We start from the raw sequence: 55,287 nt of genomic DNA, 5'->3' as shown, positions 1-55,287 counted from the left end.
GGCAGATCGGTCAGCCCGTCCCCGGGCGGCTCGACGACGAACTCGCGGGGCCCGGCCGGGCCGGTGAGCTCCAGTTCCGCGCTCTCCGCGTCCAGCAGGGCCGCCTCGATGTCGACGGCGCAGCGGAACAGGGCGTGGAGCTGGTCCTCCGAGCCGTGCAGCGGGCCTTCCGGGCCGAGCTGTTCGAGCATCCTGCGCAGCCGCGGCGCCAGCGCGGGGGGCCGCGGGCCGGAGAACTGCCGCAGCCGCTGCTCGGCCTCGGCGAGTCCGGCCAGCCGGGTGCCGAGCCGTTCGGTCCGGCGGGCGGCCCAGTCGGGGCCGAGGAGTTCGTCGCGCACCCGGGCGAGGAGCGGCGATCGGGGGTCGCTGAAGACGAGGAGGAGGCGGCTCTGGCCGCGGGCGAGGAGGGCGGCGAGGAGACGCAGGATCTCGTCGTCGCTGGATGCCGACCGGTCGACGGACAGAAAGGCGGCGCTCAGCGGCGGACTCTCCTCGGCTATCCGCCCGAGGAGGTCGCCGTTGGGGTCGTCGCCGTTGGGGTTGTCACCGTTGGGGTCGTCACCGGTGGGAACGTCGCCGCGGGGCCCGGTGGCACGGTTGCCGTGGCGTTCGGGCGGGTGCACGCCGTCCGGCCCGTGGGGGAGTTGGTCCAGTCCGATCCGGTCCGCCGCGTCCCGCGCCAGTTCGTAGGCGGTCCGGTTGGTGGCGTCGACGGCGATGTCGATGCTGCCGGCCTGCGGATCGTCCGCGCCGTCCGCCGTGCCCGTGCCGCTCGCCCGTGACCGCGACGCCTCCGGCGGGCTCTGCTCGCGGTCGGCGAGCGTGAGCACCGATCTGACCGTGTGGAGCAGGTCGTGCTCGCCCTCCCCGGCGAACACGGGTTCCACGGGGTCGGTGTCCGGTGCGCCGTCGAGCCACCGGGTCAGCCGGCGGTGCAGACCCGGTACCCGCCCGGAGGCGGTCCTGTCGTGCGCGACCACGACGTCGTGGGAGACGGCCGGTTTGCCCGTGACCGTCAGCCCCAGCCGTTCCAGCGGCAGGTGCTTGAGCACGGTCTCGGTGGGGATCATGTACGCGTGATCCCTTCGCACCCGCGCCTGCGGGGTGCCGAACTGGTGCGCCACGATGCCGATGACGCGCCGCGAACGGCTGTGCACGACCGCGCATCCGCTGTATCCGCGCCGCACCACGTACGGCGCGTTCAGCGCGTCGAGCTGTACCCACTCCGGTGTCGGTGCCGGCCCGCCGCGCCCCATCAGCCGGGCGTCCAGGTGCTCGCCGCCGGGCAGGTCCTCCGGGTATCCGGTGAAGTGCACCGTGTCGCCGCGCGCCGGGATCTGGCGGTGCAGCACGGCGTGCGGCACGGCGGGCTCGTGGTCCAGCTTGAGCAGGGCGAGGTCCCCGCCGAACTGGCCCGTCGGCATGACGAGGTACTCCCGCAGCAGCCGGGCCCGCAACGGGTGCGCCGTCTCCCCGGCGGAAGGCCGCGGCAGGTCGACGTACACCTCCTCCAGCGGCGTGCGGACACCGGAGGAGTCCGGGCGGGAGAGGAGTACATGCGCGCAGGTCAGCACCAGGCCGCCGGGGAGCAGTACCCCGGCGCCGAGCGGCCTGCCCGCGCGATCAGCCCCCCGGAGCAGACGTACGCGCCAACTTTCCTCCTGTGCGGAGGAGTTGGATGTGCGAAACGGCTCGCTCATACTGCACCACGATAACTACGGGAGACGGGGGGCGCGATGGCCGAGCGTGACGAAACCGGTGTGGTGGGGCTGGCCGAGGTGATCGGGCAGGTCCGTGACGAGCTGGAGCGGGCACAACGGGCCGGTGAGGGGCGGGATCTGCGGTTCAGCGTGGAGAGTGTGCACCTGGAGTTCGCGGTGCAGGTGCGGCGGGAGGGCAGCGGGCGGGCCGAGTTGCGGATCGGGGTTCTGACCGCGGGCGGCGGTGCCACGGCGGCGCGCGACACCACGCACACCATTCAGGTCGAACTGAAGCCCCACGGCCGCGACGGGAACCCGAACATCAGCGTCGGCGGCGAGTGACGGACCTGGACCCGTGACTCCGGACCGTGACCCGGACCCGGACCCGGACCCGGACCCGGACCCGTGACCCCGGACCCGGGTCAAGGGTCCGGGGTCACGGGCCGGTCGTGGGCCCGTCGCCGACCAGCGACTCGCCCACGCGGGTACGTGCGTAGAGCACCACGCGACCCGTGCGGTGCGCGCTGACCAGACCGGCCGCGCGCAGCGCCGTCAGGTGCTGCGAGACGCCGCCCGCGGACATGTTGATGCGGCGGGCCAGGTCCGTCGTCGAGGCGGGGGCGGACAGCTCCGCCAGCAGGAGGGCGCGGGTGCGGCCGAGGACGGCGGCGAGGGCGTCGGACAGCGGCGCCGCCCGCTCCTCCCAAAGGGTGGCGGTGCCGCGGGGCGGGTAGCGCAGAGTGGGCTGCCAGTCCGGGCTGTCCACGTCGGAGAAGATCCGCTGCCCGGCGAAGACGGACGGCACCAGCAGCAGGCCCCTGCCGTCCAGGTTCCGGGCCCCGCGCACACAGCGGTGCATCACCTGCAGCGTTCCCGCGTCCCACGTCACCCGCGGGTCCAGATCGTCGAAGAGACGGCGTGCGCCGCCTTCCGCGAGCCGCCGGGCCCGGTACAGGATGTCGCCCTCGACCAGGGTGAGGATGCGCGGCCAGTACGGGGCGAGCGCCACCTCCCAGTAGGCGGCGATCGTCTCCACGAGCCGGCCGAGACCGCGGTCCGGGTCCTCGCGCAGCGCGGCGACCCCTTCGCGGGCGGCGGGCGTCGTCGTACGGAGCAGGGCGTGCGGTGTGGACCGCAGGGCGGTGAGCTCCACCTCGAGCGAGGGCTGCGGGGTGGTCGGCGGCGCCACCAGGAAGCCGGGGATGCCGGCCGGAGGCGCGCCGACCAGCGCGGACAGTGGTGCGAGGTCGAGTTTCGCGGCCGTGAGACGGGGGCGTACACGCTCGAGCCAACGACGGTGCGTTCCTGAAATGTCCGCGCCCTTGAGCGCCCGCACGCTCGCGACGACCTCCCACAGCGGGGAGACGGCGAACCGGGTGCGGGCGACATCCTCCGCCGAGAAGGCGATCTCCAGCATCCCGCCCTCGGGGCGGCTCTCGAGCACCATTCGGTCGAGACTAAATCATTGGAGTACGCGGCGGAGCAGGGGCAGCGTACGGATCATGTCCACACCCACTCGTACGTCCGCGTCCGCGTCCACGGACGGGCCCGGGGCCGGGTCCGCCGGCAGTCCGTGGCGGTCCCGTGACTTCCGGAGCCTGTTCACGGCCACCCTCTTCAGCCATCTCGGCACGAACATCGGCTATGTGGCCGTCCCGCTGATCGCCGTGTCCGCGCTGGACGCGAGCGCCGGCGAGGTCGGCCTGCTGGCCACGCTGAGCACGGTGGCGTTCCTGCTGATCGGACTGCCCGCCGGGGCCTGGGTTGACCGGATGCGGCACCGGCCGGTTCTGATCGCCGCGGATCTGGCCAGGGCGGTCCTGTTCGCCTCTGTGCCGGTCGCCTGGGCACTGGACGCCCTCACCCTGGGCCAGCTCTACGCCGTCGTGCTGCTCAACGGGTGCGCGATGGTCTTCTTCGACGTCGGCTCGCAGAGTTTCCTGCCCCGGCTCGTGGACCGCGAGGCCCTGGTCCCGGCGAACGCGGCGGTGGTGAGCCTGCAGGCCGCGAGCAGTGTGGCGGGCCGGGGCGCGGGCGGCGGCATCGTGCAGCTGTTCACCGCGCCGGTCGCCGTCGTCGGGGTCGGCCTGCTGTATCTGGCCTCCGCCCTCAGACTGGCCCTGCCGTCCCGCCGGCCGGCCGCCGCGGCGCTCCCCGCCGCGCCGCGGGCGGCCACCGGCCGACTGGGCGCCCAGATCGCGGAGGGCGTGCGGCATGTACTGCGCAACGCGGAGCTGCGGGCCCTCGCGCTCACGGCGTCCCTCACCAACCTCGGCTCACAGATCGTCAACACCCTGCTGCCGGTGCTCTTCGTCCGCGAACTGGGCCTGTCGGCCGGTGTGCTGGGGCTCTACTGGGCGGCGGGCGGCCTCGGCGTCCTCATCGGCGCGCGCTGCGCACGCCCCATCGGCCGGCTCCTCGGACACGGCCGTACGCTCGGCCTCGCCGGCCTGTGGATGGCGCCCACGGCGCTGCTCCTGCCGCTCGTCGACCGGGGCGTGTGGCTGTGGGTCGCGGGGGCGGGATGGATGCTCATGATGTTCAAGGTCGGCGTCGACAATGTGCTCGGCGTGAGCCTGCGGCAGCGGCTGACTCCGGACCCGCTGCTCGGCCGGATGAACGCCACCTTCCGATTCATGCTCACCGGCGCGATCGCCGTCGGCTCCGCGACGGCGGGCCTGATCGGCGAGTTCGCGGGGCTGGACGCGGCGCTCTGGACAGGCGCGGGCTGCCTGTCGCTGGCCTTCCTGCCGGTCTTCCTCTCGCCGGTCCGCCGTCGCCGCGAACTGCCCCGGCAGAGCGCCGCGTAGTCCGGCCCGCGACCCGCCGCTACAGGCGGCTCAGCGCGGCGGCCGCGAACAGCACGTCCCGGATCGCCTCCCGGTCGCCGTCCTGACCGGCGGCGGCCTCCTCGGGTGAGACGTGACCGGCCACCAGCTTGCAGAACTCGACTCCGTCCAGCGCGACTTGCGCGACCGACTTGTCCGGTGAGCCGACGGAGGCCGGCGAGTCCAGGGCGATGTACCAGTTCCCGCCGCCGGAACCCTCGACCTCCAGATGGAGCGAACGCCCGGGTGCGCCGGCCGCGACCAGGTGCTGGGGCGGCCCCGCGAGCCCGGCACGCCTGCGTTCCGCGAGCGCCGCGGGCAGCAGCCGGGCCGCGAGGTCGATCATCCGGTTGAGATGCCTGCCGCTCGGCGGGGCGTACGGGTAGTCCACGGCGTCGGCGATGTCGTCCGCGTGGATCCAGCACTCGAAGGCCCGGTCGAGCAGCGCGTCCCGCAGGGGCAGGGAGAACGCCCCGTAGGACACCGACAGTTCGGCGACGCCCCGACCGGCGAAGGACACCGTACGGATGAGGGTGTGGCTCTGGTCGCGCCACGGCTCACGGATCTCGCCCGCCGGCGGCCGGTGGGCGTTGTTCCAGAACGTCTCCGTGCGCGCCGTCGGCAGGCGCGGCGCGTGCGACCCCAGCGGGTCGTCGAGGCCGAGGGCGCCGGTGACTATGCCGTCGACGGTCATCAGGTGCCCGATCACGCCGGCCACCGTCGTACTGCGGGTGACCCTGCGCTCGCCCTCGAACCACTTGAGCCGCACCGGCGCGTGCCACTCCGACTCCCCGATGTCCCGCAGCAGCGCGTCCAGCCTGGCGGTCTCCGCGTCGTAAGGGTCGGCCCAGTCGGGCACGGGGATACGGGCGGGCCTGCGGCCCAGGCAGTTCTCCAGCACCCGGAAGCGCAGCAGCGGGTCGAGGTCCAGATCACGGTCGGTGTGCAGCAGGCCGACCGCGTCCCGCAGCCGCAGGGCCTCCTCCGCGCAGGGAGCGCAGTCCCCGAGATGCTCCTCCACGGCGGCGGTCTCCTCGGCGGAGCAGGCGGACAGGGCCCACGCCCCGAGCAGCGACTTCAGCACCCGGTGCGACGGCACGAAGGGGACCGACGCGGCGGCCTGGCCGGGAAGCGTCCTCTCCGCTGCGGGCGGGCCCGCCTCGGCCACGACGGGCTCGTCCGGGGACGCGGGCTCCGGCGGCACGGACGGTTTTGGCGGCGGGCGGTACGCGCCGGGGTGGAGGTCGTCCGCGGCGGCGCGCGGTCCCGGTATGCGTGGCACGCCCCGTACCTCGTCGCCGTCCCGCCCGCGGGCCTCGCCGTCCCGCCCGCGGCCCTCGCCGTCGTGCTCGCGGCCGTCGTCGTGGGCGCCGCCGTCCATCGGCCCGTTCACAGCACCCGCCCGTACCCGGGCGGTGACGAGCCCTCGAGCGAGCGGGTGTGCGCGGTCGACAGCAACTGCAGTCCCAGCCGCAGCCGCCGCCTCGCCTCGTCCTCCGTGACGCCGAGATCGGCGGCGGTCTGGCGGTAGTCCCTGCGCTGGAAGTACGCCAGTTCGAGCGCGGCCCGCAGCGGTGCCGGCATGGACGTCACGATGTAGTCGGCACGGGCCGCGACAGCGGCCCTGCGCACCTTCTGCTCCAGCTCCTCCGTGGTGCCGCCCTCCGCGAGCGCCGCGGACTCGGTCTGACGCAGCCGGTGCACGGCCTGGCTGTTCGTGAGCCTCGCCACCCAGGACCGCATGGAGCCCTGCTTGGGGTCGTACGCGTCCGGGTTTTCCCATATGTACCCGAACACTTCACGGGTGACCTGGTCGGCGGCCTCCTCGTCCTCGAGCACCCGGTGGGCCTGGCTGTGCACGAGCGCGGCGAACCTGTCGTACAGCTCGCCCAGGGCCGCGGCCTCGCCCCGCGCCAGCCGCTGCTGCATCCTGCGGTCCCAGCGCGGTGGTGCGTCCTTCGCCATTGCGGCCCCCAAGCCTGCTCTCTCTGCCTGCTGCCTCTGCCCTCGTGTCCGTCGCTCATTCGAATGTAGTGCGCCCGGCGGATTACGCACGAGCCTTTGCGTCAAGTACGCCCCTTCCGCGGTCCGGGATGCTAAGGCCGCGAACGGGGAACAACCCACGGGGGGCAGGCGCTGAAGCCGTGGGGCGCTCCGTGACGAACGTCGCGTTTCAGCGGCGGGCAGTCGGGAAGCGGCTGTGGAAGGGCAGCTTCCGGTCTTCTGGGACCGGTATGAGGAGGGGTCCAGACGTGGTGACACTCAAAGTGGCCGAGAGCCGGCAGGGCTCGTGGACCGTGCTGCAGGTGTGCGGGGAACTCGATCTCGTGTCCTCGCCCGTGGTGCGCCAGCGGGTCCACGACGCGGTCGCCGCCGGGCAGCACCATGTCGTGCTCGACCTCTCGGAGGTGTTCTTCTGCGACTCCAGCGGTGTCGGCGTGCTGATCGCCTCGCGGCGGCTGATGCGCTCGTGCCGCGGCAGGCTGCGGCTGATACTGCCGGCCCGCGGCGCGGAGGACGGCTCGCACGTCAACCGGGTGCTGGGCGCGCTCGGAGTGCGCCGCCTCTTCGAGGTCTACGCGGACACGGGGTCCGCCACGGACGACGGGGCGCAGCCGCTCACTGCTTGACGTCCCGGGCGGCGCCTCTGCCTCTACCGGTGCCGGTCCGCGCGCCCCTCTGCCCCCGCTGCGCGCCCCCGTACGCCCCGGCGCACCCCCGTCACCTGCGCTTCGCCCGGATGTTGCCGCCATGCAATTCCCCGGGTGCGTACACACCTCGGCCTCCGGGGCTTTACGCTCCCCGCATGGACAGCGCAGAGTACGAGCGGAAGATCGCTTCCCGCTTCGCCGCTTTCGATCAGGACGGCAACGGCTACATCGACCGCGAGGACTTCAGTTCGGCCGCGGCCAAGCTGCTCGCCGAGTTCTCCGTCGCCGCCCGCTCCGACAAGGGGCAGGATCTGTACAGCGGCGCGGAGGCGTTCTGGCAGGGCATGGCGGGCATCGCCGACGTCGACGGGGACCAGCGGGTGACCCGCCAGGAGTTCGTGACGAGCGCGGTGAAGCGGTTGCGCGACAACCCGAAGCGGTTCGGCGAGATCGCCCGCCCGTTCCTGCATGCCGTGATCAGAGTCGCCGACGAGGACGGCCGGGGCGTGACCCCCTCGGCCGTGGAGCGTGTGCTCGGCGCGCTGGGCGTCGACCCGGGGGTCGCGGCGGCGGCGGGGACGGCGCTGGACACGGACGGTGACGGACGGATCGGCGAGGAGGAGGCGTTGGCGGCGTTCGCCGCGTATTACGTCACTCCCGAGCCCGACACGAAGTAGGCCGACGGTGCGCGCCCGTGGGGCGCGGCTGTCGGGTTGTGGGTGGGTGCGGGGGTCGGTGGCTGCGGTACGCGCCGGTGGGCGCGGCTGTCGGGTTGTGGGTGGTGCGGGGGTCGGTGGCTGCGGAGGGGGGATCGCGGACTGCTTTCCCGAGCCTGCGTTTCCCTGGGCTTACGACGCTTTACGTCCGCTCACCCCCCTCCTCCGCCCCCGCCCCCCTCCCGCCGGTGGGCCCCGTGCCAGTCCTGGTCGTTCCCACGGCCCGTGCGGGGTATTGGGACCGGGGCCCCTCTCCTGGCCATCGGCTCCCCTACCTCCCCAGTGGGAGCGAATCCCTCGCCGGGGGACAGGGCACGCGCCTTCACCGGCCCTCCGGCGGGGGCGAGGGCCGATGCCCCCGGAGCGGCACCCGGACACCACACGACACGGACCGGGTCATCTGTACGCGGCGCGGAGTTTGTACTTGAGGACCTTGCGCAAGGCGTCGTTGCGGGGCAGCGCGTCCACGATCTCCAGCTGTTCCGGGAGCTTGTGCACGGACAGGCCCTCCGCGCGCAGGTGTTCGGTCAGCGCGGCCAGGGTCGGGTCGGCCACGCCGGGCGCCCGCTCCACGACGGCGCACACGCGTTCGCCGCGTTCCTCGTCCGGCAGGCCGATGACCGCCACGTCGCCCACCGCGGGGTGGGTGTGCAGCAGGTCCTCGATCTCCTTGGCGGAGATGTTCTCCCCTTTGCGGATGATGACGTCCTTGGCCCGCCCCGTGAGCACGAGATGCCCGCTGTCGGTGAGCCGGCCGAGGTCGCCGGTGATGAGGAAGCCGTCGGTGTCGAACGCGGCGGCCGTCGCGGCCGGGTCGAGGTAGCCCTTGCAGACGGCCTCGCCGCGCAGCCGGATCTCGCCGTCGACGATCCGTATCTCCATGCCGTCCGGCGGCCGGCCCTCGGTGTGGGCGAGGTCGTCCTCGGTGTCGTCGGGCGAGCCCATGGTGATCATCGGGACCTCGGTCATGCCGTAGCCGTGGGTGAGCACGCAGCCCATCTCGCGGACGACGGCGTGGTGCAGTTCGGGCGGCTTGGGCGCGCCGCCGCCGGCGAGCAGCCGCAGGGTGGGGATGAGTCTGCGGCCCGGCTGTCTGCGCTGCTCGGCGAGGAACATCGAGTAGAAGGCGGTGGAGCCGCCGGCGGTGGTCACGCCGTGCCGGCGGTACTCGTCGAGCGCGCCGGGGAGGGCGAACTTCTCGAAGAGGACTGCGGGGAATCCGTAGAGGAGCAGCATCACCAGGTAGTCCGGCCCGCCGATGTGCGCGAACGGGAAGGCGATCGAGCCGATGTCGTCCTCGGACAGGTGCAGCGCGTGGGCCAGGCAGGAGCCGCCCGCGATCAGTGAACGGTCGGTGTGCAGCACGCCCTTGGGGTCGGACGTGGTGCCGGAGGTCCAGTAGATCCAGCGGACGGCGGTGCCGGAGGCGGGCGGCGCGGGCAGGGTGGAGGGCTCGCCGTCGGGCAGTGCGTCGTACGCCTCGAAAACGCCGCGGGCGCCGACCCGTTCGGCCAGGGCGGTGTGGTCGAAGCCCCGCCACTCGCCGGGCACGGCGAAGTACTCGGCCTTGGACTCGCGCAGCGCGAAGCCGACCTCGCGGTCCCGGTAGAAGGGGATGACCGGCGTCTGCACGGCTCCGAGCCGGGCGAGGGCCACGGTCAGCAGGACCGTCTCGATCCGGGTGGGGAGCTGCCAGGCGACGACCGTGCCGGGGCGGACGCCCATCGCGTACAGGCCGGCCGCCGTCCGTTCCGAGCGGTCGTGGAGTTCGCCGAAGGTGAGGGTGCGATCGTCCTGGAGCAGGACGGGGCGGTGGGGGGTGAGTCCGGCCCTGCGGCGGACCAGTTCCCAGAGGGTGGGCGCGGTGCTCAGTGCGTGTGCGGTCCCGTTCATGCCCGGACACCTCCGCAAGCGGTAACTGACGACGCGTCAGATCGTAAGGATCCGAGCCTTGTCGGTCCAGGGGTGCGGAGCTAGCCTGGCAACCTGATCTGACGCACCGTCAGGAGGATGGTCCCGATGGAAAAGGAACTGCCCCGGATCGTCAGCGTCGACGACCACGTCATCGAGCCGGCGCACCTCTTCGAGACCTGGCTCCCGGCCAGGTACCGCGACCGCGGGCCCAGGCCCCTGACCGCGGGCATCGGCGAGCTCGTCTACACCGGCGGCAAGTACCGGATCACGATGGACCCCGAAGGGCCGCCCACGGACTGGTGGATCTACGAGGACCTGAAGTTCCCGTACAAGCGCAACATCGCCGCCGTCGGCTTCGACCGCGACGACATGACCCTCGAGGGCATCACCCGTGCCGAGATGCGGCCCGGCTGCTGGGACCCCGTGGAGCGCCTCAAGGACATGGACCTCAACCACGTCGAGGCGTCCCTGTGCTTCCCGACCTTCCCGCGTTTCTGCGGCCAGACCTTCGCCGAGGCCCATGACAAGGACGTCGCGCTTGCCTGTGTCCGCGCCTACAACGACTGGATGGTCGAGGAGTGGTGCGGCGACAGCGGCGGCCGGCTGATCCCGCTGTGCATCATCCCGTTGTGGGACATCGACCTCGCCGTCGCGGAGATCCGCAGGAACGCCGCGCGGGGCGTGCGCGCGGTCACCTTCTCCGAGATCCCCACCCATCTGGGGCTGCCGTCGATCCACACCGGCCACTGGGACCCGTTCTTCGCCGCCTGCCAGGAGACCGGCACGGTCGTCAACATGCACATCGGATCGTCGTCGCAGATGCCCGCGGCGTCCCCGGACGCGCCGCCCGCGGTGCAGGCGTCCCTCTCGTTCAACAACGCCATGGCCTCGATGACGGACTTCCTCTTCAGCGGCGTCCTCGTCCGCTTCCCCCGTCTCAAGCTGGCCTACAGCGAGGGCCAGATGGGCTGGATCCCGTACGCCCTGGAGCGTGCCGACGACGTGTGGGAGGAGCACCGGGCGTGGGGCGGGGTGCGCGGCGTGATCCCCGAACCGCCCTCGACGTACTACTACCGGCAGATCTTCTGCTGCTTCTTCCGCGACAAGCACGGCGTCGCCTCCATCGACGTCGTCGGCCGCGACAACGCCACCTTCGAGACGGACTACCCGCACGTCGACTCGACCTTCCCGCACACCAAGGAGGTCGCCCTCGACCATGTGAAGGACCTGGACGACGAGACGGTGTACAAGCTGATGCGCGGCAACGCCATCCGCATGCTCGGCCTGGACCTGGACGCGTAGTGGACCTGGCGTACACCGACGCCGAGGAGGAGTACCGGGCCCGGCTGCGCGACTGGCTGGCCGTCGTCCTGCCCAAGCTGCCCCCGCGGCCGCCGGCCGACGACTGGCCCGCGCGGCGTGCCCACGACACCGCCTGGCAGCGGATGCTGTACGACGCCGGATACGCCGACGTGCACTGGGACGCCGCACCGACCCTGCGTCTGATCTTCCTCGAGGAGACGGAGAAGGCCGGAGCGCCCTACGTCGGCGCCAACTTCGTCGGACTGCTGCACGCCGGGCCGACCGTCGCCGCCGAGGGCACACCGGCGCAGCGGGAGCGCTGGCTGGGGCCCATCCTGCGCGGCGACGAGATCTGGTGCCAGGGCTTCAGTGAACCGGACGCGGGCTCCGACCTGGCCTCGCTGCGCACCAGGGCGGTCCGCGACGGCGACGCGTACGTCGTGACTGGCTCCAAGATCTGGACCTCGCACGCCGAGGTCGCCGACTGGTGCGAACTGCTCGTCCGGACCGACCCGCAGGCTCCCCGGCACCGGGGCATCACCTGGCTCGCGATGCCCATGGACGCGCCAGGCATCACCGTACGGCCGCTGCGCACCCTGGCCGGTACCGCCGAGTTCGCCGAGATGTTCCTCGACGAGGTGCGGGTGCCGGTGACGGACCGGGTCGGGGCGGAGAACGACGGTTGGCGGGTCACGATGGTCACGCTCTCCTTCGAGCGGGGCACCGCGTTCGTCGGCGAGGTCGTCGCCTGCCGCCGCACCCTCGCGGAGGTGGCCGCTCTGGCGCGCGCCAACGGGACCTGGGACGACACGGCCGTCCGCCGCAGACTCGGACGTCTGCACGCCGAGTTCGCGGCGCTCTGGCGGCTCATCCAGTGGAACGTCAGCGAGGCGGCCGCGACCGGAGGGGTGCCGGGCGTCGGCGGGTCGGTCTTCAAGCTCCGCTACTCCCACGCCCGTCAGGAGCTGTACGACACGGCGGCGGAGGTCCTCGGCACCGACGCGCTCGACCTGTCGCGGACTTGGACGGAGCAGCGGCTCTCCTCCCTCTCGTACACCATCGCCGCCGGCACCTCGCAGATCCAGCGGAACATCGTCGCCGAGCGGATCCTCGGCCTCCCGAAGGGGCGCTGATGGACTTCCGGCTCACCGACGACCAGCGGGCGCTGCGCAGCGGTGTGCGGGAGCTGCTGACCGGCCGTTTCGGGCGGACGGCGCTGCGGGCCGCCGTGGACCGCGAGGGCTCCCTCGACCGGGAGCTCTGGCGCGAGCTGGGCAGGGCGGGGTTCTTCGCGCTACGGCTGGCGGAACGGGACGGCGGGGTGGGCCTCGGCCTGCCCGAGGCGGTGCTGGTCTTCGAGGAGGCGGGCCGGGTGCTGCTGCCGGGGCCGCTGGTGGCGACGCATCTGGCGGCCGGGCTCGTGCCGGGAGCGGCGGACGGCGCCACGGTCGTCACCTGCGTGGGGCAACTCGGCTCCCTCGTCCAGCACTTCGACGAGGCCGACGTGACTGTCGCACTGGAGGAGGACGGACCGCGCGTCGTCGAGGTGCGGCAGGGCGTCCCCGTGCGGTCCCTGGACCCGCTCACGCCGCTGCACCGCCCGCCGGTCCGGGCGGAAGGCCCGGCGGCGGGGCCGCTGCTGGGTACCGCCGTGCTCCTGACAGCCGCGGAGCAGCTCGGCAGTGCCGCCCGCAGCACCGAGGAGGCCGTGCGGTACGCGCGGGAGCGGGTGCAGTTCGGGCAGCCCGTCGGGGGTTTCCAGGCCGTGAAGCACCTGTGTGCGGAGATGCTCGTACGCACGGAGGTGGCACGAGCGGCCGTCTACGCCGCCGCGGCGGGCGGCGAGCTCATCGAGGCGGCCGGTGCCAAACTGCTGGCCGACGAGGCGGCGGTACGCGGGGCGAGGGACTGTCTGCAGGTGTTCGGCGGAATGGGCTTCACCTGGGAGGCCGACGTCCACCTCCACCTCAAGCGGTCGCTCGTGCGGGCCCGGATGTGGCTCACGACGGCTCAGGCGGAGGAGATCCAGGCGCAAGCCCTGGCCTCAGCAGGCCGGACGGTCACCGTGCGTTGATACCGGGTTGTGTCCTGCGCGAGGCTCGTCACACGGTGGAGTCGGGTTGGTGCTCCGGTACGCTGCGTGGGATGCGAGTCGCTGCGATGACGGGGTCTCACGGTGTCGCCGGCACGGCGGTCCCGGACCCGTCGATGCGCGCTGGTCGGGCTGTGCGAAGGCGTTTCGCGGCCCCGTGTTCGACTCTTCCCGGCGTGCGTCGCACAGTATGCACCACGAGTACTCCTTCACGCTGGAATATGCCCGAAGCGCTTGTTGCGGTGACTGTAAGTCAATCATGCTCTGTCGTAAGGGAATCACATTCCGTTATGGCTGTGAGGCGCAAGGCTATGTGTCCGCCGGTTCGGGTGGTGTGAGCGGTGCAGGTGCTTCAGGTGCAGTTGGAGATCGGATCCGACCCTTCGGAGGTGGGGCGAGCCCGCAGATGGGCCAGATCACGGCTCGTGAAGTCCGGGATGGGCGACGACGAACCACTGGCGGAGACGCTGATCCTGTTGATCTCGGAGCTGGTGACCAACGCCGTCGTGCACACGGGGTGCCCGGCCGTCCTGCGGATGCTGTTCGGCGTCGGCGCGGGTGCCGCGAGGCCGGGGACGGTCAGGGTCGAGGTCGCCGACGTCAGCGCGTGCCCGCCGAGGCCGAGGAACGCGAAGGGCGAGGACACCGGGGGCCGCGGCCTGGAACTGGTCGACGGGCTCGCGGACCGCTGGGGCTGGCAGCGTGAGGGCGCCGGAAAGTCCATCTGGTGCGAGGTGGACCACGACCTGCCGACAGGAGCCTCGCGGCTGGCGGGCCCGCCCGTGGTGGCACGCGGAGCCTGAGGACGGCCTTCCGGTGGCCGCGGGCGTCAGCAGGCGCACGGCCTTCCCGTGGCCGCGGGCGTCAGCGGGCGCACGGCGTCCGGTTGCCGAACGCCTTCCTCCCACGGGCCGGCGACCGCGGGACGACTCAGAGTACGGCGACCGGGGCGACCGGTGTGCCGGTGCCGCCGACGAAGGGTTCCGGCATGGCGGAGAGCAGGAAGGCGTACCGCCCCTCCTCCGCACAGGCCGTGGAAAGCCCCTCCAGATTCCAGTTCTGACCCTGCAGCATGCCCATCTCCACCAGGTCCAGCGCGTGGACCGGCAGCCAGAGGTCCTCGATCTCCGGCGGGAAGATCTCGAACGTCAGGGTGTCGTTCGCGACGGCGGCCACGTCGTGCGCGTGGAACCACTCGGGTGTGCGAACGGACAGGCCCGGCGAGGGATACGCGTAGCCGTGCCGGTCGCCGCCGAGACAGAGCCGCACATGCCCGGTACGTACGAGCACGATGTCCCCGCCGCCGACCGTGACACCGCCGAACTCCGCCGCCTCCTCGAGGTCCTCCGGGGTGACCGCGTGGCCTTCGGGGAGCCGGTCCAGCCCCTTGGCGCGCGCGACGTCCAGCAGCACGCCGCGTGAGACGACGGGCGTCGCCTTGTCGATGCCGCTGAAGCGGGCACCGTCGTGCGGCGTGATGGTGCCTGCGGGACGGCCGTTGTAGATCCGGCCCGAGTGCGACGCGTGCGTCAGGGCGTCCCAGTGCGTGGCCGCCTGCAGTCCCATCGTCACGGTGTCGTCGCTGGTGGCGACGGTGCCGGGGCCGAACAGCTCCTGGTTGATCTGGGCCATCGTGTGCAGCGGGTCGATCCGGCCCGGGATGACGCCGGTCTGCACGCCGTCCTGCCGGAGCGGCAGCGCGAGGGGGACGCGCAGCCCGCTGCGGACCGTCGCGGCGGCGTTCCTGACCACCTCTGCGGTGATCAGGTTCAGGGTGCCGATCTCGTCGTCGTCCCCCCAACGCCCCCAGTTGTTGACGCGTTTCGCGATGTCGTGGAACGCGGCCGGCAGTGACATCGGGCCTCCCGGGGCTTGTGTTCATGCGTCGGACTGAACAGAATCTAACGGTCCGTCAGAAACCGCGGGAAGGGGCCGGTCGTGGGGAACTTCTTGGCAGGCAGGACCGTCGCCGTGACCGGAGCCGGCCGCGGCATCGGGCGTGCCGTGGCCCTGGCCTGCGCGGCCGAGGGCGCGAACGTCGTCGTGAACGACTACGGAGTGTCCGTCGACGGATCGTCGCCCACGTCCGCCGTCGCGGACGGCGTCGTCAAGGAGATCGAGGCCGCGGGCGGCACGGCCGTCGCCGTGGCCGACGACATCGCCACCATGGCGGGCGGGCAGCGCGTCGTGGACGTCGCGCTCGCCGAGTTCGGGCACCTGGACGGGGTCGTCTGCGTCGCCGGCATCCTGCGCGAACGGATGCTGTTCAACATGTCGGAGGACGAGTGGGACCCGGTCCTCGCCACCCATCTCAAGGGCACCTTCACCGTCTTCCGCGCCGCGTCGGCCGTGATGCGGGCCCAGGGCTCCGGCACCCTGATCGGCTTCACCAGCGGCAACCACCAGGGCAGCGTCTCCCAGGCCAACTACTCGGCGGCCAAGGGCGGCATCATCTCGCTGGTGCGCAGCGCGGCGCTCGGTCTGCACAAGTACGGCGTCACGGCGAACGCGGTGGCACCCGTCGCCCGTACCCGCATGTCGGGAGGCGTCCCCATGGAACTCAAGGAGATCGGCGAGCCGGAGGACGTCGCGGCGCTGGTCGTCTACCTCCTCTCCGACCGCGCCCGTGACGAGTGGATCACCGGCCAGGTCTATACGATCGCGGGTCCCAAGATCGCGGTCTGGGCGCAGCCGAGGGAGCTCCGCGCGGCCTACGCGGAAGGCCCCTGGACACCCGACCGCATAGCCGACCTGCTCCCGGGCACCGTCGGCGTCGATCCCATGCCGATGCTGGCCCAGTTGGAGGCCATGCGGTCGGCGGCGTCCCGCGGCGCCCGCCCGAACGCCTGAGTCGCCGCCATGGACTTCAGCTTCGGTGAGGACGACGAGGCCTTCCGCCGCACCGCCCGCGCGTGGCTCGAGGACCATCCGTACGACAAGACCGGCGCCCGTGAGTGGGAGCGCGAGCTCGGGCGGGGCGGCTGGATCGGGATCGGCTGGGGGACCGAGGCGTACGGCAGCAGGACCGCCACACTGACCCAACAGGTCGTCTGGGCCGAGGAGTACGCCGGCACCGGCGCCCCTGCCCGTACCGGCCACATCGGGGAGAACCTGCTCGCCCCGACCCTCCTCGCCCACGGCAGCCGGGCGCAGCAGGACCGCTATCTGCCCGCCGTCGCCCGAGGCGAGGCGATCTGGTGCCAGGGCTACAGCGAACCGGACGCGGGATCCGACCTGGCCGGGATCCGAACCGTCGCGCGGCGTCACGGCGACACGTACCGGATCACCGGGCAGAAGATCTGGACCTCCCTGGCCCGCGACGCCGACCACTGCTTCGTCCTCGCCCGCACCGACCCGGCCGCCCGCCGTCACCACGGCCTCTCGTTCCTGCTCGTGCCCATGGACCAGCCCGGCCGGATCGAGGTGCGCCCCATCCGGCAGATGTCCGGCACGGCGGAGTTCAACGAGGTCTTCTTCGACGGCGCCCTCGCCGCGGACGTCGTCGGCGGCGAGGGCGACGGCTGGACCGTCGCCATGAGCCTGCTCGCCCTCGAGCGCGGTGTCTCCACGCTCGCCCAGCAGATCGGTTTCGAGGCCGAACTGCGGCGGGTGGTCCGCCTCGCCGAGGAGACGGGCGCGGTGAGCGACCCCGTGATCAGAGCGGGCCTCGTCCGTCTGTGGGCCGAACTGCGCACCATGCGCTGGAACGCCCTGCGCACTCTCGGCGGCGCCCATGACGACGGTGCGCCGAGCGTCGCCAAGCTGCTCTGGGGCGGCTGGCACCGGCGCCTCGGCGAACTCGCGTCGAGCGTGCGCGGCGCACGGGCCACCGTCGGCCCCGGCCCCTGGCAGCCCGACGCGTACGAACTCGACGAACTGCAGCGCCTGTTCCTCTTCTCCCGAGCCGACACCATCTACGGCGGCTCGGACGAGATCCAGCGCAACATCATCGCCGAGCGGGTGCTCGGCCTGCCGAAGGAGCCGCGGTGAAGGGTGTCGTGTTCGACGGGGAGCAGGTCCGGGTCGTCGACGATCTGGAGACACGCGATCCGGGGCCCGGCGAGGTCCTGGTCGAGGTCGCCGCCGCCGGGCTGTGCCACAGCGACCTGTCCGTCGTCGACGGGACGATCCCCTTCCCGGTACCGGTCGTCCTCGGCCACGAGGGCGCCGGTGTCGTCGCGGCGGTCGGACCGGGCGTCGGCCATGTCGCGCCCGGCGACCATGTCGCCCTCTCCACCCTCGCCAACTGCGGTGCCTGCGCGGACTGCGACCGGGGCCGCCCCACCATGTGCCGCCGGGCCATCGGCCGCCCCGGCCGCCCCTTCTCCCGTGCCGGAGCGCCGCTGTTCCAGTTCGCCTCCAACTCCGCCTTCGCCCGGCGCACGGTCGTCAGGGCCGTGCAGGCCGTGAAGATCCCCTCCGACATCCCCCTCACCTCCGCCGCGCTCATCGGCTGCGGTGTCCTGACCGGCGTCGGGGCCGTACTGAACCGGGCGGCGGTGGACCGCGGCGACACCGTCGTCGTCATCGGCACGGGCGGCATCGGGCTCAACGTCCTCCAGGGCGCCCGGCTCGCGGGCGCGTCGGCGATCGTCGCCGTCGACTCGAACCCGGCGAAGGAGGGCCCGGCCCGCCGCTTCGGCGCGACGGACTTCCTGCCCTCCGCCGACGGCGTACGGGACATCCTCCCCACCGGCGCCGACCATGTCTTCGAGTGCGTCGGCAGCACGGCGCTGATCCGCGCCGCGATCGACCTGCTCGACCGCCGCGGCCAGGCGCTCCTGCTGGGCATGGCGTCCCCGACGGCGGAGGCGTCGTTCCTGCCCGCGTCCCTCTTCCTGGACAAGTCGGTCCTCGGCTGCCGCTACGGGTCCTCCCGCCCGCAGCACGACATCGCGCTCTACGCCGACCTGTACCGCCGGGGGCTGCTCCTGCTCGACGAACTGGTCACCGCCACGTATCCCGTCGAGGACTTCGCCAAGGCGGCGGCCGACCTGAGGCACGGGCGGGTGGCGCGCGGAGTGCTCACGTTCTGACCGGTGGACGGGTCACACGGCCCGGGTCGCGAAGAGCTCCAGGTGCCCGCACCGCAGACACCGGTGGGCGTCGACCTGGAGGCGCTGCCGCCCGAGGCGTTTCGCCCCGCCGAAGGGGCCGCGCTCCAGCGGGCCGCGTATCCAGCGGGCGTACCCGTGCGAGCCCTCACCGGAGTCCTCCACGAAACCGGGCTCGAGCTCACCGGCTCCGCACTGTGTGCAGCGTATGGCGGTCACCGGGCAGAGTGTAGGCGCGCCGGGGAGCCGGCCGGTGTCAGGCCGGCCGCGTACCGCGGGCGTCGTCGCCGGGCACCGGACCGTCGGCGCGGCCCGATCCCGCACGGCCCGATCCCGCGCGGCCCGATCCCGCGCGGCCCGATCCCGCACGGCCCGATCCCGCGCGGAACGTACGCCGGTAGACGGTCGGAGGTACGCCGAGCACCGCCTGCAGGTGCTGGCGCATCGACTGGGCCGTGCCGAAGCCGGCGTCCTGTGCCACCTGGTCCACGGAAAGATCCGTGGACTCGAGCAGATGCCGGGCCCGTTCGACGCGCTGCTGGGTGAGCCACTGGCCGGGGCTGATGCCGACCTCCTCGCGGAAACGACGGGTGAAGGTGCGGACGGACATCGACTCGCGCTCGGCCAGGTCCCGCAGCTGCAGCGGCTCGTGGAGCCGGCCGAGGGCCCAGGCGCGGGCGGTCGTGGTGGTCGCCGCCCGCGGTTCTGGAACGGGCCGGTGGATGTACTGGGACTGCCCCCCGTCGCGATGCGGCGGCACGACGGTCCGGCGTGCGACATCGTTGGCGACGGCCGCGCCGTGGTCGCGCCGCACGATGTGCAGGCACAGGTCGAGGCCGGCCGCCACGCCGGCGGAGGTGAGCACGTCGCCGTCGTCGATGAACAGGACGTCCGCGTCGACCCGTACGGAGGGGAACAGCCGCTGGAAGTGCTCGGCGGACGACCAGTGGGTGGTGGCCGGGCGGCCGTCGAGGTAGCCGGCGGCGGCCAGCACGTACCCACCGGTGCAGATGGACACCATCCGTGTCCCGGGCCGGACGTGCGCGAGAGCGGCCTCCAGCTCCTCGGTGAGACGGCCCTCCTCGTAGACCGGTCCGAGCTCGTACGAGGCGGGGACGATGACGGTGTCCGCCGTGGCCAGTGCCTCCGGGCCGTGCGCGACGGTCACGTCGAAGTCGGCGTCGGTGCGGACCGGGCCGGGCCTGACCCCGCAGGTGAGGATCTCGTACAGCGCGTTGCCCGCGGTGTCCTTGGCACGACCGAAGATCCGGTGCGGAATGCCGAGCTCGAAGGGGAGCAGCCCGGTCAGCGCCAGGACCACCACGCGATGCCTCCGCGCACCACTGCTCTCGCTCATGGCCCGATCCTAGCGAATGCTGGCACTCGGGCCACTCGTGCCGGACCGGACGGCCCCAGGAAGCTTGTGACGTGCCCCAGACAACCGCGCCGCGCACCGGCTCCTCGCAGCCCCTCGTCCGACCTCCGCGTGTCCACCGCGCCTGGTTCGTCGCCGCCGTCACCTTCGTGACGATCATCGGCGCCGCGGCCTTCGCCTCGCTGCCGGGTCTGCTGATCGAGCCGCTGCACTCGGAGTTCAAGTGGTCGCGCGGCATGATCGGCTTCGCCGTCTCGGTCAACCTCGCGCTGTACGGACTCACCGCCCCCTTCGCCGCCGCCCTGATGGACCGCTACGGAATCCGCCGGGTCGTCGCCGTCGCGCTGAGCGTGATCTCGGTCGGCTCCGTGCTGACCGTGTGGATGACCGCGCCGTGGCAGCTGGTCCTCTACTGGGGCGTCCTCGTCGGCCTGGGTTCCGGCTCGATGGCGCTCGCGTTCGCGGCCACCGTCACCAACAGGTGGTTCGTGCAGCGCCGCGGCCTCGTCACGGGCATCCTCACCGCGGCCGGCGCGTCCGGTCAGCTCGTCTTCCTGCCGCTGCTGTCGTGGCTGGTCGAGAACCACGGCTGGCGGCCCGCCGCGATCACCGTCGCGCTCTCGGCGCTCGCCGTCGTCCCCTTCGTGTGGCTGCTGCTGCGCGACCACCCGGCGGACGTGGGCATCGCGGCGTACGGCGCGGAGGGCTTCACTCCCAAGCCCGACCCGGTGCCGGGCGCCGCCCGAAGGGCGCTCGCGGTCCTCTTCCGGGCCGCCCGTACCGGCCCGTTCTGGCTCCTCGCCGGCACCTTCGCGATCTGCGGCGCCTCGACGAACGGGTTGGTCAAGACCCACTTCGTACCCGCCGCCCACGACCACGGCATGCCCATCACCGCGGCCGCGTCACTGCTCGCCGTGATCGGCGTCTTCGACGTCGTCGGCACGATCGCGTCGGGGTGGTTCACCGACCGCTTCGAGGCGCGACGGCTCCTCGCGGTGTACTACGCGCTGCGCGGGGTGTCGCTCCTCTTCCTGCCGATGCTGCTCGCGCCGTCCGTCCAGCCACCGATGGTCTTCTTCATCGTCTTCTACGGCCTCGACTGGGTCGCCACCGTCCCGCCGACGATCGCGCTGTGCCGCGAGCACTACGGCGAGGACAGCGCGATCGTCTTCGGCTGGGTCCTCGCCTCCCACCAGGTCGGCGCGGCGGTGGTGGCCTTCGCGGGCGGTGTCGCCCGCGACGTCTTCGGCTCGTACGACATCGTCTGGTACGCCTCCGGAGCGCTGTGCGCGGCGGCGGCCCTGATGGCCCTGGTGATCCGCCGCAAGCCGCTGCCGAAGACGGCTCTGGCCCTCTAGTGACGGGAGAACCCGGCCAGGCGGGGCTTCCGTGTTCGCGCCGGGGCCGGGCGTCCGGCAGGTCCGACCGGCGGGTCGGCCGCCTGCCCGGATGGATCGTGATCAGGCCTCTGTAGTCTCGGGCGAGGCGTGCGGAAAATCCCGCGCCTCCCAGTGGCCGCGGCAGATCGCATTTCGAACGTCTGTACGTAACAATGGCGTTGGCGTCCCGCTCCCTGTTCGCCGGCTTCGATGTCCGTCGACGGCCGTGACGCGGGCCAGGCTGCCGCCCAGCTTCCTCACTGCATCAGGAGCCTCGTTGACCTCACACCCGGCCACCTCGCCCGCGGACGGCACGACCGTGCGTCGTCCGCGGGGTCCGGCCAACCCGCTGCCCGACTTCCGGCGCATCTTCCTCGAGCCCGTCTTCAGCGGGCCGGCCGCGGGAGAGGCCGGCGAGGAGGACTGGCAGGACGACGAACCGCAGGCCGCCGACGGTCGTCGCTGAGGCGGCACGCCACGGAGGGCGCAGCCCGCTGCACCGTCCGCCCGTGTGCGGAGGCCGGTCCGCGCCTATCGGGCGGCCCCGCCGCGGCGGACCTCGACCATGAAGCAGCCGAACTCCACGGCCCGGACGTGCACGAGCGCCACCGCCGGGTCCTCGAACACGTCCCGCAGGGCGTCGTCCACCTCGGCGGCACGCTCCTCGGGGATCTCGATCAGCGTCCCGCCGAGGATGTGTCCGTCGGTGTCGTAGGCGCGCAACACCCGGCGGGCACCGTGCAGTTCGCCCGGATACTCGGTCCCGGATGTGGGTCCGTCGCACTCCTCGGCGTGCACGAACACCGGTCCGCACTCCTCGTACGCCCCCGGCCGGGCACCCACCTCCGCCGCCCAGCGGCGCAGTGGCGCGTACGACACGAGGACGATGCGCTCCCCGACCTCGCTGCGGCGCAGACAGCAGCGCAGCGCCTCGCCGCCTTCCGGATCGGTGAACGGCTCCCGGGTGAAACCGGCGTCGTCGCGCTCACGCAGCTGCTTCAGTACGACCGGGGCGATGGCCCGGGTCTCGTGTGTTGTCGGCATGCCTCCACAGTGCGCGGGGCCGCCGCCCGATGCCGGCGGGATCCGGACGCCGACTACGCCCGAGGGGCCGCGGCGAAGCGGTCAAAGCCGGCGGCACGGGGAGTGAAACCGAGTGCGCCGTGCTCGCCGAGCGCCGAACGCAGTCCGGCCGCCACGTCGGCGTCCGGCTCGCCGAACACCTCGAAGTGCTCCACCCGGCAATGCTCCATGACCTCCTGGATGTAGGGGTCCGCGAGCTTCCAGTGCAGACGGACCGCGTCGGAGTCCCGGTAGAGCTGGAAGCTGTGCGCGAGCATCCGCTCCTCGTCCACGAATGTCTGCACCATCAGCTGTGGCCCGTGCTGCTCCGCGAAGTCCACCGCCCTTGCGATGGCTTCGCGGAAGCCCTCCAGATGGCCGTCGGTGATGCGCATGGTGTTGCGGAACAGCAGGGTTTCGTCGTTTCCGGTCATGGCTCCATCGTGGAACCTCAGCCACGCTTGAGGTCAAGCGCGGACCCCAAAGGGCACTCAGCGCCGGTTCTCCTCCCGGTGTTCACCGAGTTCCTCGAACCGCCGGATCCCTCCGAACCGCCCTCGGTGGAACAGCAGCGGCGCGCCGTCCCCTTCGCAGCCCAGTGCCTCGACGCGCCCCACCACGATGAGGTGGTCGCCGCCGGTGTGCACGGCCTGGATCGTGCAGTCGATCCACGCGGGCACCCCGTCGAGCAGCGGCGCCCCCGTCGCGGGAGCCGGCCGGTGTGCGACGCCCGCGAACTTGTCCGCCCCGCTCACCGCGAAGCCCCGGCACAACTCGCCCTGCTCCTCGCCGAGCACATTGACGCAGAAGCCCCCGGCCCTGGCGATCCGGGGCCATGTCGTGGACGTGCGCCCCACCATGAAGACGACGAGCGGCGGGTCGAGCGACAGCGACGCGAACGACTGGCACGCGAATCCGGCCGGCCCCTCCTCGTCGACGGCGGTCACGACGGTCACCCCGCTCGCGAACCGCCCGAGCACCCGCCGGAACTCGTCCCTGCCCACAGGCACCCGCTCGTCCTCCCCGACCGCCCGCAGCCCGGGCGCGGGCAACGCCTCGTACGGCCCGACGGTGGGCGCGCCGACGGCGCGGAGATAGCGAACGGCGGTGGCGGCCATGGCCGCGTGTCCCATCACATCAACCATTGAACCTGACGCTCCATCAGATCGGAAGCCCGCGGCCCGCGCCGGCCCCTCAGCGGCCCCGGAACTCCGGGGCGCGGCGCTCCACGAAACTCGCCACGCCCTCCTGGGCGTCCGTCGTCGCCATGTTCAGCTCCTGGGCCATGGCCTCCGCCGCGAAGGACGTCGTACGGTCGGTGTCGAGGGACGTGTTCACCAGGTGCTTGGTCAGGGCGAGCGCACGGGTCGGGCCCGCAGCGAGGCGGGCGGACCACTCCAGGGCCGTCTTCTCCAGCTCGGCAGCGGGGACGACCCGGTTGACGAGACCCAGGCGGGCCGCCTCCTCCGCCGGCAGGGCGTCGCCGAAGAACAACAGCTCCTTGGCGCGCTGCGGGCCGATCAGGCGGGGCAGGAGGTACGCACCGCCGCCGTCGGGCACCAGTCCCCGCCGTACGAACACCTCGATGAAGCGCGCGTCCTCCGCCGCCAGGACCAGGTCGCAGGCGAAGGCCAGGTGCGCCCCGATGCCCGCCGCCGTGCCGTTGACCGCCGCGATCACCGGCTTCTCGCAGTCGAGTACGGCCCCGATCAGGCGCTGCGCGCCGAGCCGGATCGTGCGCGAGACGTCCCCCGGCGCAGGGGCGGTGCCGGACGCGGTGCCCGAGGCGGTGCCGGCGGCCGGGGCGCCGCGCAGGTCGGCGCCCGCGCAGAAGCCCCGGCCGGTCGCGGTGAGAACGACGGCGCGGACCGCCGGGTCGGACGAGGCGGTGGCGAGCAGGTCGATGATTCGCTCCCGCTGGTCCCATGTCACCGCGTTCATTGCCTCGGGGCGGTTGAGCGTGATCCAGGAGACGGACCGCGCGACCCGGTGCAGGACGGTCGCGGTCACCGGCACACCGCCAGGGCGTCCAGCGCCACCGCGCCCTGTCCGCGTGGCAGCACCATCAGCGGATTGATGTCCAGTTCCGAGAGCTGGTCGCCGAGTTCGAGTGCCATCCGCTGCACCCGCAGCACGACTTCGACGAGTGCGTCTACGTCCACCGGTGGTCCGCCGCGTACGCCGTCCAGCAGCGCGCGGCCGCGCAGTTCGCCGAGCATGTCCCGCGCCTGGGCCTCGCCGAACGGCGGGACGCGTACGGCGGTGTCGCGCAGCACCTCCACCAGTACGCCGCCGAGTCCCACGGTCACCGTCGGGCCGAACAGTTCGTCCTGTGCGACCCCGACGACCATCTCGACACCGCGCTCGACCATCTGGCACACCAGCACACCGTCGAGGTCGACCTCCTCGTAGCGGGCGATGTCGGTGAGTTCGCGGTAGGTGTCGCGCACCTGGCTCGCGGAGGTGAGGCCCACCTTGACCAGGCCCAGCTCGGTCTTGTGCGCGAGCTGCGGCGCCGACGCCTTCATCACGACCGGGTACCCGACCTGGGCCGCCGCCCGTACCGCCGCGGCCGCGCTGGTCACCAACTGCTCGCGCGGCACCCGGATCCCGTACGCGCGCAGCAGGCTCTTCGCCGCGTGTTCGCTCAGCTGCCTGCCGGGCTGCATCAGTGCCTGCGCCTTGCGGAAGGACGGGGACGGGGTGCGCGGGGCGTCGTCGAAGGGGGAGCGGTAGTGGGCCGTGAACCGGTGGTGGGACAGGTGGGCCCGCACGGCCGCGATGCAGTTGGCGAAGGTGCGGAAGGTGGCGACCCGCGAGGAACCGAGAAGCGTGTCCCGGTAGGCGGACTCGGTGCCGACCGGTGAGCCCCACACGACGCACACCAGCTTGTCCGTGCTCTCGGCCGCGTCGACCAGGTCCTGCGCGAGCCTGTCGCTCATCGGCGGGAAGGGCCCGGTGATCGGGCAGATCAGCACGCCCACGTCCGGGTCGGCCAGGATCGAGTCGATGATCTTCCGGCCCCGCCAGTCGCCCACCGGGTGGCCGCCGTTGTCGACCGGGTTCGCGACGTTCAGGTACGGCGGTATCCACTGGTGCAGTTCCGTCTGCCGGGCGTCGCTCAGCCGCGGCAGTCGCAGGCCCGCCGCGGTCGCCAGGTCCGCGAAGTGCGCGCCCGTACCGCCGGAGATCGAGTAGACGGCCACTCCCTCCGCGACCGGCGGGCGCGCCCGGGCCAGCAGGGCCGCGGTGTCCTGGAGTTCGTCGAGCCCGTCGACACGGATCACCCCGAACTGCCGCATCGCCGCGTCCACGACCCGGTCGCTGCCGGTCAGCTTGCCGGTGTGCGAGGCGGCCGTGCGGGCCCCGGTGTCGGTGCGGCCGACCTTGACGGCGACGACGGGCACGCCGCGCCGGGCGGCCCGGTCGGCGGCGAGCAGGAAGGAACGCCCGTCCTTCAGGCCCTCCACGTAGCAGGCGATGGCCCCCACCTCGGGGCGCTCGGCGAAGTACGAGATGAAGTCGGCGGTCTCGAGATCGGCCTCGTTGCCGGTGGGCGCCCAGTGGGAGAGCCGTACCCCCAGCTCCTGCATGGTGAAGACGGGCCGCCCCTGGTGCCCGGACTGGGTGATGAGCGCGATCGCCGGTCCTTCGAGGTCCTCGCGGAACTCCTCGAAGGCGTTCAGGTTCGTGTTGGGGCCGAGCAGCCGGACACCGGAGCGTTCCACGGCCGCGGCGAGCCGGTCCTGGGCGGCGGCCCCCTCCTCGCCGGTCTCCGCGTAGCCGGAGGCGAAGGCCACGGCGAACCGCACCTTCGCCTCGCCGAGTTGTGCGATCAGCGGCAGCGGGTCGCCGACCAGCAGTACGGCGAGATCCACCGGCTCCGGCAGATCGGCGACGGAGGGCACACAGTCGAGGCCGAAGACGGACGTACGGGTGGGATGCACGGGGTGCAGTCGGGCGCCGACGCGGGCCGCCCAGTCCACGAGCTGCCGCGTGATGCCGGTGTTGGGGCGGCCCTCTGTGTCGGAAGCGCCGACGACGGCGACCGAGTTGGGGCGGAAGAACCGGTCCAGGTCGGGTACCGGCGCGTACAGGGGGCGGCCGCCGACGTCGAGGTCACCGGCGGACACGGCGGTGCCGGCCGCTTCGTGGACGGCGCTTCTGGGCTGGTCGCCGCAGGCGACGACGCGCGCGCGGAGGTCGGAGGTGAGGGTGCCGTGAGTTGATCCGAGCATCGCTGGTCCCCGCTCCCGGTCGATGGCCGAGCTGCCGGCCAGTTAACTGACGCCTAGTCAGATTAGCGAACTGACCGGTAGTCAGGAACCGTCGGGCGCAAAGCGGGCTCGTTCCGGTGGGGCCCGTTCCGGCGGGGGTGCGCTCGGGCCGGGCCCGTTCCGGCGGGGCGCGTTCTCAGGCGAGTCTCCTCGCGATCTTCCTGGCGTCGATCGCCATTTCGCGGAGCATCCCGCTGATCGGGTTGGTGAAGCCGGTGAAGTACAGACCGGGCGCCTGTTCGGGCGACCGGCCGCCGTGGACGATTGGCCGGCCGCGCTCGTCGAGCACTCCGAGGTGCCCGACCAGATCCTCCAGCGCCCGCCGGTAGCCGGTCGCCGCGATCACGGTGTCCGGCGAGATCCGGGTGCCGTCCGCCAGCACCGCCAAGTCGTCGTCGAAGGACTCCAGGGCCGCGACGGGCTCGACCCGGCCCGAGCGCACGGCCTCGATCAGACCCACGTCCTGCACCGGGACCGCGCCCTCCTTGACGCGGGAGTACAGGCCCGTGTCGGGGCGGGGCAGGCCGTGCTCGGTCAGATCCGGGACGGCGATCCGGCACATGAGGTCGCCGGCCCTGTCCACCAGCCGTACCGGCAGCCGGCGGACCAGGATGCCGGTGCGCTGTGCCGGCCAGCCCGCAGTGGAGCGGCGCACGATGTGGGGGACGGTGCGTATCGCCAGCCGTACCCGTGCCGCGCCGCCCTCCACCAGGTCGACGGCGATCTCCGCGCCGGTGTTGCCCACGCCGACGACGAGTACGTCCTTGCCCGCGTAGGGGGCCGGACTGCGGTACTCGGAGGCGTGCAGCAACTCCCCCCGGTACGTGTCGTGGCCGGGCCAGTCCGGCAGTCGCGGGGTGTGGTTGTGGCCGGTGGCCACCACGACCGCGCGTCCGGTCAGCCGGCGGCCGCCCGTGGCGTGCAGCAGCCAGTCGCCGTCGGCCGGCTCGATGCGGTACACCTCGACGCCGGTGACGATCTCCAGCTCGTGGTGCTCGGCGTACTTCTCCAGGTAGCGGACGACGTCGTCGCGCGAGACCCAGCGCCCGAACGAGCGCGGCATCGGCAGACCCGGGAGCGCGGAGAGCCTGCGGGTGGTGTGCAGATGGAGCCGGTCGTAGTGCCGCCGCCAGGACGCGCCGACCGACTCGGACCTCTCGAGCACGACAGCCCGTACGCCCCGCTCCCGCAGTGCGGCAGCGGCGGCGAGACCGCCGGGCCCGCCGCCGACGACGTACACGGGCCGGTCGTTCGTCCGGTCCGTGCCGGGGTATCTGTGACTGTCCTTTTCGTCGGCCATGGGCGTGATCGTAATGACCCGCCGACTTGATGGGTCTCAGTCAAGACGGGGTTCGGTTGCGAATCGGTCACGAACGCCGCCCCCTTGTGCCCGGCGCGCACATCCGCTGAACTGGCGTAAAGAACTGACGCGCCGTCAGAAATGCGTGGGAGGGGAGGTCCGGCACATGCGGACGATGTTGCTCACCGGCGCCGAATGGGCCGCCGTTCTGCGGATCGGCCTCGGCCTGTGGTGGCTGGAGAGCTGGCGCCACAAGGACAGGAAGGGCTGGTTCGAGCGGGGTACGGGCATCACCTGGGCGGCCGGCGTGGCCGCGGAGCACCGGTGGCGGGTGGTCCGCACCGGCTTCGAGACGATCGTGGCGCCACGGCCGAAGGTGATGGCGTACGTCGTCGTGTACGCCGAGCTCGCCCTCGGGCTGGGGCTGGTCGGCGGCCTGCTCACGCCGGTCGCACTGGTCGGCGGCCTGCTGCTCAACCTGCTCTACCTGGTCCTCATGATCCACGACTGGGCCGAGCAGGGGCAGAACGCCATGATGGCCCTGATCTCGTTCGTCGCCCTGTTCGCCATGTCCTGGCAGGCGTGGTCGCTCGACAACGCGATCGGGCTCTTCCTGTGACCGGCGACCCGGCGCCCCCGAGCGCGTCATCCCCGAGCGGGCCACTCCCGAGCCCGGGCCCCCCGAGCGCGTCGTCCCCGAGCCCGGGTCCCCCGAGTCCGAGCCCGGGCCCCCCGAGTTCGTCGCGCCCGACCGCGGCGACGCCCGGCATCGACGACTTCACCCGCCCCTACTGGGACGCCGCCGCCGAGGGGGAGCTCCTGATCCGCCGCTGCGGCGCGTGCGGCAGGCCGCACCACTACCCGCGCGAGTTCTGCCCGCACTGCTGGAGCGAGGACGTCGTCTGGGAGCGGGCGTGCGGCCGCGCCACGCTCTACACCTGGTCCGTCGTCCACCGCAACGACCTGCCGCCGTGCCGCGACCGCGTCCCGTACACGGCGGCGCTCGTGGAGCTGGCGGAAGGCCCGCGGATGATGACGGAGGTGGTGGACTGCCCACCGGGCCGGCTGGCCGTCGGGATGGATCTGGAGGCCGCCTTCCGTACGGGGGAGGACGGCGTGACCGTCCCGGTCTTCCGCCCCCTCGCCCGGGTTCACGGCCAGAGCAGCTCCCGCTCCCAGCCGCCACCGGCCGAGCGCCGGTAGCGAAGTCTCAGGTGCCGGCGCCGCTCGTCGCCCTGGAAGAACTCGACCTCGCCGGGCTCGAGCACGTACAGCGTCCACGTCGGCACCGGGGCGTCCGGCTCCGTCCGTGCCCGCTCCCACGCGGCCTGCGAGGCACGCTCCAACTCGTCCGCCGAGGAGAGCACTTCGCTCTGCCGCCCGGTGAGTGCGGCCGCCAGCGCTCCTGTGGAGCGGGCGCCGAGATCGGCCCGGCTCTCCTTCGGCGTGGCGGACTCCACCTTCCCCCGCACCCTGACCTGTCGTCCCTGCGCCGCCCAGTAGAAGACCAGTGACGCCTCCGGCCGGGCGGCGAGCTGCCGGCCCTTCGCGCTCGTGGCGTGCGACGCGAAGTGCCAGCCGCGTTCGTCGGCGTCGTGGAGCATCACGATCCGCGCGTCCGGACGCCCCGCCGCGTCCACCGTCGAAAGCGTCATGGTGTGCGGCTCCGTCTGCCCGGCCGCCACCGCCTCGCCGAACCAGCGGTGGAACAGCGGCAGCGGCTCCCCGGGTGCGGCGGCGGGATCGAACGGGGGCAGACGGACGTCCCAGACCCGCTGTGAGTGCAGCAGTGCGCGGAAGGCGGCCTGGGGGTCGCGCTCTTCGTGGTCCATGGGCGTATTCAACCGTCCCGGTCCCCGGAGGGGGAGCGTCAGCCGCGCCCCAGGACCACCGTCCCCGACGAGCAGAACCAGCCGCCCGTCCCCGACGCGACCGCGAGCTCGGGCAGCCGCCCGTCCGCCCGGCGCACCTGGTGGCCGCCTGCCTCGCCCCGGAGCTGGCGTACGGCCTCGACCAGGAGGAACAGGCCGCGCATGCCGGGGTGAGCGGCGGACAGACCACCGCCGTCGGTGTTCACCGGCAGCTCGCCGTCGCGCAGCAGCCGTCCCTTCTCCACGAACGCGCCGCCTTCCCCCTTGCCGCAGAACCCGAGGTCCTCCAGCGTCACCAGGGTCATGTAGGTGAAGGCGTCGTAGATCTCGGCGATGTCGATCTCGTCGGGCCGCACACCGGCCCGCTCGAACGCGAGGCGGCCGCTCACCGCCGCCGGGGAGACGGTGAAGTCGGACCACTGCGACATGGTGGTGTGGGAGACGTGCTCGCCGGTGCCGAGGATCCACACCGGGGCCTTCGCGGTGTCCGGTACGTACTCCTCGGCCGCGAGCAGCACCGCACAGCCGCCGTCGCTGCGGATGCAGCAGTGCAGCTTGGTGAACGGGTCCGCGATCAGCGGCCCGTCCAGTACGTCGTCGACGGTGATCGGGTCGCGGAACATGGCGTCCGGGTTCGCCGCGGCGTTCGCCCGCGCCTGCACCGCGACCTGGGCGAGCTGCTCCAGTGTCGTCCCGTATTCGTACATGTGGCGGCGTGCGGCCATCGCGTACTTGGCGACGAGCGTGTGACCGTACGGGACCTCGAACTGGAGCGGGCCACGGGTGCCGAACGAGAGGTCGGAGGTGCGCCGTCCCGCTCTGATGTCCGCGCGGGCGGTCGACCCGTAGACGAGCAGCACCGCGCCCGCGTGCCCCGCGGCGATGGCGTCGGCCGCGTGCGCCGCCATGACCTCCCAGGTGGCGCCGCCGACGGCCGTGGAATCCACCCAGATCGGCCGGATGCCCAGGTAATCGGCGACCTCGACCGGTGCGAGGGTGCCGAGGCCGGCCGAGCAGAGGCCGTCGACGACGCCTCTGTCGAGGCCGGAGTCGGCGAGCGCCCGGCGGGCCGCCTGGGCGTGGAGCGCGTAGGAGGTGGGGCCGTCGACGCGGCCGCAGTCTGAGAGGGCTGTGCCGACGACGGCGACCTTGCGCGGTGTGGAGGGCATGAATCTGACGGTACATCAGAAACGGATCCGGGCGGGAGTCGCCGGCCGGCGTGGGCGCCGGGCGGTGGACGACCCGAAGTCGTCGCGTGTCTGTGCATCCGGCCTGCCCGCGTCTAATATGACGGCCCGTCAGATCGCCTTGGGGCGAACGTGACGACCGAGGAGGAGCCGCGCATGGACGCCGCCTTCACCGCCGAGCAGGACGGGATCCGCCGCACCCTGCGCGACGTGCTGACCAGACACGCGGGCCCCGCCGAGTCCGCGGCCGCCGCCCGCACCCCGGAGGGGTACGACACCGAGCTGTGGGCCCGCCTCGCCGGCCGGCTCGGCCTGGCCGGCCTCGCGCTTCCGGCGGACTTCGGGGGCGCGGGCTGCACCCTCACCGAACTCGCCCTCGCCTGCGAGGAGACCGGCCGGGTCCTGCTGCCGTCGCCCCTGCTCGCCACGGCCGGCCTCGCCGCACCCCTGATCACCGCGCTCGGCAGCCCCGAGCAGCGCGCCGCACTCCTGCCCCGCATCGCCGACTCCTCGCTGACCTGCGCACTCGCCGTACCCGGCAGCCTCGCCGACGCTCTCGGGCTGACCGGGGACAACGCGGCGGGCGAATGGGCCGGCGGCGGCCGGGCGGGCGGCATCCAGGCACGCCGGGCCGGTGACGGCTGGACCCTGTACGGAGAGGCCCCCCAGGTGCTCGACGGCCACAGCGCCCGGCTGCTGCTCGTCGCCGCGCACACCGGCGGCTTCCCGCGCAGCCGGGCCCTGCTCTTCCGGGTCGAGGCCGACGCCCCCGGCCTCACCCGCACCCGGCTGACGGCACTCGACGAGACCCGCCCGCAGGCGCGGCTGCAGCTCCGTGACTGCCCCGCCCTGCTGCTGGGTGCCGACGCCGCGGCCGACGACCCCGCGGCCGTCCCCGCCGCCCTCGCCGCGACCGGATCCGGTGCCGCCGTACTCCTCGCGGCGGAAGCGACGGGAGCAGCCGCGGGCGCGCTGTCGAGGACCCTGGAACATGTCAGGGCCCGTGAGCAGTTCGGCCGTCCGATCGGTTCCTTCCAAGCCGTCAAACACCGCCTCGCCGACCTGTACGTCCGTGTCCAGGCGGCCCGCTCCGCCGCCTACTACGCGGCCTGGGACCGGGCCGCGGGCCCGCTGGCGCTCGCACAGGCACTGGAGGCGCTGCGCACCGTCGCGGGCGAGGCGATCCAACTGCACGGCGGCATCGGCTTCACCTGGGAACACGAGGCGCACCTCTACTTCAAACGGGCCGCCGCCGACGAACTCCTCCTCGGACCCGTCCACCGGCTCCGCGACGCGGCGGCGGAACGGGCCGGGCTCTTCACTCCGAACGGGGCCGACAGGACCGGCAGGACCGGCAGGGCCGGCAGAACCGGCAGGACCGGCGGTGCCGATCGGACCGGCGGTGCCGATCGGGCCGGCGGCGCCGGCGGGGCGGCGGCCTGATGTCCACGGCCCTCCGCCTGATCCAGCGGATCTCGTCCACCCGGGCCTTCGCGAAGGCCGCACCGCACGTCATCCCGGCGATGGACCGCGCGGTCCACCGGCTGACCGGCGGAAAGGTGCTGCCGAGCGCGCGGATGCTGCCCGGCCTCGTCCTCACCGTCCGCGGCGCGAGGACCGGCATGCCGAGGTCGACACCACTCGCCTGCCTGCCGGAGGAATCCGGCGGCTGGCTCCTGATCGGCTCCAACTTCGGCCGCCCCGCGCACCCGTCCTGGACGGCGAACCTGATCGCGCGACCCGATGCGGAGGTGAGCTGGAAGGGCGTGACGATCCCGGTCCGCGCCACGCTCCTCACGGGCGCGGCGCGTACGGAGGCCTGGCGGTCGGCCCTGCGCTTCTGGCCCCCGTACGAGACCTACCAGGCACGCGTCGACCGGGAGATCCGCGTGTTCCGCCTGGTCCGCCGCGACGTCAGTGGCGCCTGAACCTGCCGTGCCGCGTCGGCGCCTCCGGCTCCGGCCCCTCGTCGTACTGCTGCGGATACGGCGCCGTGTCCCTGTCCCTGTCCCGGTGCCGGCCCCGGTAGGGGACCGGTCCGCTCGGATCCCGCCCGTACGGGCCCCAGTCGTCCTCCGGCACATGACCCGGAGGCTCCTCGTCGTACGGTTCCTCACGCCTGCGGCGCAGCGCGCGCCGGCCGCTCATCAGCGCGGCGGCCAGCAGCAGGAGCACGCCGCCGCCGAGGGCGAGGGCCACGCCCAGACCGAGGCCGTTGCCGTCACCGCCCGCCGTCAGACTCCCGGCGTCCTGGCCCTGGCGGACCATCCACAAGATCGTGAACCCCAGAACGAGCACGCCGGCGAGCGCCACGAGCAGCCGGGACCGCAGCAGGAGACCGACCAGCGTCACCAGTGCGGCGAAGACCATGGGGAGGAGCAGGGAGGTGACCAGTCCCCCGTCGTCCGCCGTGATGCCTCCGAAGAGGTCCTGGACGCGGTAGTCGCGCCCGTGACGGCCGTCGTACCAGTCACGGAAGGGGCTCCATACGGCGGCCGTCGCTCCGATGAGAGCGAGGATCGAGCCGATGACATTACGGATCATCGCCGGGCCTCCTTGTGTCAGCCACGAGGTCGTGACACGCACTCTCGTGTTCACGACGCTACGCCGGGGGCGGGTACCCCGCCATCGCCGCACGGAACACACCTCCGCGGTCCCCCTGGCCCGGTGCGGGCCCCGACCTGCGCCGCCGGGCGGCCCACCCGCCCCGCCGTGCCGGGGCCCGCCCGGACCGCCCCCGGCTGCCGACGTGCCGACGACGTGTGCGGGTGTTCACCAGCTGATGGCGGCCGCCACCGGCAGGTGGTCGCTGCCGGTCTCCGGCAGCAGCCACGAGCTCCGCGGTTCCACGCCGCGGACCAGGATCTGGTCGATCCGCGCGACCGGGAACTTCGCCGGCCAGCTGAAGCCGAAGCCCTTCCCGGCCGTGTCCTGGGCCGAGCGCAGCTGTGCGGTGATGCCGTCGAACGCGCCGTCGTCCATGGTGCCGTTCAGGTCTCCGAGCAGCACCACCCGCTCGTTCCGCTCCGCGGCGAGGGCCTCGCCGAGCGCTTGGGCGTTCCTGTCCCGCGAGTCCGTCCAGAAGCCCCCCCCGGGGTTCAGCCGTACGGATCCCAGGTGGGCCACGTACACCGCCAGCGGTCCGTGGTCCGTGGCGACCGTGGTGCGCAGCGCCCGGTTGTCGGCCAGCTTGACCTCGGCCGGCTTGCTGTCCCCCAGCGGTCCGACGTCCTGCCTGATGTCGACCGGCCGGGTGTCCGACAGGGGCAGCCTGCTCCACAGTCCGACCGTGCCCTGCACCGAGTGGTAGGGGTACGCCTTCGCCAGCTCCTTCTCGTACGTGCCGCGGGCCCGGTGGGTGATCTCCTCCAGTGCCAGCACGTCCGCACCCGACGCGGCCAGGGCGCGGGCGGTGCCGGCCGGATCGGGGTTCTCTGCCCCGACGTTGTGGCTGACCACCGTCAGGTCACCGCCCGACCGGGACCTGTCGCCGAGCAGCCCGCCGAAGAGGTTCAGCCACACCGTGGCCGGCAGCAGCAGCGCGACCAGCGCGGGCGCCGACCGGTGCCACAGCGCGGCGGCGAGCAGCACCGGGACGAACAGGCCGAACCACGGCAGGAAGGTCTCCACCAGGCTGCCGAGGCCACCGCGGTCGGTGATCCGCGCGTGCAGCAGCATGAGCAGCCCCAGCACGAGCGCGGCCGCCGCGAGCACCGGGCCACGCCTCCACAGCCCCGGCCCGGAGCGGGCGCGGATCGCCCGGTGCATGACCGCATGCCAGGTCGCGCCGGTACCGGCCGCCGCCGGGGCGCCGGCTCCGGTGCCCGGCGCATCGGTGCCCGGCGCATCGGTGTCCGCCCGGCCGTGCCGTCCGGTCTCCGCCGTGTCCACCCGCGTCATCGTCCGTCCTCGCTCACTGCTGTTCACTGCCGCATCCTCGGGTCGTGTGTGGGGTCGGCGTACATCCGGGGGCAGCCACGGTCGATCGCGTCGGCGCGGAGTTCGTAGTGCCAGGGTTCGTTCCGGTAGATCTGGCACAGCCCGTACCCGGCGCCGTGCTCGGCCAGCCACCGCGTCGCGTCGGAGCCCCCGATGTCGACCGCGTCCCCCGACACATGGGGAGACGTCGCCGCGGTGGCCACCCACCGGCCGGCCTCCTCCTCGGACCCGTACCTCGAGACCGCCTCGCGAAGAAGCCGGTTCTGGTAGTCCGGGGAACGCCAGCCGCTGTTGACGTCGAACTCGACTCCGTCGACGGCGGCGTCCCCTGCCGCCCGGCGGAGGGCCCGGATCAGACCGGGATCGAGGTTGGCCACGGCGGGAATCGCTTCGTCGAAGACCGTCGCTCCGTCGGGGACGACACCGTCCGCCTCGCCCACGGCCTCAGGAGGCTCCCTCCCGGGCGCGAACGAGGGCGCCGCGTCGGAGGGGCGCGAGGGCGATGCAGAGGGGGCGGGAGGCGCGGAGGAGGGGCGGGGTGAAGAAGGCAGTGACGACGACCGGGACGAGGACTCCGGCGCCTGGTGGAAGAGGACCGTCGCGGTGATCACCGCCGTGGCGACCGTCAGGCCGACGGCAAGCAGCCGCCGCACCCGGCGGGGCGTGGTCCGTGCCGATGCTGGGGCTCGAGTCATGCCGCCAGTGAAGGCAGCGCGATGTTGCCGGCACGTATGCGGTTTTCGATACGCCGACGATATGCGCCCACTCGTAGCCTTGAGGACATGCGTGTCTTGATCGTCGAGGACGAGCCCTACATGGCGGAAGCCATCCGCGACGGCCTGCGTCTGGAAGCGATCGCGGCCGACATCGCCGGTGACGGCGACACCGCACTGGAACTGCTCGGCTTCAACACCTACGACATCGCCGTCCTCGACCGCGACATCCCCGGACCGTCAGGTGACGAGATCGCCGGACGCATCGTCGCCTCCGGCAGCGGCATGCCGATCCTCATGCTCACCGCGGCCGACCGTCTCGACGACAAGGCCTCCGGGTTCGAACTCGGCGCCGACGACTACCTCACCAAACCGTTCGAGCTCCGGGAACTCGTCATGCGGCTGCGGGCGCTCGACCGCAGGCGCGCACACAACAGGCCGCCCGTGCGGGAGATCGCCGGGCTGCGTCTCGATCCGTTCCGCCGCGAGGTCTACCGCGACGACCGCTACGTCGCGCTCACCCGTAAGCAGTTCGCCGTGCTCGAAGTCCTCGCCGCCGCGGAAGGAGGTGTCGTCAGTGCCGAAGAACTCCTGGAACGCGCGTGGGACGAGAACGCCGACCCGTTCACCAACGCCGTACGCATCACGGTCTCGGCCCTGCGCAAGCGCCTCGGTGAACCCTGGCTGATCGCCACCGTGCCGGGTGTCGGCTACCGCATCGACACGGCTCCCGGCACCGGACGTGAGCGAGGGGACCGTGGATAGGCCGCCGGGTCCGAGCGTTCGCCTCAGACTCACCCTCAGCTACACCGGATTCCTCATGCTGGCCGGCGTCCTGATGCTCGTCGCCGGGTGGTTGTTCCTGACCCGTGTGACGCACGTCGGGCTCGTCTTCCCGCCCGACTACCGTCTCTCCGTGGCACGCGACTTCGCGCCGATGGCGGGCGTCACGATGTTGTTCCTGCTGGTGTTCGGCCTCGTGGGAGGGTGGTTCCTCGCCGGCCGCATGCTCGCCCCGCTGAACCGCATCACGCACGCCACCCGCATGGCCGCGAACGGATCACTCTCGCACCGCATCCGGCTGCCGGGCCGCGAGGACGAGTTCCGCGAACTCGCCGACGCCTTCGACACGATGCTCGTACGGCTCGAAACACACGTCGCCGAGCAGCGGAGATTCGCGACCAACGCCTCTCACGAGCTGCGCACGCCACTGGCGATCTCGAAGTCGCTCCTCGACGTGGCCCGCAGCGATCCGGACCACGACACCGGCGAACTCCTCGACCGCCTCCACGCCGTGAACACCCGAGCCATCGACCTCACCGAGGCACTGCTCCTGCTCAGCCGCGCCGAGCAGAGGTCCTTCACCCGGGAACACGTCGACCTGTCCCTGATGGCGGAGGAAGCCGCGGAAACACTCCTCCCCCTCGCGGAGAAGAACGGCGTGACCCTCGAAACCGGCGGCGACATCGCTCCCACGACCGGATCGCCGGCGCTCCTGCTCCAGCTGACCACGAACCTCGTGCAGAACGCGATCGTCCACAACCTGCGGGAAAACGGCAGCGTACGCGTCCACACCGGCGTCCGTCGCGACACCGTGGTCCTCACCGTCGAGAACACCGGCGAGCGGCTCTCCCCGCAGCTGGTACCGACCCTCACCGAACCCTTCCAGCGGGGCACCGAGCGCGTGCACACCGACCACGCGGGTGTCGGCCTGGGGCTGGCCATCGTCAGGACCATCACCCGGGCGCACGACGGGACACTCACGCTCGCCCCGCGCCCCGCCGGCGGGATGCGCGTCACGGTGGAACTGCCCGCGACGCCCCCGTACGCCGGAAGGTGAGGACTCGAGGATTCGACGCGCCGCCGACGCAGTGGGGCCGCGACCGTCCCCGGCGTCCCGCTCCGGGCGCGGGTACGTCCGGTCCGGCTTCGGGTCCGACGCCACTGAGGGTGCTGCCCGGTCAGCGGGGCCGGACCGTCGGCACCGTGCGGAGCCCCGGTTCCTGGGCGGTGGGGCCGCCCCCCCTGCGCCCGGTGGCTCGGGAGACACCACCCGCCCGCGGCCGCCGCGGGCGGGCCGGGCGGCGTCAGCGCGTGGTGCGGCCCGTCGCCGTCCCCTTGACCGCGTCCAGCGCGTACACGCAGCGGTCCTTGCTGCACGCGTACACCACACCGTTCTGCGCCACCGGCGAGCCCGTGATCTCGCCGCCCGTCGCCAGCTTCCAGCGCAGCTGGCCACCGCTCGCGTCGAGCGTGTACAGCACATGGTCGGCGGAGCCGAAGTGGACACGGCCGTCCGCGACCACCGGTGTGCCGACGACCTCGCCGCCGGCGGCGAAGCGCCACATCGGCGTGCCGGTCACCGCGTCCAGCGTGTAGAGCGCGCTGCCGCTGCCGACGTGCACGTTGCCCGCCGCGATCAGCACGGGCTCGCTGGACTGGCGGGACTCCGTCGCGATGCGCCAGCGGTCCTTGCCGGTCGTGGCGTCGAGGGCGTACACGGTGCCGAGGTAGTCCGCGAGGTACACGCCGCCGCCGGTGACGGCGGGGCCGGGGGCGAAGGCGGGCGGCGAGAGGAAGACCGCGGGCGCCTCGAAGTGCCAGCGCACCAGGCCGGACGCGATGTCGACGGCGAGCACACGGGTGCCGGCGGAGACGTACACATAGCCGTCGGGCGCGGGCTGCACCCGCACCGGCACGTTCCCGCAGGACGCGGCGTCGCCGATCGGGTACGACCAGCGCTCGTCGCCCGTGCGGGCCTCCAGGGCGCGCAGGCGGGCGTCCTTCCACACGTACACGGTGTCGCCGAAGACCGCGGGCCCGGCCTCCGGCGTCTCGAAGTCGGTCTGGGCGCCCGTGATCTCCCACAGCTTCTCGCCGTTGGACGCCTCCCAGGCCTGTACGCCGCCGCCGCGCGTGCCGGTGACGACCGTGCCGCGGTCGACCTTGAGTGAGTAGACCCAGGCGTCGGTCTGGAGCCGCCAGCGCTCGTTGCCGGTCGCGGCGTCCAGCGCGTACAGCGTCGGCCCGTCGGAGGCGTGGATCCGGCCCGCGGCGACGGCCATGGCCCATGCCACGTCCCGGGTCTTGAACTGCCGGCGGCCGGTTCCCACGTCCAGGGCGTGGACCTCGAACGAGGTGACGTACAGCAGCTCGCCGTCGACGACCGGGGTGCCCCAGACGTCGTTCGACATGCGGAAGCGCCAGGGCCGCCAGTGGCCGGGCCCGGCGTCGGGGGCGTGCGCGGGGGGCGGGACGGGCGAGGGCGTCAGTACGGCGCTGCTCGCGGGCTCCGCGCCGTTGAGACCGCCGGGCGGGCGCACCCAGCCGGTGGCGGGCCCGGCCTCCGCGAGCGCGGCGCGGGTCGTGTCGGCGACCCGCGGGCCGGGCCCGATGGGCACCTTGGAGCCGGCCAGCTGTACCGCCGCCCCCAGGGAGGGCACGGGCACGGGCGGCTGGACGGGCGGCTGCGGCGGGGCGTGCGGGACCGGCGGCGGGGTGCTGGGGCGGGAGGGTGCGGGGCGCTGCGGCACGGGCTGCGCGCGGCCGCCGCCGCGACGTGTCTCGATCATCGCGGTGGCGCTGGAGGGCAGCCACGCGGAGGCGGTGCCGCTGTCGTCGCCGCCGGACGAGAAGAGGTGCGGCGCGAGCTGCGCCTGCAGGTCCTCCGGTGTGGGCCGCAGACCGAGGTCCATCTGCATGCACGCGTCGATCAGAGGCCGCAGCTCGTCGGGGAGGCCCTCGAGGTCGGGGCCCTCACGCAGCAGCATGAACACCGTCTCGACCGGGTTGGCGCCGTGGAACGGCGCGTGTCCGGTGGCCGCGAAGACCAGGGTGGAGCCGAGCGAGAAGACGTCGCTCGCGCCGGTCACGCTGCGGGAGTCGCGCGCCTGCTCCGGCGACATGTACGCGGGCGTGCCGACGGCGACGTTGGTCATGGTCAGCCGGGTGTTGGAGACGCCGGACGCGATGCCGAAGTCGATGACCCGGGGTCCGTCCTCCACGACCAGCACATTGGACGGCTTGAGGTCCCGGTGGACGAGCCCCGCGCCGTGGATGGACTGCAGGGCCTCCGCGATACCTGCCGCGAGCCACCGCACGGCCTGGGCGGGCAGCGGCCCGCACTCGTTGATGATCTCCTCGAGGGAGGGGGCGGGGACGTACGCGGTGGCCAGCCACGGCACGGCGGCGCGCGGGTCGGCGTCGACCACGGCGGCGGTGTAGAAGCCGCTGACCGCGCGGGCCGCCTCCACCTCGCGCGTGAACCGGACGCGGAACAGCTGGTCCTCGGCGAGCTCGGTGCGCACCGTCTTGATCGCGACCCGGCGGCCGGACGCCGACCTGGCGAGATAGACCAGTCCCATGCCACCGGCACCGAGCCGGCCCAGCACCTCGAACGGACCGATCCGTCTCGGGTCGTGCTGCGTCAGCTGCTCCATACCTGCGTGCCACCTCCCCGTACGGGCTCCCACGAAACGGGCCCGTTCACTTACAGCCCCGTGCAGGGTCTCACCATCGAGCCCCTCTGCGGTGAGCACCCTGATTCTTCCTGTCCGGGGCCACGGTTGCGAACCCGGGGGCGGATAGGGGTGTCTCACCGCGTTTCGGGCACCGCGGTCGGCGCGGGCCCGGCCGCGGGACCCGGCGGGCCGCCGATCCGGTGCCGGGCAGCCGCAGGCTCAGCCTGCCTTCTCGCCCGCGCCGCCGGGTCCGGATTCGTCGAAGGCGGCGGGCCCGGCCGTCTCGGACTCCTCGGCGGCCTCCGGTGCCCGCGGGTCGAACCTGCTGGAGCCGCCGCCGCCGCGTGCCTCCTCGCCGTCCTTCGCGCCGTCCCTCTCACGGCCGGGGGCCGCCGTGCGGTCCGGCTCCGCCAGTACCGCGAAGGTGGCGCCCTGGTTGTCGCCGAAGGTGGCGGTCCGGCCGTACGGGGTGTCGGCGGGAGCGGAGCGGATCCGTCCGCCGAGCCGGACGACCGTCTCGGCCGCCGCGTCGCAGTCGTGGACGCGGAAGTGGACGAGGAAGTGCCCGGGCATCTCGGGAGGGAACTCGTCGGTGATCACGCTGCGCCCGGCGACGGCCGTGTCCTCGCCCGGTTCCGTGCCCGCGGGGGACCACATCCGGAAACCGGCCATGGGGCCTGTCAGGTCGGTGCCCCGGTAGCCGAAGACCGACTCGTAGAAGGCGTCCGCGCGCCGCTCGTCCCGCGTGTGGACCTCGGTCCAGCAGAACGAGTTCGGTTCGCCCCGCTTCTCGAAACCGGTCCGCTCGCCGGCCTGCCACAGGCCGAACACCGCGCCTCCGGGATCGGCGACGACGGCCGAGATCCCCTCGTCGCCCGTGGGGAGCGGGTCGATGATCACCTGTCCGCCCTTCTCGGCGATGCGCCGCCCGAGGGCCTTGGCGTCGGGGGTGGCGAAGTAGACGCCCCAGACGGTGGGCATGCGCCCGTCCTGTTTGGGCGTGAGCGCGGCGACGAGCAGGCCGTCGCTGTAGGCGTCGGCGCGACGGCCCCGGACACGGCCCCCGGGGGCCTGGCCGCCGCCTCGTTCGGTGAAGGTCCACCCGAAGAGCTCGCCGTAGAAGCGCTTGCCCGCCTCCACGTCGGGGAGGGATGCGTCCACCCAGCACGGCGTGCCCTCTGTGAATGCGGCCATGGACCTGTTTCCTTCCCTGGGTGTGGTACCCGTCACAATCAAGCTAACGGGGCATCACGCGGTCCGCGCGAAAACAAATCGAACGTTTGCTCTTGAATAGGCGGATTCCGGGGCGGAGTAGCGCGGAGTGGCCGGAAAGGTGTGGGAGTGCCTTCGGTGGGCCGAATTCCGTTCGGTTGTCCACCGAAGTTGTCCACAGGCTGTTGATAACACTATCGCCCTCTGTAGTGGGCACCCCATTTGCACTCGGCCGAATCGCGCGCGGATCACCCCTCGGTAAGCTGACGGCATGACAGGACAAGTGCGCACCGTCGACGGCCGGGTCGCCGGACGACGCGGCCAGGCGACGCGGCAGAAGCTGCTCGACTGCCTCAGTGAAATGCTCAGCTCGTCGCCGTATCGGGATGTCAAAGTCATCGATGTGGCCCGGAAAGCGGGTACTTCGCCCGCGACGTTCTACCAGTACTTCCCCGATGTCGAGGGCGCCGTTCTCGAGATCGCCGAGGAAATGGCCAAGGAAGGCGCGGAGTTGACCGAACTGGTCTCCGGCCGCAGCTGGGTCGGCAAGGCCGGCCGGCAGACCTCCGAGGAACTGGTCGAGGGATTCCTCGACTTCTGGCGCCGCAACGACGCCATCCTGCGCGTCGTCGACCTCGGCGCCGCGGAAGGCGACAAACGGTTCTACAAGATCCGCATGAAGATCCTGAACTCGGTCACCAACTCCCTCACGGACGCGGTGAAGGACCTGCAGAGCAAGGGCAAGGTCGACAAGGACGTCAGCCCGGCCGCCATGGCGGGATCGCTGGTCGCGATGCTGGCCGCGGTCGCCTCGCACCAGAAGGGCTTCACGACCTGGGGGGTCAAGCAGGCCGAACTGAAGCCGAACCTCGCCCTGTTGGTGCACCTGGGCATCACGGGCAAGAAGCCGACGCGGTAACCGCGGGGCGGAGGCCCGCCCGTACCGCACGAGAGTCCTGTCACGCCGGCGGCGGTCGTCCCCTCGAGGGGCGGCCGCCGCCGGTGTTTGCGCGGGCCAGGTCCGGCGCAACGGCGTCATTCGGCCGTCCCCGGCGCTGCTAGGGTGACGTGCGCTCGTCAATCGAGCCCATTCGCCGACACTTTCAACGGGGGTTGAAACGTGAAAATTCGCCATGTCCGCGCCATTGCTGTCTTCGGTATCGCGCTCGTCGCACTGACCGGGGCCCGTGGATCCGGAGGCGGCTGTGACAACTCCAGCAGCTCGAGCAGCTCGTCCTCCAGCGGCGGCAGCAACCGCGACGACGACAGCTCCGGCAGCAGCAGCGGCGGTTCGGTGCCCGGAGGCTCCGGCGCCGACAAGGCCGCACGCGATGTGACCATCGACGAGTGCAAGTACGACGCGGCGACGAAGAACCTGACCGCGAAGATCACCATCGACAACAGCGGTGTGCTGGACTACGACTACAACGTCACCATGAAGTTCACCGGCGGCGCCGGCAGCACCGTGACCCCGGCCACCGCGACGAAGTCCGCGATCGCGGTCACCGCGGGCTCCACCCAGTCCGCGGAGCTGACCACCCCGTACACCGGCTCCGGTGACGGCTCCGAGTACACCAAGTGCGAGGTCTCCCGGGCCAGCCGTAGCTGACCCGGGCACCCCCGGCCGGCCTCGGCCGGCCGGTCAGCGCAGACGGAAGTCGCTCCTGCCCCGACCGCTCGTGAACAGCTCGGCCTGCCGCCGCGGCGGCAGGTTGCCGAGCGCTACCAGGTGCGGGGCATGGGCGAGCGCCTGGAGACGCGACGCCTCGGTGGCCGACCACACGGCGCGGACCGTCCCCTGGACGGCCTCCGTCGGGTGTGACGCCACCACCGCGGCGGCGGCCAGCGCCGCCGCTGCCGCGCCACCGGGCTCCGTCAGTTCGCTGACCATCCCGATCTCGTACGCCCGCCGGGCCGTCAGCCGCTCCGCCGTGCCCATCAGGGCCGTCCGGGCCACCTCGCCCGGCGGCATCCGCTGCGCCATGAGGACCGACTCGTAGGCGCTGACCATGCCGTACGTGGTGTGCGGATCGAAGAACGTCGCCGCGCGCGAGGCGATCACGAACTCGCTCTCGCCGAGGAGATAGAACGCTCCGCCGCAGGCCATGCCCTCCACGGCGGCGATCACCGGCTTCCACAGGTCGTTGGCCTTGGGGCCGATGGTGAGGAGCGGGTCGTCGAGGGAGTAGGGGGAGGGCGGCTGCGGGACCTCGGCCGAGCGGTCGATGCCCGTGCAGAACGCCTTGCCGCCGGCGCCCGTGACCACTGCCGCCCGCACCGACTCGTCCAGGCGGAACTCCCGCCAGACCGCGCCGAGTTCACGGGTCATGTCCAGGTCGATCGCGTTGTGCCTGGCCGGCCGGTCGAGGGTGACCAGGGCGACACCCGTGTCCTTGTCCCTGTCCACCCTGACGCTCACGGGCGCTCCAGGAGCCAGCGCGGTATCCCGTCACCGTCGAACGCGACGCGCACACCTGCGCCGACGCGCAGCCGGGACGGATCGACGGAGTTCAGCGGCGCGTCCGGGGCGGCCACCACATTGCCGACGAGCCGGATGCGCGGAGCGTCGGCGAGCTCGACGACGACGGCGTTGTAGGGGGCCAGTTCGGCATAGCCGGGGAGCAGCGGCGGGTGGGGGAGCACGTACGACCAGACGCGGCCTCGGCCGCTCATACGGCGCCACTCGCTGTCGAACGAACCGCACCGCGGGCAGCAGGGCCGGGGCGGGAAGCGCAGTTCGCCGCAGGCCGGTGCGGCGCAGGCCTGGACACGCAGTTCGCCGCGGGCCGCGTACTCCCAGAACGGTGCTCCGTCGTCGTCGACGACCGGTCGCAGCATCTCAACTCCTCAGCAGAAGTGCCGATGTGGGTACGCCCTCGCCGGCGGTCACCAGGCAGGTCCTGGCGCCATGCACCTGGGCGGTGGAGGTGCCCCGCAGCTGCTTGACGCCCTCGTTGATCAGGTTGAAGCCGTGGACGTACGCCTCGCTGAGCCCGCCGCCGCCGGTGTTCAGCGGGAGCCGGCCGCCGATCTCCAGCGCGCCGCCCTCGGTGAACGCCGCGCCTTCGCCCCGTCCGCAGAAGCCGTAACCCTCCAGCGACAGCGGGATCAGCGGGGTGAAGGCGTCGTAGATCTGGGCCACGTCGACGTCCTGGGGTCCGAGGTCGGACCGCTTCCACAGGTGCCGGGCGGCTGTCCAGGCGGGGCCGGTGAGCGGGTCGTCGTTCCAGTAGTTGACCATCCCGTGGTGCTGGGAGGGCAGGGCCTGGGCGGCGGAGTGGACGTACACGGGCCGCCGGCGGCAGTCGCGGGCGCGTTCGGCGCTCACGATCACGCAGGCGAGCGCGCCGTCGGTCTCGAGGCAGTTGTCGAAGAGGCAGAGGGGCTCGCTGATCCAGCGGGCGGTCATGTACATCTCGCGGGTGAGCGGGCGTTCGTGCATCATCGCGGCCGGGTTCTGGTTGGCCCGGTTGCGGCAGGCGAGGGCCACGTTGAAGAGGTGGTCGCGGGTCGCGCCGTACTCGTGCATGTAGCGGCGGGCGAGCATGCCGATCTCGTCGGCGGGCCGAAGCAGTCCGAAGGGGCGGGTCCACTGGGCGGGGGTGGGCAGCTGCACCGCCGTACTGGTCCAGGGGCGCGGTCCGGAGCCGCGTTTGCGGGACCGCCAGGCGACGCCCACGTTCGCCTGGCCGGTGGCCACGGCGGCCGCCAGGTGCGCGACGGTGGCGCACGAGCCGCCACCGCCGTAGCCGACCTTGGAGAAATAGGTGACGTCACCGGCGCCGACGGACTTGGCGATCTCGACCTCGTCGGTCTCCTCCATCGTGTACGAGGCGAAGCCGTCCACCTCCGAGGGCGCGATGCCCGCGTCGTCGAGTGCGCCGAGTATCGCTCGGCAGGCCAGGGTCTTCTCCGACGCCGGCAGCTGCTTGGCGAAGGCCGTCTGACCGATTCCGACTATCGCTGCCTTGTCCTTGAGGGTCGCCATGGCCGGAGCGTACAGCTAATCTGACGTACCGTCAGCTACTGCGGACGGGCGTACGGGAGGCATCCGATGCGACGCGGCGACCTTGAGTGGGGCTCCATCCCGAGGCTGGTGAGAAGTGCCGCACGGCGCTACGGGCAGCGCGAGGCCGTCGTCTGCGGCCGCACCCGCGTCTCGTACGAGGAACTCGGCCAACGTGTCGAGCGGGCCGCCGCCGCCTGCATCGCCTTCGGCCTCCGCAAGGGCGACCGGGTCGCGATCTGGGCGCCCAACACCCTCGACTGGATCGTCGCCGCGCTCGGCGCGGTCGGCGCGGGCGGCGTGCTCGTCCCCCTCAACACCCGCTTCAAGGGCACGGAGGCCGCCTATGTCCTGCGCGGCTCGCGCGCCAGGCTCCTCTTCGTCACCGGCACCTTCCTCGGCACCTCCTACGTCGCCTCCCTGCGCCGGGCGGACGTCGAACTCCCCGACCTCGAACAGGTCGTGGTCCTCGCCGACAGCGCCCCGGACGACTACCGCACCTGGAAGGACTTCCTCGCGGGCGGTGACGCGGTCGGGGCCGCCCGGGTCCGCGACCGCGCCGACACCGTCACCGCGGAGGATCCTTCCGACATCGTCTACACCTCGGGCACCACCGGCCGCCCCAAGGGCGCCGTCATCACCCACGCCCAGACGCTGCGCTGCTACGACCTGTGGAGCGAGCTCGCCGGCCTGCGCGAGGGCGACCGCTATCTGATCGTGAACCCGTTCTTCCACACCTTCGGCTACAAGGCCGGCATCATCGCCTGCCTCACCCGCGGCGCCACGATGGTCCCGCAGCCCGTCTTCAACGTGGACACCGTCCTCGCCAACATCGCCGCCGAGCGGATCTCCGTGCTCCCCGGGCCACCCACCCTGCACCAGTCGCTGCTCGACCACCCGTCCCGGGACCGGCACGACCTGAGCGCACTGCGCCTGGTCGTCACCGGCGCGGCCGTCGTCCCGCTGCGACTGGTCGAACGGCTCCGCGGCGAACTGGGCGTCGCCACCGTCCTGACCGCGTACGGCCTCTCGGAGGCGAGCGGCATCGTCACGATGTGCCGCCGCGGCGACGACCCCGGCACCGTCGCCGCCACCTCGGGGCGTGCCATACCCGGCACGGAGGTCCGTGTCCTCGCGGCGGCCGGGGAACCGGGCGAGATCATGGTGCGCGGCCACAACGTCATGCGGGGCTACTTCGAGGACCCCGAGGGCACGGCCCGCGCCGTCACCGCGGACGGTTGGCTGCGCACCGGCGACGTGGGCGTCCTCGACGGGGCGGGGAACCTGCGGATCACCGACCGGATCAAGGACATGTTCATCGTCGGCGGCTTCAACGCCTATCCCGCGGAGATCGAGCAACTGCTCGGCCTGCACCCGGACATCGCGGACGTCGCGGTCATCGGCGTACCGGACGCCCGGCTCGGCGAGGTGGGCATGGCGTACGCGGTCCGCCGGCCCGGATCGACGCTCACCGGCGACGACCTGATCGCCTGGTCCCGCCGGGAGATGGCGAACTACAAGGTGCCCCGGCAGATCGAGTTCGTCACCGAACTGCCGCGCAACGCGAGCGGAAAGATCCTCAAGACCGAGCTCCGCTCGCGCCGCGCGTGAGGACGGTCAGCCGTGGAGACGGACCGGGATCTCCTGCCAGCCGTACGCGATGAACGACGGGACCTGCGTCAGCTCGCCCGGCTTGAACGCGGGCGCGAGGTCCGGATAGCGCTCGAACAGTGCGGGCAGCGCGGTGATCGCCTCCATACGGGCCAGCGGGGCCCCGATGCAGCGGTGCACGCCGATCCCGAAGGACAGATGGTCGTCCGCCTCGCGCGTCGCGTCGAACGCGGCGGCCTCCTCGCCGTAGCGGGCCGGGTCGTTGCCGGCCGCGGCGTACGTCGTCAGGATCGCGTCACCGGCCGGGACGGTGACGCCGTCGATCGTGATGTCGGAGACCGCGAACCGCAGCGGCAGGCTCGCGATGGACGGGCGCACCCGCAGGACCTCCTCGATCACCTGCTCCCAGCTGATCTCGCCGGCCCGTACGGCGGCCAGCTGGTCGGGGTGCTCGAGGAGTGCGACGACGGCGTTGCCGATCAGGTTGACCGTCGTCTCGAAGCCGGCGCCGATGACGAGCAGCAGGGTGTGCAGGAGCTCCTCGTCGCCGAGCCGGTCACCGTCGTCCTGACGGACCCTGATCAGTTCGGTGGTCATGTCGTCGCCCGGGTTCTCGACCTTGTGGGCGATGAGCGAGCCGAGGACGCTGACGACCTGCTCCTGGATCCAGGCGGCCTGCTCCGGGCTCGGGTCGGAGGTGTCCATCAGCGCGGCGATGAGTCTGCCGGTGTTCGCGCGCATCTGCTCGGGAACGCCGAACAGCTCGCAGATCATCTGCATGGGCAGCGGATGCGCGAAGGCGGCCTTGATGTCCACGGCCTCGCCGTTCGCGCCGGCCGCGTCGACCTTGGCCAGCAGCTCCCCGGTGATGGCCTCGACACGGTCGCGCATCGCCTCGGTGCGGCGTGCGGTGAAACTGGGGGCGACGAGCTTGCGGAGCCGAGCGTGGTCGCTCCCGTAGGTGGACAGCATGTTGGTCACGCCGACCCAGCCGAGGATCCAGGCCCATTCCGGCTTCTCGCCGGCCTGGGCGAACGACGACCAGTGCCGGCGCGGATCCTTGCTCACCCGGGGGTCCAGGAGCAGGGACTTGAGGGTGTCGTAACCGGTGGGCGCCCAGGCGGGTATGCCGCCGGGCAGCTCGACGGGCACCACGGGCCCGAGGGAGCGCAGTCGGGCAGTCTCGGCGATGATGTCGGCGCCGAACGGATCGACGGCCACACGGGTGGACACGGTCATGGACGGTCTCCTGCCTGGTCGGGGCTGTGAGGTGTGAATCTGACGGGCAGCGCCGTCAGAGATCGGTGGAACGGCCCCGGCCGCCAGCTGAGCCGTTCGCGCGGTACGAGCGGCCGCAGGTCCGGCAGCCACTGGGTGAGACGCTCGATGGCCTCCGTGGCGATCAGCAGCGCGGGCTGCTTCACGGGGCAGGAGTGCGGGCCGGCACCCCACGACATGTGCGACGCGTCGTGCGGATGGTGGGCGCCCGCGAAGTCCCTCTCCGCGAAGTGCCCCATCGCACCGAAGGAGATGACGATCGGGACGGCGGCCTGCAGCCACATCCCGTGGAAGCTCATCGGCTCGCGCGCGAAGTGCACGCCGTAGTTCGCGAGCGGGGTCTCGTAGCGCAACACCTCCATGACGGCGTCCATCACGGGACGTGACCCGGAGGTGAGGGTCGAGTAGTAGGCCGGGTTGCCGAGGATGCGCGAAAGGGCGTTGGAGATCAGGTTTGCGGAGGGCTCGTGGCCCGCGCCGAGAGTGAGGAACACCTGCCAGGTGACCTCCTCCGGGGTGAGCCGGAGAGGATGGTCCAGCAGCCGGCTCGTGAGGTCGTCGCCGCGCCGCGCCATCTTGGCGCCGATCAGCTCCATCACGTACTTGCCGTACTCGGCCTCGCCCTCTGCGGCACGGTCGCCGCCCTCCATCATGCGGCCGAGCGCGGCGTCGAGACGGCCCGATTCGCTGTCGGGCAGCCCGAAGAGGTTGTTGAAGATCAGTGCCATCATCGGGCGGGCGAACTGGGTGACCAGGTCGGCCCGCCCGTCGGGTCCGAACCGGTCCACCAGGATGTCGACGGACCGGTGCACCCGCTCTCGCAGGTCGTGCGGCTCGACGAGGTCGAACGCGTCGAGGAGGGTACGGCGGTAGCGGATGTGCTCGTCGCCGTCGGCGAAGAGGGAGTTGGGGCGCCAGCGCATCATGCCGAGGACCGGCGAGTCCTCCGAGACCGTCTTCTCCCAGGGCCGGGGGTCGACGGAGAACGACTCGGTGTCGTGCAGCAGGTCGAGCGCGGCGCGCCGGTCGGTGACGACGTACGCGAAGACCCCGGGGGCCAGTTCCGCCCAGCCGACCGGGCCCTGGGCGCGCAGGGTCGTGTAGTAGCCGTACGGGTCGGCGGCGAAGCCGTCCTCCCACAGGCGCACCGGGGCGGAGAGGTTGAAGGCGTCGGCGCGGGCGGGGTAGGCGGCGTTCACCGTGCCTCCGGTGTCATGCGGTCGATGAGGTGCTGGACCAGGGCGAGCAGCGCGTCGACGGACGAGTTGGTGTCACGGGCGTCGCAGGTGACGAGCGGGGTGTCCGGCTCCAGGTCGAGGGAGCGGCGCAACTGCTCCTCGGTGTAGCGCCGTGAGTCCGGGAAGGTGTTGAGCGCGACGGCGTACGGCACACCGGACTCCTCGACGAGCCCGAGGACGTCGAAGGACTCGTCGATGCGGCGGGTGTCGACGAGGACGAGGGCGCCGAGCGCCCCGTAGGCGATGTCGTCCCACAGCGCGCGGAAGCGTTCCTGCCCGGGTGTGCCGAACAGGTAGAGGACGACGGAGTCGCCGAGCGACACCCGGCCGAAGTCGATGGCGACGGTGGTCGTGGTCTTGTCACGCACCCCGGCGAGATCGTCGACCGCGGCGGACGCCTCCGTCAGGTGCTCCTCGGTGTGCAGCGGGCGGATCTCCGACACCGCGTCGATCAGGGTCGTCTTGCCGACCCCGAACGGGCCGGTCACCAGGATCTTCACCAACTCGCGCGCGGTGTCCGGCAGATGCAGGCCGTCCGCCGGGGAGGGCGGGGAGTACACGCCGGACATCCGGTCAGAGCTTGAGGGCGCGGAGGCCATCGGCCACTCTCTTCAACAGGTCACGGTCGGGCAGGGCGGCGGAGGGTACGGGCGGGCGGGCGCTCACCAGTCCCTGGTCGATCAGCGCGGCGGCGAGCACCCGCAGGGCGGAGACCGGCAGCCGGAGCACGGCCGCGCTCTCCACGACCGTCAGCGATCCGCCGTCCAGCGCGCCCAGCAGGGCGTGCTGGGCCGCGGGCAGCCCGGTGGGCGCGGGCCCGCCGGTGCCGGTCAGCACGGACAGGCGCTCCAGGCTGTTGCGGCTGGGCCTGGCCACGCCCCCGGTGGAGAGGTAGGCGGGTACCAGCGGCCGGCCGCTCCGGCGGCCGGTCATACGGGGGAGCCGCCGTCGGCCGCGCGGGGCGCGGCGGCCATCGCCTTCTCGCCGAGCCGGGCGACCTGCGAGTGGACGCGGTGGCCGAGGAGGTCAAGACGCACCTCGGGACCGCCGTAGGCGGCGACACAGGTGCCGTGGTCGGTGGGCGCGACCAGGATGTAGCCGTGGTCGGACTCGATGACCACCTGGCGCAGCTGGGCGCCGGAGGCGTCGGCGAACGCCGCGGCCGCGGTGCGGCAGGCGCCCTGCACGGTGGACGTGATCGCGGCGACCCGTTCCGCGGAGTCCTGGGCGAGCGCGGCGGAGAACCCGGAGACGAGCCCGTCCCTGGTGAGCAGCACCGCCGCCCGTACGTGGGGGATCTCCAGGATCGGGTCGAGCACCCAGGCCGTGTCGCCCGTCTCGCGGCTGTTCATCGGGGGTCGATCCCTTCGTTGGCGGCGGCTTCGCGGGCCGCGTTGGTGGCGGACTGCAGGGCCCCGAGTGCCGCGGCGGACTCCTCGGGGGTACGGGCGGGCCTCTTGGGCGGCGGTGGTTCGCTCTGCGCCCGGGTGCGGTCGCGCCGGCGACGCTGGGGGAGGGCGTCGCCGTCGGGGAGACCGGAAGCGGGGACCGGCGCCTGCTCCTCGAAACCCCCGTGTCCGTGCCCGAGCGCGTGTGTCCGCTCGTGATCGGGTCCGCTCTCGGGCCCGGGCCTGCTCTCGGGTCCGGGTCTGCTCTCGGGTCCGGGGCCGCTCTCAGGCTCGGTCGCGTGCCCGTGGGAAGCGCGAACGGCCTCGTGCGGACCGTCGGGCAGGGGCCGACGCGCCTGCTCCGGGTGCGGATCGCGGTCCTGCGCCTGCCGCGTCGAGGGGGCGGCGCTCGCCGCCGGCGGGTGCAGCACCGGATCGATGCGCGACAGAAGGTGGCTCTTGACGAGCAGCACCGCGCGGACGCCGCCGTAGGGGGACGGCGTCGACAGGTCGACGGACAGGTCGAACTGCCGGGTGAGCTGCCCGATCGCGGCGAGGCCCATCCGCGGCGGATCGCCGAGCTCGGACAGCAGGATGGGGTCCGAGCCGGCCACCATGCGCTGGGCGTCGGCCCGTTCGTCGGCCGCCATGCCCACGCCCGCGTCGTCGACGGTCACGGTGACGCCGTGGTGGGCGCGTTCGAGGTTGACGACGACGGCCGTGTCGGGGGAGGAGTGGCGCAGCGCGTTGTCGAGGAGTTCGGCGACGATGATGGCGACCGGTTCGACGGCGTGCGACACGAGTGCGGTGCCGGGTTCGAGGTGGTTGTGCACCTGGACGCGGTGGTAACCCACCAGGCGGGCCTGGCCGCCGGTGACGGCGTCGACGAGGTGCGACTCCTCGCGGGCGAGCCCGACCCAGGCGCCGCACACGACGGCGGCGACCTGCGCGCGGCGCAGGGACTGCTCGTTCTCGTGGTCGAGGGCGTAGAGGGTCTGGGCCAGCTCGGGGTCGTCGTAGCGCTGCTGCAGCCCGTGCAGCACGTCCTGGAGCCGGTAGAGCCCGGCCTGGATCTCCCGGGTGGTGCCGCGCATTCCGGCGCGGGCGGCGGCGTCGACGCGCTTGCGTTCATGGGCGATCGCCTTGCGGAGCCCTTCGAGCACCGCTTCCGTCCCGGCGCCCGCGGGTCCGAGCGGACCGGGGACCTGCACGTGAGGGTGGGCGCTCCGGGTGGCCTCCGCGGGTAGGCGCTTGGTGGCCAGGTGCTCGATCTCGGCGGCGAAGGCGGCGCCCGCGCGGGTGAGTTCCTCCTGTGAGGTGTCGAGGTGGCCGCGCAGCGATTCGAGCTCGGCGCGCTGTCGGGCCTGTTCGCGCCGGGCCTGCAGCAGCCGGACCCCGAGGGCGAAGGCGGACAGCGTCCCGGCGGCCAGGCCGCCTGCGGCCAGCTCCGGTATCTCGATCATGGGTGTGGACCTCAGGAAGGCAGGGGGGTGTGGTCCGCTGGGGGGCGGTCCTGCCCAAGTACACACTGCAATTGAGCAGTTGTGCTTGGTTTCCGCCCAACACCCTTTTGTTTTTGTCCGTTGGATTGCCTTATTGGCGTCGAGTCATGACGTACGTCACGTCGAGTTCGGCCTGGTTCCGCCGATGGTTTCCCCGGGCACGCCTCGGCCGCGGCGGCTCCCCCTCCCGCGCCGCCGCGGCCGATCCCCGTCGTTGTGGCTTCGAAACAGCTCGGTCAGCCCTGTGGCGGCGCCGGCGAGTGGTGGTCGCCCATCGTGGTGATGGTGGCGTCGGCGGGCGGGACCGGCGAGTGGTGGTCACCAAGCGTCGTGATGGTGCCGTCCGCCGGCGGAACCGGCGAGTGGTGATCGCCCAGAGTGGTGATCGTGCCGTCGGCGGGCGGGACCGGCGAGTGGTGGTCGCCCATGGTGGTGATCTGCTCGTCGTTCTTCTTGGTGTTGCTCATGTATCCGTCCCCCATGGGATCGACCGAGTGACTGAAGGTGGCCTTCCGCCCAGAGACTCCCCCGATGGCCGCCGGGCAGAAGGCCAGGTACCGGTCCGTTCGCCCCCCGACTCGTCGGACCGAACACAACCGAGAATGTCGGACGAGCATAAACAATCGATGAACGCCCTGGCCGGGGTATTTCAGGCGGCCCTGAGCGGAGCGGTGAGCAGCTGCCTGACCTCCTCGGCCTCGGCCGCTCCGGACTCCTCGTGCAGCAGCAGCGCCTCGCGCCAGCACGCCCGCGCCCGGTCCGCCTGCCCGAGACTCTCCAGCGCCCTGCCCAGTGTGGTCAATGTGTGCGCACGTGTCCGGTCGCCGCCGATGCAGCCGATCGCCAGCGCCTGTTCGGCGTGCTGGGCGGCCTGCGCGGGGCGTCGCGCCGAGAGGTGCGCCTGCGCGATCCGGAAGTGCGTGGTGCCCTCCCACAGCCGCTGCCGGTTCGCCTCGAACAGGTCCAGCGCCGTCTCGAGTTCGCTCAGTGCCTCCGCCGGCCGGTCCGCCCCGGTCAGCGCGATGCCGAGCGCGTACCGGGCGTTCGCCAGCCGCAGCGCGTGACCGATCCGGTCGTATATGGCCACGCCCTCCCTGGCCAGGGCGATGGCCTCCTCCGGGCGGCCGGTCACGACATGGATGCGGGACAGGTTGCACAGCGCGCTGGCCTCACCCGGCAGATTGCCGTCCTCCCTCGATCCCTCCATGGCCAGCCGCAGATGCTCCTCGGCCTCCGCATGCCGCCCCTGGTTGAACGCGATGATCCCCCGGTCGTTGTCCGACCAGTAGACCGGCGCAGGGTCGTTCGCGGCTCGAGCCAGAGCCGCGGCCTGCGCGGCCTGCTCGTCGGCCTCGTCGTAACGGCCCGCCACCAGATGGACGTTGGTCATCGAGGTCCGTGCCCGTCCCTCGGTCCGCGGGTCACCGGCGGTGCGCGCCGCCTCGACGGCCGCGCGGGCGACCGACTCGTAGACCTTCGAGTTCGCGCCGGACTCCGCGAGGTTCTGGGCCGCCCAGAGCAGATCCACCGCCCTGCGCAGCGCTGGGCCCAAGGACGCCTGCCGGGCGCAGGCGAGCAGGCAGTGGGCCTCCGCGTACAGCCAGTCCTGGGCGTCCTCCAGGTGCGCGAACCGCAGCCCGGCGTCGCCCGTCGGCTCCAGGTGTTCGACGAGCCGGTCGCCCGGCCGTTCCATCGCGAAGACCCGCGACGCCGTCGCCAGGTAGAAGTCCAGCAGCCGCGACAGCGCGGCCTCCCTCTCCGAGGGGGGCTGCTCGTCCCGCTCCGCACATGCACGCGCGTAGAGCCGCACGAGGTCGTGGTACCGGTACCGCCCCGGCGCCGCGGACTCCAGGAGGGACGTGTCGACCAGCGCCTCCAGCAGATCCTCCGTCTCGTGCATCGGCAGGTCCAGCACGGCCGCGGCCGCGGAGAGCGAGATGTCGGGGCCGTCCGCCAGGCCCAGCAGGCGGAACGCCCGTGCCTGGGCCGGTTCGAGCTGCCCGTAGCCCAGCTCGAACGTGGCCTTCACCGCCAGGTCGCCCGCCTGGAGCTCGTCCAGCCTGCGCCGTTCGTCGGCGAGCTTGGCCGCGAGGACGGAGACCGTCCAGGTGCGGCGGGCCGCCAGCCGCGAGGCAGCGATACGGATCGCCAGCGGCAGGAACCCGCACGCCGCGACCACGTCCAGCGCCGCCTTCCGCTCCGCGCCGACCCGTTCCGCACCCACGATCCGGGTGAAGAGCTGCAGCGCCTCCTCCGGTGACATCACGTCCAGGTCCACCAGGTGCGCGCCCGCCAGGTCGACCATCCGGACCCGGCTGGTGATCAGCGCGGCGCATCCGGCCGTGCCGGGCAGCAGCGGCCGGACCTGTGCCGCGTCGCGTGCGTTGTCGAGCAGCACCAGGATCCGCCGGCCGTCGAGCGCCGAGCGGTACAGGGCCGCCCGCTCGTCCAGGGTGTCAGGGATGGCGGAGTCGGCCGTGCCCAGCGCGCGCAGGAAGGCGCCGAGGACCGTCTCCGGCTCGGCCGCCCGGCTGCCGGTGCCCTGGAGGTCCACGTACAGCTGTCCGTCGGGGAAGTGCTTGCGGGCCTGGTGCGCCACATGGACGGCGAGCGTCGTCTTGCCGACGCCGCCGATGCCCGCGAGGGCGGACACCGCCATCACGGAGCCGTCCGCCGTGGCCAGCCGACTGCCCAGCTCCTGCACGGACGGCACCCGCCCGGTGAAGTCCGGCACGGTCGCGGGCAGCTGCGCGGGACGGGTCACCTGCGGTGCGGGGGCCGGCTCCCCGCTGGGGCGGGCCAGTTCCGCGTCGGCCTGAAGAATTCGCTGCTGGAGGTTGGACAGCTCGGGCCGCGGGTCGACGCCCAGTTCCTCCGCGAGCAGCCTGCGGGTGTCGGCGTACACGGCGAGCGCCTCCGCCTGCCGGCCGCTGCGGTACAGCGCGAGCATCAGCAGCTCGCGCAGCCGCTCCCGCAGCGGGTGCGTCGCGGTGAGCGCCGTCAGTTCGGAGACTGCCTCCGCGTGCCGGCCGACCTCGAGGTCGATGTCGAGCCGGGTCTCCAGGAGTTGCAGACCCCACTCCACGAGCCGGGTGCGCTGGTTCTCCGCGTAGGGGCCCGGCACGTTGGCGAGCGGTTCGCCGTCCCACAGGTTCAGCACCTTGTTGATCAGGGCCCGTGCCTGGGTGCGGTCGCCCGCCGCGTTCGCCTTGTAGGCCTCCGCGGCGAGTTC

54 protein-coding genes (2 of these 54 cut by a window edge) are annotated in these 55,287 nt (G+C 72.6%); 22 read left to right on the top strand and 32 right to left on the bottom strand.

The genetic code is table 11. From position 1 onward, the window contains the following. On the bottom strand, positions 1-1,700 hold the 5' portion of the coding sequence (locus ACFYV1_RS19060; RefSeq protein WP_389396657.1) for a tetratricopeptide repeat protein. The gene continues 2,053 nt to the left of window position 1, outside the view; only the first 1,700 of its 3,753 coding nucleotides appear in the window; the start codon lies at positions 1,698-1,700; the stop codon falls past the left edge of the window. A 36-nt stretch (positions 1,701-1,736) separates the two neighbouring features. Here ACFYV1_RS19060 and ACFYV1_RS19055 point away from each other — a divergent pair, with 36 nt between their 5' ends. Beyond that, complete coding sequence (locus ACFYV1_RS19055) at positions 1,737-2,042, top strand: trypco2 family protein (RefSeq protein ID WP_389396656.1); 306 nt, start codon at positions 1,737-1,739, stop codon at positions 2,040-2,042. A 94-nt stretch (positions 2,043-2,136) separates the two neighbouring features. On the opposite strand, the gene ACFYV1_RS19050 is transcribed toward ACFYV1_RS19055, so the two are convergent. Next, positions 2,137-3,147, bottom strand: a complete 1,011-nt coding sequence (locus ACFYV1_RS19050; protein ID WP_389396655.1) for an ArsR/SmtB family transcription factor — start codon at positions 3,145-3,147, stop codon at positions 2,137-2,139. Positions 3,148-3,202: 55 nt separating this feature from the next. Here ACFYV1_RS19050 and ACFYV1_RS19045 point away from each other — a divergent pair, with 55 nt between their 5' ends. Then, positions 3,203-4,510 (top strand): MFS transporter, encoded by a 1,308-nt coding sequence (locus ACFYV1_RS19045; RefSeq protein ID WP_389396654.1) that lies wholly within the window; start codon positions 3,203-3,205, stop codon positions 4,508-4,510. Between the two features lie 19 nt (positions 4,511-4,529). On the opposite strand, the gene ACFYV1_RS19040 is transcribed toward ACFYV1_RS19045, so the two are convergent. Together ACFYV1_RS19040 and ACFYV1_RS19035 are read right to left on the bottom strand one after the other, a co-directional pair. Further along, positions 4,530-5,909 (bottom strand): maleylpyruvate isomerase N-terminal domain-containing protein, encoded by a 1,380-nt coding sequence (locus ACFYV1_RS19040; RefSeq protein WP_389396902.1) that lies wholly within the window; start codon positions 5,907-5,909, stop codon positions 4,530-4,532. A gap of 8 nt (positions 5,910-5,917) precedes the next feature. After that, a complete protein-coding gene (locus tag ACFYV1_RS19035; RefSeq protein ID WP_389396653.1) occupies positions 5,918-6,493 on the bottom strand; it encodes a sigma-70 family RNA polymerase sigma factor in 576 nt (191 codons plus the stop codon). Positions 6,494-6,783: 290 nt separating this feature from the next. On the opposite strand from ACFYV1_RS19035, the gene ACFYV1_RS19030 reads away from it, so the two are divergent. Both ACFYV1_RS19030 and ACFYV1_RS19025 read left to right on the top strand, forming a co-directional pair. Continuing rightward, the gene (locus ACFYV1_RS19030; protein WP_389396901.1) at positions 6,784-7,158 is read left to right on the top strand and encodes an STAS domain-containing protein; all 375 of its coding nucleotides are present in this window, start codon (positions 6,784-6,786) and stop codon (positions 7,156-7,158) included. A 176-nt stretch (positions 7,159-7,334) separates the two neighbouring features. Then, on the top strand, positions 7,335-7,856 hold the full coding sequence (locus ACFYV1_RS19025; RefSeq protein WP_389396652.1) for an EF-hand domain-containing protein: 522 nt from the start codon (positions 7,335-7,337) through the stop codon (positions 7,854-7,856). 435 nt (positions 7,857-8,291) lie between these two features. On the opposite strand, the gene ACFYV1_RS19020 is transcribed toward ACFYV1_RS19025, so the two are convergent. Continuing rightward, the gene (locus tag ACFYV1_RS19020; protein WP_389396651.1) at positions 8,292-9,788 is read right to left on the bottom strand and encodes a class I adenylate-forming enzyme family protein; all 1,497 of its coding nucleotides are present in this window, start codon (positions 9,786-9,788) and stop codon (positions 8,292-8,294) included. A gap of 126 nt (positions 9,789-9,914) precedes the next feature. Here ACFYV1_RS19020 and ACFYV1_RS19015 point away from each other — a divergent pair, with 126 nt between their 5' ends. The 4 genes from ACFYV1_RS19015 (at position 9,915) to ACFYV1_RS19000 (ending at position 14,006) form a co-directional block, all read left to right on the top strand. Beyond that, positions 9,915-11,111, top strand: coding sequence for an amidohydrolase family protein (locus tag ACFYV1_RS19015; protein ID WP_389396900.1), 1,197 nt, complete (start codon positions 9,915-9,917; stop codon positions 11,109-11,111). After that, positions 11,111-12,244, top strand: coding sequence for an acyl-CoA dehydrogenase family protein (locus ACFYV1_RS19010; protein WP_389396650.1), 1,134 nt, complete (start codon positions 11,111-11,113; stop codon positions 12,242-12,244). Before ACFYV1_RS19015 ends, ACFYV1_RS19010 begins: the two co-directional genes overlap by 1 nt. Then, complete coding sequence (locus tag ACFYV1_RS19005; RefSeq protein WP_389396649.1) at positions 12,244-13,185, top strand: acyl-CoA dehydrogenase family protein; 942 nt, start codon at positions 12,244-12,246, stop codon at positions 13,183-13,185. The genes ACFYV1_RS19010 and ACFYV1_RS19005 overlap by 1 nt, the downstream gene beginning before the upstream one ends. A gap of 359 nt (positions 13,186-13,544) precedes the next feature. Beyond that, entirely contained in the window at positions 13,545-14,006 is a 462-nt protein-coding gene (locus ACFYV1_RS19000) for an ATP-binding protein (RefSeq protein WP_389396648.1), read from the top strand. 127 nt (positions 14,007-14,133) lie between these two features. Here the strand turns inward: ACFYV1_RS19000 and ACFYV1_RS18995 are convergent, their stop codons facing one another. After that, a complete protein-coding gene (locus tag ACFYV1_RS18995) occupies positions 14,134-15,060 on the bottom strand; it encodes a cyclase family protein (protein ID WP_389396647.1) in 927 nt (308 codons plus the stop codon). Between the two features lie 81 nt (positions 15,061-15,141). Between ACFYV1_RS18995 and ACFYV1_RS18990 the strand changes: the two genes are divergently transcribed. From ACFYV1_RS18990 to ACFYV1_RS18980, 3 genes are read left to right on the top strand one after another with little or no spacing between them, the layout of a single operon-like run. After that, positions 15,142-16,053 (top strand): SDR family oxidoreductase, encoded by a 912-nt coding sequence (locus ACFYV1_RS18990; protein ID WP_389396646.1) that lies wholly within the window; start codon positions 15,142-15,144, stop codon positions 16,051-16,053. Between the two features lie 9 nt (positions 16,054-16,062). Next, complete coding sequence (locus tag ACFYV1_RS18985; RefSeq protein ID WP_389396645.1) at positions 16,063-17,193, top strand: acyl-CoA dehydrogenase family protein; 1,131 nt, start codon at positions 16,063-16,065, stop codon at positions 17,191-17,193. Beyond that, positions 17,190-18,239 carry a Zn-dependent alcohol dehydrogenase gene (locus ACFYV1_RS18980; RefSeq protein ID WP_389396644.1) on the top strand — a complete coding sequence of 350 codons (1,050 nt, stop codon included), beginning with the start codon at positions 17,190-17,192 and terminating at the stop codon, positions 18,237-18,239. The genes ACFYV1_RS18985 and ACFYV1_RS18980 overlap by 4 nt, the downstream gene beginning before the upstream one ends. 12 nt (positions 18,240-18,251) lie before the next feature. Here ACFYV1_RS18980 and ACFYV1_RS18975 read toward each other — a convergent pair whose 3' ends face one another. Both ACFYV1_RS18975 and ACFYV1_RS18970 read right to left on the bottom strand, forming a co-directional pair. After that, positions 18,252-18,476 carry a hypothetical protein gene (locus ACFYV1_RS18975; RefSeq protein WP_389396643.1) on the bottom strand — a complete coding sequence of 75 codons (225 nt, stop codon included), beginning with the start codon at positions 18,474-18,476 and terminating at the stop codon, positions 18,252-18,254. Between the two features lie 37 nt (positions 18,477-18,513). Then, the gene (locus ACFYV1_RS18970; protein ID WP_389396642.1) at positions 18,514-19,614 is read right to left on the bottom strand and encodes a GlxA family transcriptional regulator; all 1,101 of its coding nucleotides are present in this window, start codon (positions 19,612-19,614) and stop codon (positions 18,514-18,516) included. Between the two features lie 71 nt (positions 19,615-19,685). On the opposite strand from ACFYV1_RS18970, the gene ACFYV1_RS18965 reads away from it, so the two are divergent. Both ACFYV1_RS18965 and ACFYV1_RS18960 read left to right on the top strand, forming a co-directional pair. Beyond that, entirely contained in the window at positions 19,686-20,990 is a 1,305-nt protein-coding gene (locus ACFYV1_RS18965; RefSeq protein ID WP_389396641.1) for an MFS transporter, read from the top strand. A gap of 298 nt (positions 20,991-21,288) precedes the next feature. Then, on the top strand, positions 21,289-21,477 hold the full coding sequence (locus tag ACFYV1_RS18960) for a hypothetical protein (protein ID WP_389396640.1): 189 nt from the start codon (positions 21,289-21,291) through the stop codon (positions 21,475-21,477). A gap of 65 nt (positions 21,478-21,542) precedes the next feature. On the opposite strand, the gene ACFYV1_RS18955 is transcribed toward ACFYV1_RS18960, so the two are convergent. From ACFYV1_RS18955 to ACFYV1_RS18930, 6 genes are all read right to left on the bottom strand, one after another. Then, positions 21,543-22,055, bottom strand: a complete 513-nt coding sequence (locus ACFYV1_RS18955; RefSeq protein WP_389396639.1) for a DUF1203 domain-containing protein — start codon at positions 22,053-22,055, stop codon at positions 21,543-21,545. Positions 22,056-22,108: 53 nt separating this feature from the next. Beyond that, positions 22,109-22,507, bottom strand: a complete 399-nt coding sequence (locus tag ACFYV1_RS18950) for a hypothetical protein (protein WP_389396638.1) — start codon at positions 22,505-22,507, stop codon at positions 22,109-22,111. A 57-nt stretch (positions 22,508-22,564) separates the two neighbouring features. Beyond that, the gene (locus ACFYV1_RS18945) at positions 22,565-23,191 is read right to left on the bottom strand and encodes a flavin reductase family protein (protein ID WP_389396899.1); all 627 of its coding nucleotides are present in this window, start codon (positions 23,189-23,191) and stop codon (positions 22,565-22,567) included. Between the two features lie 76 nt (positions 23,192-23,267). Then, on the bottom strand, positions 23,268-24,089 hold the full coding sequence (locus ACFYV1_RS18940; protein ID WP_389396637.1) for an enoyl-CoA hydratase/isomerase family protein: 822 nt from the start codon (positions 24,087-24,089) through the stop codon (positions 23,268-23,270). Further along, positions 24,080-26,311, bottom strand: coding sequence for an acetate--CoA ligase family protein (locus ACFYV1_RS18935; RefSeq protein ID WP_389396636.1), 2,232 nt, complete (start codon positions 26,309-26,311; stop codon positions 24,080-24,082). The genes ACFYV1_RS18940 and ACFYV1_RS18935 overlap by 10 nt, the downstream gene beginning before the upstream one ends. Before the next feature lie 175 nt (positions 26,312-26,486). Then, on the bottom strand, positions 26,487-27,650 hold the full coding sequence (locus ACFYV1_RS18930; RefSeq protein ID WP_389396635.1) for a flavin-containing monooxygenase: 1,164 nt from the start codon (positions 27,648-27,650) through the stop codon (positions 26,487-26,489). Between the two features lie 166 nt (positions 27,651-27,816). Between ACFYV1_RS18930 and ACFYV1_RS18925 the strand changes: the two genes are divergently transcribed. Next, entirely contained in the window at positions 27,817-28,269 is a 453-nt protein-coding gene (locus tag ACFYV1_RS18925; protein ID WP_389396634.1) for a DoxX family protein, read from the top strand. A 149-nt stretch (positions 28,270-28,418) separates the two neighbouring features. After that, positions 28,419-28,853, top strand: coding sequence for a Zn-ribbon domain-containing OB-fold protein (locus ACFYV1_RS18920; RefSeq protein WP_389396898.1), 435 nt, complete (start codon positions 28,419-28,421; stop codon positions 28,851-28,853). Here the strand turns inward: ACFYV1_RS18920 and ACFYV1_RS18915 are convergent. Beyond that, a complete protein-coding gene (locus tag ACFYV1_RS18915) occupies positions 28,802-29,482 on the bottom strand; it encodes a pyridoxal 5'-phosphate synthase (protein WP_389396633.1) in 681 nt (226 codons plus the stop codon). The genes ACFYV1_RS18920 and ACFYV1_RS18915 overlap by 52 nt on opposite strands. 38 nt (positions 29,483-29,520) lie before the next feature. Then, positions 29,521-30,690: an acetyl-CoA acetyltransferase gene (locus tag ACFYV1_RS18910; RefSeq protein ID WP_389396632.1), complete on the bottom strand. Its 1,170-nt coding sequence runs from the start codon at positions 30,688-30,690 to the stop codon at positions 29,521-29,523. Between the two features lie 174 nt (positions 30,691-30,864). On the opposite strand from ACFYV1_RS18910, the gene ACFYV1_RS18905 reads away from it, so the two are divergent. Together ACFYV1_RS18905 and ACFYV1_RS18900 are read left to right on the top strand one after the other, a co-directional pair. After that, positions 30,865-32,151: an acyl-CoA dehydrogenase family protein gene (locus ACFYV1_RS18905; protein ID WP_389396631.1), complete on the top strand. Its 1,287-nt coding sequence runs from the start codon at positions 30,865-30,867 to the stop codon at positions 32,149-32,151. Then, the gene (locus ACFYV1_RS18900) at positions 32,151-32,636 is read left to right on the top strand and encodes a nitroreductase family deazaflavin-dependent oxidoreductase (protein WP_389396630.1); all 486 of its coding nucleotides are present in this window, start codon (positions 32,151-32,153) and stop codon (positions 32,634-32,636) included. The genes ACFYV1_RS18905 and ACFYV1_RS18900 overlap by 1 nt, the downstream gene beginning before the upstream one ends. On the opposite strand, the gene ACFYV1_RS18895 is transcribed toward ACFYV1_RS18900, so the two are convergent. The 3 genes from ACFYV1_RS18895 to ACFYV1_RS18885 form a co-directional block, all read right to left on the bottom strand. Next, positions 32,623-33,252, bottom strand: coding sequence for a hypothetical protein (locus ACFYV1_RS18895; RefSeq protein WP_389396629.1), 630 nt, complete (start codon positions 33,250-33,252; stop codon positions 32,623-32,625). The genes ACFYV1_RS18900 and ACFYV1_RS18895 overlap by 14 nt on opposite strands. A 228-nt stretch (positions 33,253-33,480) precedes the next feature. Next, a complete protein-coding gene (locus tag ACFYV1_RS18890; RefSeq protein ID WP_389396897.1) occupies positions 33,481-34,476 on the bottom strand; it encodes an endonuclease/exonuclease/phosphatase family protein in 996 nt (331 codons plus the stop codon). Positions 34,477-34,631: 155 nt separating this feature from the next. After that, on the bottom strand, positions 34,632-35,342 hold the full coding sequence (locus ACFYV1_RS18885; protein ID WP_389396628.1) for a M15 family metallopeptidase: 711 nt from the start codon (positions 35,340-35,342) through the stop codon (positions 34,632-34,634). An 87-nt stretch (positions 35,343-35,429) separates the two neighbouring features. Between ACFYV1_RS18885 and ACFYV1_RS18880 the strand changes: the two genes are divergently transcribed. Beyond that, on the top strand, positions 35,430-36,125 hold the full coding sequence (locus ACFYV1_RS18880; protein ID WP_389396627.1) for a response regulator transcription factor: 696 nt from the start codon (positions 35,430-35,432) through the stop codon (positions 36,123-36,125). After that, complete coding sequence (locus ACFYV1_RS18875; protein ID WP_389396626.1) at positions 36,118-37,200, top strand: sensor histidine kinase; 1,083 nt, start codon at positions 36,118-36,120, stop codon at positions 37,198-37,200. The genes ACFYV1_RS18880 and ACFYV1_RS18875 overlap by 8 nt, the downstream gene beginning before the upstream one ends. A 247-nt stretch (positions 37,201-37,447) precedes the next feature. On the opposite strand, the gene ACFYV1_RS18870 is transcribed toward ACFYV1_RS18875, so the two are convergent. Both ACFYV1_RS18870 and ACFYV1_RS18865 read right to left on the bottom strand, forming a co-directional pair. Further along, a complete protein-coding gene (locus ACFYV1_RS18870) occupies positions 37,448-39,799 on the bottom strand; it encodes a PQQ-binding-like beta-propeller repeat protein (protein WP_389396625.1) in 2,352 nt (783 codons plus the stop codon). Between the two features lie 240 nt (positions 39,800-40,039). Then, the gene (locus ACFYV1_RS18865; RefSeq protein WP_389396624.1) at positions 40,040-41,014 is read right to left on the bottom strand and encodes a VOC family protein; all 975 of its coding nucleotides are present in this window, start codon (positions 41,012-41,014) and stop codon (positions 40,040-40,042) included. Positions 41,015-41,303: 289 nt separating this feature from the next. Here ACFYV1_RS18865 and ACFYV1_RS18860 point away from each other — a divergent pair, with 289 nt between their 5' ends. Both ACFYV1_RS18860 and ACFYV1_RS18855 read left to right on the top strand, forming a co-directional pair. Further along, on the top strand, positions 41,304-41,951 hold the full coding sequence (locus ACFYV1_RS18860; RefSeq protein ID WP_389396623.1) for a TetR family transcriptional regulator: 648 nt from the start codon (positions 41,304-41,306) through the stop codon (positions 41,949-41,951). 201 nt (positions 41,952-42,152) lie between these two features. Further along, on the top strand, positions 42,153-42,641 hold the full coding sequence (locus ACFYV1_RS18855; protein WP_389396622.1) for a hypothetical protein: 489 nt from the start codon (positions 42,153-42,155) through the stop codon (positions 42,639-42,641). Positions 42,642-42,674: 33 nt separating this feature from the next. Here the strand turns inward: ACFYV1_RS18855 and ACFYV1_RS18850 are convergent, their stop codons facing one another. From ACFYV1_RS18850 to ACFYV1_RS18840, 3 genes are read right to left on the bottom strand one after another with little or no spacing between them, the layout of a single operon-like run. After that, positions 42,675-43,451: an enoyl-CoA hydratase/isomerase family protein gene (locus ACFYV1_RS18850; protein ID WP_389396621.1), complete on the bottom strand. Its 777-nt coding sequence runs from the start codon at positions 43,449-43,451 to the stop codon at positions 42,675-42,677. Continuing rightward, complete coding sequence (locus ACFYV1_RS18845) at positions 43,448-43,870, bottom strand: Zn-ribbon domain-containing OB-fold protein (protein WP_389396620.1); 423 nt, start codon at positions 43,868-43,870, stop codon at positions 43,448-43,450. The genes ACFYV1_RS18850 and ACFYV1_RS18845 overlap by 4 nt, the downstream gene beginning before the upstream one ends. Position 43,871: 1 nt before the next feature. Then, positions 43,872-45,020 (bottom strand): lipid-transfer protein, encoded by a 1,149-nt coding sequence (locus tag ACFYV1_RS18840; protein WP_389396619.1) that lies wholly within the window; start codon positions 45,018-45,020, stop codon positions 43,872-43,874. A 66-nt stretch (positions 45,021-45,086) separates the two neighbouring features. On the opposite strand from ACFYV1_RS18840, the gene ACFYV1_RS18835 reads away from it, so the two are divergent. Continuing rightward, a complete protein-coding gene (locus tag ACFYV1_RS18835) occupies positions 45,087-46,649 on the top strand; it encodes a FadD3 family acyl-CoA ligase (protein ID WP_389396618.1) in 1,563 nt (520 codons plus the stop codon). Positions 46,650-46,655: 6 nt separating this feature from the next. Here the strand turns inward: ACFYV1_RS18835 and ACFYV1_RS18830 are convergent, their stop codons facing one another. The 8 genes from ACFYV1_RS18830 to ACFYV1_RS18795 all read right to left on the bottom strand — a co-directional run. Next, positions 46,656-47,888, bottom strand: a complete 1,233-nt coding sequence (locus ACFYV1_RS18830) for a cytochrome P450 (protein ID WP_389396617.1) — start codon at positions 47,886-47,888, stop codon at positions 46,656-46,658. After that, a complete protein-coding gene (locus ACFYV1_RS18825; RefSeq protein ID WP_389396616.1) occupies positions 47,885-49,126 on the bottom strand; it encodes a cytochrome P450 in 1,242 nt (413 codons plus the stop codon). The genes ACFYV1_RS18830 and ACFYV1_RS18825 overlap by 4 nt, the downstream gene beginning before the upstream one ends. After that, positions 49,123-49,764 carry an ATP/GTP-binding protein gene (locus ACFYV1_RS18820; RefSeq protein WP_389396615.1) on the bottom strand — a complete coding sequence of 214 codons (642 nt, stop codon included), beginning with the start codon at positions 49,762-49,764 and terminating at the stop codon, positions 49,123-49,125. The genes ACFYV1_RS18825 and ACFYV1_RS18820 overlap by 4 nt, the downstream gene beginning before the upstream one ends. Next, entirely contained in the window at positions 49,739-50,098 is a 360-nt protein-coding gene (locus ACFYV1_RS18815) for a DUF742 domain-containing protein (protein WP_389396614.1), read from the bottom strand. The genes ACFYV1_RS18820 and ACFYV1_RS18815 overlap by 26 nt, the downstream gene beginning before the upstream one ends. Continuing rightward, positions 50,095-50,517, bottom strand: coding sequence for a roadblock/LC7 domain-containing protein (locus ACFYV1_RS18810; RefSeq protein WP_389396613.1), 423 nt, complete (start codon positions 50,515-50,517; stop codon positions 50,095-50,097). The genes ACFYV1_RS18815 and ACFYV1_RS18810 overlap by 4 nt, the downstream gene beginning before the upstream one ends. After that, positions 50,514-52,016 (bottom strand): ATP-binding protein, encoded by a 1,503-nt coding sequence (locus tag ACFYV1_RS18805; RefSeq protein WP_389396612.1) that lies wholly within the window; start codon positions 52,014-52,016, stop codon positions 50,514-50,516. The genes ACFYV1_RS18810 and ACFYV1_RS18805 overlap by 4 nt, the downstream gene beginning before the upstream one ends. A 275-nt stretch (positions 52,017-52,291) precedes the next feature. Beyond that, positions 52,292-52,522, bottom strand: a complete 231-nt coding sequence (locus ACFYV1_RS18800) for a hypothetical protein (protein WP_389396611.1) — start codon at positions 52,520-52,522, stop codon at positions 52,292-52,294. 182 nt (positions 52,523-52,704) lie between these two features. Beyond that, positions 52,705-55,287: the 3' portion of a BTAD domain-containing putative transcriptional regulator gene (locus ACFYV1_RS18795; RefSeq protein ID WP_389396610.1), read on the bottom strand. 366 nt of this gene lie beyond the right edge of the window; the window shows 2,583 of its 2,949 coding nt (coding positions 367-2,949); its start codon lies beyond the right edge, outside the window; it ends in the stop codon at positions 52,705-52,707.

Origin of the sequence: Streptomyces sp. NPDC003023, from assembly GCF_042888225.1 — a bacterium.
Classification (GTDB): domain Bacteria; phylum Actinomycetota; class Actinomycetes; order Streptomycetales; family Streptomycetaceae; genus Streptomyces.
The sequence above is the reverse complement of the archived record's forward strand: the minus strand, read 5'-3'. Positions and strand labels throughout refer to the sequence as shown.

Bases quoted from the DNA above. Each gene is read 5' to 3' on its own strand.
- ACFYV1_RS19055 (WP_389396656.1), top strand. From the start codon at position 1,737: ATGGCCGAGCGTGACGAAACCGGTGTGGTGGGGCTGGCCGAGGTGATC.
- ACFYV1_RS19050 (WP_389396655.1), bottom strand. From the start codon at position 3,147: ATGGTGCTCGAGAGCCGCCCCGAGGGCGGGATGCTGGAGATCGCCTTC.
- ACFYV1_RS19045 (WP_389396654.1), top strand. From the start codon at position 3,203: ATGTCCACACCCACTCGTACGTCCGCGTCCGCGTCCACGGACGGGCCC.
- ACFYV1_RS19040 (WP_389396902.1), bottom strand. From the start codon at position 5,909: ATGGACGGCGGCGCCCACGACGACGGCCGCGAGCACGACGGCGAGGGC.
- ACFYV1_RS19035 (WP_389396653.1), bottom strand. From the start codon at position 6,493: ATGGCGAAGGACGCACCACCGCGCTGGGACCGCAGGATGCAGCAGCGG.
- ACFYV1_RS19025 (WP_389396652.1), top strand. From the start codon at position 7,335: ATGGACAGCGCAGAGTACGAGCGGAAGATCGCTTCCCGCTTCGCCGCT.
- ACFYV1_RS19020 (WP_389396651.1), bottom strand. From the start codon at position 9,788: ATGAACGGGACCGCACACGCACTGAGCACCGCGCCCACCCTCTGGGAA.
- ACFYV1_RS19015 (WP_389396900.1), top strand. From the start codon at position 9,915: ATGGAAAAGGAACTGCCCCGGATCGTCAGCGTCGACGACCACGTCATC.
- ACFYV1_RS19005 (WP_389396649.1), top strand. From the start codon at position 12,244: ATGGACTTCCGGCTCACCGACGACCAGCGGGCGCTGCGCAGCGGTGTG.
- ACFYV1_RS18995 (WP_389396647.1), bottom strand. From the start codon at position 15,060: ATGTCACTGCCGGCCGCGTTCCACGACATCGCGAAACGCGTCAACAAC.
- ACFYV1_RS18985 (WP_389396645.1), top strand. From the start codon at position 16,063: ATGGACTTCAGCTTCGGTGAGGACGACGAGGCCTTCCGCCGCACCGCC.
- ACFYV1_RS18970 (WP_389396642.1), bottom strand. From the start codon at position 19,614: ATGAGCGAGAGCAGTGGTGCGCGGAGGCATCGCGTGGTGGTCCTGGCG.
- ACFYV1_RS18955 (WP_389396639.1), bottom strand. From the start codon at position 22,055: ATGCCGACAACACACGAGACCCGGGCCATCGCCCCGGTCGTACTGAAG.
- ACFYV1_RS18950 (WP_389396638.1), bottom strand. From the start codon at position 22,507: ATGACCGGAAACGACGAAACCCTGCTGTTCCGCAACACCATGCGCATC.
- ACFYV1_RS18945 (WP_389396899.1), bottom strand. From the start codon at position 23,191: ATGGCCGCCACCGCCGTTCGCTATCTCCGCGCCGTCGGCGCGCCCACC.
- ACFYV1_RS18935 (WP_389396636.1), bottom strand. From the start codon at position 26,311: ATGCTCGGATCAACTCACGGCACCCTCACCTCCGACCTCCGCGCGCGC.
- ACFYV1_RS18930 (WP_389396635.1), bottom strand. From the start codon at position 27,650: ATGGCCGACGAAAAGGACAGTCACAGATACCCCGGCACGGACCGGACG.
- ACFYV1_RS18925 (WP_389396634.1), top strand. From the start codon at position 27,817: ATGCGGACGATGTTGCTCACCGGCGCCGAATGGGCCGCCGTTCTGCGG.
- ACFYV1_RS18915 (WP_389396633.1), bottom strand. From the start codon at position 29,482: ATGGACCACGAAGAGCGCGACCCCCAGGCCGCCTTCCGCGCACTGCTG.
- ACFYV1_RS18910 (WP_389396632.1), bottom strand. From the start codon at position 30,690: ATGCCCTCCACACCGCGCAAGGTCGCCGTCGTCGGCACAGCCCTCTCA.
- ACFYV1_RS18905 (WP_389396631.1), top strand. From the start codon at position 30,865: ATGGACGCCGCCTTCACCGCCGAGCAGGACGGGATCCGCCGCACCCTG.
- ACFYV1_RS18900 (WP_389396630.1), top strand. From the start codon at position 32,151: ATGTCCACGGCCCTCCGCCTGATCCAGCGGATCTCGTCCACCCGGGCC.
- ACFYV1_RS18895 (WP_389396629.1), bottom strand. From the start codon at position 33,252: ATGATCCGTAATGTCATCGGCTCGATCCTCGCTCTCATCGGAGCGACG.
- ACFYV1_RS18890 (WP_389396897.1), bottom strand. From the start codon at position 34,476: ATGCACCGGGCGATCCGCGCCCGCTCCGGGCCGGGGCTGTGGAGGCGT.
- ACFYV1_RS18885 (WP_389396628.1), bottom strand. From the start codon at position 35,342: ATGACTCGAGCCCCAGCATCGGCACGGACCACGCCCCGCCGGGTGCGG.
- ACFYV1_RS18880 (WP_389396627.1), top strand. From the start codon at position 35,430: ATGCGTGTCTTGATCGTCGAGGACGAGCCCTACATGGCGGAAGCCATC.
- ACFYV1_RS18870 (WP_389396625.1), bottom strand. From the start codon at position 39,799: ATGGAGCAGCTGACGCAGCACGACCCGAGACGGATCGGTCCGTTCGAG.
- ACFYV1_RS18865 (WP_389396624.1), bottom strand. From the start codon at position 41,014: ATGGCCGCATTCACAGAGGGCACGCCGTGCTGGGTGGACGCATCCCTC.
- ACFYV1_RS18860 (WP_389396623.1), top strand. From the start codon at position 41,304: ATGACAGGACAAGTGCGCACCGTCGACGGCCGGGTCGCCGGACGACGC.
- ACFYV1_RS18845 (WP_389396620.1), bottom strand. From the start codon at position 43,870: ATGCTGCGACCGGTCGTCGACGACGACGGAGCACCGTTCTGGGAGTAC.
- ACFYV1_RS18840 (WP_389396619.1), bottom strand. From the start codon at position 45,020: ATGGCGACCCTCAAGGACAAGGCAGCGATAGTCGGAATCGGTCAGACG.
- ACFYV1_RS18835 (WP_389396618.1), top strand. From the start codon at position 45,087: ATGCGACGCGGCGACCTTGAGTGGGGCTCCATCCCGAGGCTGGTGAGA.
- ACFYV1_RS18830 (WP_389396617.1), bottom strand. From the start codon at position 47,888: ATGACCGTGTCCACCCGTGTGGCCGTCGATCCGTTCGGCGCCGACATC.
- ACFYV1_RS18820 (WP_389396615.1), bottom strand. From the start codon at position 49,764: ATGGCCTCCGCGCCCTCAAGCTCTGACCGGATGTCCGGCGTGTACTCC.
- ACFYV1_RS18815 (WP_389396614.1), bottom strand. From the start codon at position 50,098: ATGACCGGCCGCCGGAGCGGCCGGCCGCTGGTACCCGCCTACCTCTCC.
- ACFYV1_RS18810 (WP_389396613.1), bottom strand. From the start codon at position 50,517: ATGAACAGCCGCGAGACGGGCGACACGGCCTGGGTGCTCGACCCGATC.
- ACFYV1_RS18805 (WP_389396612.1), bottom strand. From the start codon at position 52,016: ATGATCGAGATACCGGAGCTGGCCGCAGGCGGCCTGGCCGCCGGGACG.
- ACFYV1_RS18800 (WP_389396611.1), bottom strand. From the start codon at position 52,522: ATGAGCAACACCAAGAAGAACGACGAGCAGATCACCACCATGGGCGAC.